The organism is Hymenobacter aerophilus DSM 13606 (assembly GCF_000382225.1).
Classification (GTDB): domain Bacteria; phylum Bacteroidota; class Bacteroidia; order Cytophagales; family Hymenobacteraceae; genus Hymenobacter; species Hymenobacter aerophilus.
Window position 1 is genome coordinate 1 of the sequence record NZ_KB907821.1, and the last position, 55,228, is coordinate 55,228.

Sequence of the window (55,228 nt, forward strand, 5' to 3'; positions counted from 1 at the left end):
TGAGCCAAGCCGTTGCCTTTTCCCACACGCCCTTGTCGCGCCAGCGGGCAAAGCGCACGTACACCCGGTGCCAGTGGCCAAACTGCGCCGGCAGGTCCCGCCAGGGAGCTCCCGTGCGGCCCAGCCAAAGCACCGCTTCGACAAATCCGCGCGTGTCGGCAGCGGTGACCCCGCAACTCCCGGCTTGCCCCGGTAACAAAGGAGATAACTCGGCCCACATCTTGTCCGTCAATAGCGTGCGGTCTGCATTCATAGTCGATCAACAACTCCGTAATTGAGAACAGTTCCTAGGGGAAAACTAAAAGTGAAAGATTAAAAGGAACCGCCAAATGGTTTCCTTTGACTTTTCAATCCCAACCAAACTTCATTTTCAAGCCTACCAGACTGATGCATACGTCTTCCCTGCAGCAAAACTTTTTGGCAGAACTAAACCACGAGCTGGCCCAAACCCGCAAAACCCTGGAGCGCGTGCCCTTCGAGCAGGCCGACTACCGGCCCCACCCCAAGAGCATGACGCTGTGGCAGCTGGCCACGCACATCGTCAACCTGCTGGCCTTCAAAACCCTGTTCCTGACCCACGACAACCGCGACTTTCTCGACCCCAACGGCCCCAAGCCCGGCCCGACGCCCACCAGCAAAGAGGCCCTGCTGGCGCGGTTTGAGGAGTACAGCGCCGTGCTGCGGAAGGAGCTAAGCGCGGCCGACGACGAAAAGCTGACCCGTAACTTCCGGCTGCACCGGGGCGAGCAGACGGTTTTCGAGCAGCCCAAAGGCACGGCCATTCGCCTGATGGGCCTCAACCACAGCATCCACCACCGCGGCCAGCTCACCGTCTACCTACGCCTGCTCGACATCCCCGTACCCGGCCTCTACGGCCCCAGCGCCGACGAGCAATAGGCGTACAGCAAGCAAGCAAGCAAGCAAGCAAGTAAGCAAGCAAAAGGCGGTCATCAAGACCGCCTTTTGCATTTGATGAAGCGCTTTGCTACTTATTTTGCCGAAAACACCCGCTCGCCCGCAATCCACGTCTGCTGCACTTTGGCGCCGCGGAGCTTTTCGTTGGGGGCTTTGAGCAGGTCGGTGTCGAGCACCACGAAGTCGGCGGCCATGCCGGGCCGGATGCTGCCCTTTTGCTTTTCCTCGAAAGCGGCGTGGGCGGCCCAGGTGGTCATGCCGCGCAGGGCCTGCTCGCGGGAAATGGCGTTTTCCATCTGGAAGCCGCCAGCCGGGTAGTTCTTGGCGTCCTGCCGGGCCACGGCCGCGTGGAAACCGAACAGCGGATTAATGTTCTCGACCGGAAAATCGGAGCCCAGGGCCAGCTGGCCGTATTGCCTGAGCAGCTCGGCGTAGGCGTAGGCCGTTTTCAGGCGCTCGGAGCCCAGCCGCTCGCCGGCCCAGTACATGTCGGAGGTGGCGTGGGTGGGCTGCACCGAGGGCACAATGCCGAACTGCCCGAACTTGCCCATATCGGCCGGCGTGATAACCTGGGCGTGCTCGATGCGCCAGCGCCGGTCTTGCTGCCCCTGCAGCGCCTCGCCGTAGATGTTGAGGATGATGCGGTTGGCCGAGTCGCCGATGGCGTGGGTGTTCATCTGGAACTTGCTGGCCGCCAGCAGCCGGGCCAGTTCGCGGAACTCCTTTTCGGTGGAGAGCAGGAAGCCGGTTTCCTGGGGCTTATCGGTGTACGGGTGCACCAGGCAGGCCCCGCGCGAACCCAGCGCCCCATCGGCGTACACTTTAAACGAGTTGACGGTGAGCCGGTCCTTGAAGATGGGGCCGCTTTTGAGGTAGAAATCCTTGTTCTCCTTGGTGGGGGCCAGCATGGCGTAGAGGCGCACTTTGAGCTTGCCGGCCTGCTGCAGCTGGTCGAGGCGGTCCACGTTGGCCTTTTCCAGGCCCGCGTCGGCCATGCTGGTCAGGCCCACGGCCAGGCAACGCTGCTGGGCGTCGAGCAGCATGGCTTCGGCCTCTGCCCCGCCCGGCTCCGGTATCTTGCCCGAGACTAAATCCACGGCGTTATCGACCAGCAAACCCGTCAGCCGGCCCTTCGCGTCCTTGGTAATCGTGCCGCCGCTGATGGGCGTGCGGGCCGTAACACCGGCCAGATCCAGGGCCTTTTGGTTCACGAGGGCCGCGTGGCCATCCACCCGCACGATGAACACCGGCGTGTTCGGAAACAAGGCGTCGAGCGTGTCTTTGGTGGGGAACTGCTTGCCGGGCCAGTCGTTCTGGTCCCAGCCGCGGCCGGTGAGCCAGGCCGCCTGCGGGTACTGCTGCCGCTGCTGGCTCAGCTTACCCACCACCTCGGGCCACGAGTTGGTCCCGCCCAGGTCGGCGTCGCGCAAACCCAGGCCGTAGCGGTAGAAGTGGCAGTGCGCGTCGTAGAAGCCCGGGTAGATGAACTGCCCGTCCGCGTCTACTTCCTGCTTCGCCGCAAACTGTCCGCGCAACTCGTCGGCCGTGCCCACGCCCACAAACTTGCCATCCTTCACTGCAAACGCCCGCGCCGTGCTAAACGCCGAATCGACAGTGTAGACTGTGGCGTTGTACACGAGCAAATCGGCCGGCTGGCGGTTACCGCCTGAATTGGATTGGCAAGCGTTGAAACCGGCTGCCAGCAGCGGCAGGGCAAGAACTGAGTAGGAGGTAAGGCGCATAAGGGAGCGGGCGGGAGGTGAAGTATTGGCGAGTTCGATGGCAAGATAAGCGAAGCTAAATAGAGGCTAAAAAACTAGCTCCCCTCCTCGGATGAGGAGGGGCTGGGGGTGGTTGACGATGCCTGAACGATTACTAGAAACTAGCTCTAAAAACCGTTCAAATATTTCAACCACCCCCAACCCCTCCTCATCTGAGGAGGGGAGCTAGCTTTTTAGCCTCTAAAGGCCGCGCCTAATCGAAGCGCATGTGCTTTACCGACTCGCCGGAATTTTTCAGCTCCAGCAGCGACTCGATGCCGATTTTCAGGTGGTTCAGCACGTAGCCGGCGGTTACTTTCTTGTCGCTCTCCGACGTTTTCACGCCTTCGGGCGTCATCGGGTTGTCGCTCACCAGCAGCAGCGCGCCGTGCGGAATGCCGTTGACGAAGCCCACGGTGAAGATGGTGGCCGTTTCCATGTCCACGGCCATGGCGCGCACCTGGCGCAGGTACTCCTTGAAGTTCTCGTCGTGCTCCCACACGCGGCGGTTGGTGGTGTACACCGTGCCGGTCCAGTAGTCCATCTCGTACTTCTTGATCATGCTGCTCACCGCCCGCTGCAGGCGGAAGGAGGGCAGGGCCGGAATTTCGGCCGGCAGGTAGTCGTCGGAGGTACCCTCGCCCCGGATGGCGGCGATGGGCAGAATCAGGTCGCCGAGCTTGGTGTTGGATTTCAGGCCGCCGCATTTGCCCAGAAACAGGGCCGCCTTGGGCTTGATGGCCGAAAGCAGGTCCATGACGGTGGCCGCCATCGGCGAGCCCATGCCGAAGTTGATGATGGTGATGCCGTTGGCCGTGGCCGTTTGCATGGGCTTGTCGAGGCCGCGCACTTCGGTGCCGAACTGCTCGGCAAACATGCTCACGTAGTTCGCAAAGTTGGTCAGCAGAATGTACTGGCCGAACTCATTCAATTCGACGCCGGTGTAGCGCGGCAGCCAGTTTTCAACAATGTCAGCTTTGGTTTTCATACGAAAGGGTTAGGGTTGCGAAGGATAAGGTTACACCGAAACCGGCAGCGGCGTCGGGCAGCGGCCGGCGCGTTCGGCCGGAAAAGGGTAGGTACAAAAAAGCCGTCGGTACCCACAGAAAGCGGGTTCGACGGCACGGAATGAAAAGCGGGAGAGACCCCGGGGCCGTACCTTTGGAGGTGATGCAAGAGCTGAACCTGCCGCCTTTCGATGCCAAAGTTACACAAAGCGGCGAAAATCTACTAATCTGGGATGTGCTGCGCCGCCGCCACGTGGTGCTCACGCCCGAGGAATGGGTGCGCCAACATCTGGTGCACTACCTCATCAACCACCGCGGCTACCCCAAAGGGCTGCTGAGCCTGGAGCGCGGCCACCAGTACAACCAGCGCCAGAAACGCACCGACCTGCTGGCCCTCGACGCCACCGGCCAGCCGCTGCTGCTGGTCGAGTGCAAGCGTCCCACCGTGCCCATCACGCCGGCAGTAGCCCACCAGATTGCCACCTATAACCTCACCATCGGCGCCCCGCTGCTGCTACTCAGCAACGGCCTGGAACACTACTGCTGGCGCGTGGACGCCATAAACCGCACCAACGAGCGGCTTAGCGAGGTGCCGGCCTTTGGCTGTTAGCTGAAAGTACGTCATTCAGAGCGCAGCGAAGAATCTCGCGTGCTGACGTTCAGTTACCATTACAACGTCAGCTTGCGAGATTCTTCGCTGCGCTCTGAATGACGTTCATTCAGCTAACAGCTAACAGCTAACAGCTAACAGCTAACAGCTAACAGCTAACAGCTCAGAAGCCAGCGCGTCGATTTCAGCTTCGGTGTTGAAGGAATGCACGATAAGGCGGAGCCGTTCGGTGCCGGCGGGCACGGTGGGCGCCACAATGGGGCGCACGTCGAATCCGGCGGTTTGGGCGGCGGCGGCTAGGGCGCGCACGGCGGCGGGGCCGGGGTTTTGGGTGAAGAAAACCGGGTGGATAACGTGGCTGCCGGCTGGCACGTGCAGGCCGGGCACGGCGTTGAGCGTGGCTTTCAGATAGTCGGAAAGCTGGAAGAGCTGCTCCCGCGCCGTTTGCAAATCGGGCAGCAGCGCGTAGGCCGCCGCGAGGCTGGCTACCGTGACTGGCGGAAGGGCGGTGGTATAGATGAACGGCCGGCTGAAATTGAGCAGGTAGTCGCGCAGCAAAGCCGAGCCAGCCACGGCGGCCCCTTGGCTGCCCAGGGCTTTGCCGAAGGTGAGAATGCGGGCAAACACTGCATTTTCGAGCCCCAGCGCCGCTACCAGCCCTTCGCCCCGCGGGCCATACAGGCCGTTGGTATGCGCCTCATCCACCACCAGATGCAGGCCCAGGCGCTGGCAGAGCGCCGCCAGCTCCGGCAGCGGGGCCACGTCGCCATCCATCGAGTACAGCGCCTCCACGGCGACGAACACCGCGCCGGTGGCGCGGGTGGCCTTGTGCTCCAGGTCGGCCAAATCGTTATGGCGGAAACTCCAGGCGGTGGCCGGCGTGGCCCGGATGCCGTCCTTGACGGAGGCGTGGCTGGCTTCGTCGTAGAGAATCGTGTCGCCGCGGCGGGGTACGGCCCCGAAGAAGCCCAGGTTGGCCGCGTAGCCCGAGTTGAAGAGCAGCGCCGCCTCGGCCCCGTGGAAGTGCGCCAGCTGGGTTTCGAGGGCCTCGGCGGCCTGCGAGTTGCCGGTGAGCAGGCGCGAGCCGGTGCTGCCGGCCGGCAGCTGAGCCGCCTGCTGCCCGGCCGCCAGTACCCGCGGGTGGCGGCTCAGGCCCAGGTAGTCGTTGGAGCTGAAATCGACGAGGCCGGGCGCGGGCGGGGCCGGCAGGCGGCGGCGGGTGCCCGCCGCCTCGCGCCGGGCCAGTTCGGCGGCCAGGCGCTGGTGCAGCAGAGAAGAAGAGGCCGGCATCAACACAGCAGAAGACTACACCTCGAACCGGCCCGCCGAGAGCCACACGCTGCCATCCTGCCCGAAGGTGCGGGCGCTGATAACCAGCCATTCCGAGTCCACCTCCACCCGGTCGCCGACGGCGGGCAGCACGCCGTGGCGCTGCATCACCAAGCTCAGCGCCGCCCCGATTTTGTCTTCCAGCTCCGAAATCAGCTCGTGCGCCTCGCGGGCCTCGTGCTGCTGGCGGATGCTTTCGGCGTAGATGTGGTCGAGGTTCAGGTCGAAGGGAATTTCCATAGGAAGTAGGAAGTCGAGAAGAAAAAAACCGTGTCATGCCAGGCATAACACGGTTTGGTGTAGTAGTTCAGCGCTTACGCCTCCACTGTGGCCGCTGCGGGCTGGCGGCCGAGCACCGTGGCGCCCTCGGGCACATCCTTGAACGACTTGCGGGGCTTGAGGCCGAGCAGGGCGAACATCTGCTGGTCGGCGTCGAAGTCGGGGTTGGGGGTAGTCAGCAGCTTCTCGCCCGAGAAGATGGAGTTGGCACCGGCCAGAAAGCACAGGGCCTGCTCGGTAACGGGCATTTCCTGGCGGCCGGCCGAGAGGCGCACCATGGTGTGGGGCATCAGAATGCGGGCGGTGGCAATCATGCGCAGCATTTCCCACACGCTCACGCGGGGCTGCTCGGCCAGGGGCGTGCCTTCTACGGGCACCAGGGCGTTTACGGGTACGCTTTCGGGGTGGGCAGGCAGCGTGGCCAGCGTGTGCAGCATGGCCACGCGGTCCTCGTCGGTTTCGCCCAGGCCGATGATGCCGCCCGAGCAGACCGAAATACCGGCCTTGCGCACGTGCTCCAGCGTGTTCAGCCGGTCATCGTAGGTGCGCGTCGTGATGATGTCGTCGTAGTGCTCGCGGCTGGTGTCGAGGTTGTGGTTGTAGGCGTAGAGGCCGGCCGCTTTCAGGCGCTCGGCCTGGTACTCGTTCAGCATCCCGAGGGTGCAGCATACTTCCAGGCCCAGGCCATTCACCTGCTCCACCATGCCCAATACGCGGTCGAAGTCGCGGTTGTCGCGGATTTCGCGCCAGGCGGCGCCCATGCAGAAACGGGTGGAGCCGGCGTCGCGGGCGCGCTGGGCCGAGGCCAGCACTTCGGCGTCGGGCAGCAGCTTGTGGGCCTGCACTCCCGTGTGGTAGCGGGCGGCCTGGGGGCAGTAGGCGCAGTCTTCGGGGCAGCCGCCGGTTTTCACGCTCAGCAGGGTGCACACCTGCACTTCGCCGGTGGCCTGGGTTTGGGCGTGGATGGCGGCCGCCTGCGAAACGAGTTCCAGCACGGGCTGATGATAAATGGCTTCTACTTCGGCAAGGGTCCAGTCGGTACGCATATTCTGAGCTATTAGCGGTTAGCTGATAGCTGCCAGCTTCCGGGGCGGGGCTGTCGGGCAGAGCGCCAACAGCCACCAGCGCGCGGCTAACAGCTAAAATGTAGCCGCAAGATACTCAGCGGCGCCAGAGTATCGCTGCTTATCCGACGAAGGCAGCGCCTACTCGGCGTTGAACCGGTTTTCCGGGGCCGGGGCGGCGGGCTGGTCGGGGCGGGCGTCGCGGGTGTTTTTCTGCACGGCAATGGCGGCAAACAGGCTCAGCAGAAACGACATGGCGTAAAAGCCCTTCTCGCTGAGCGTGAGCGTAGCGTTCCACAGGCCCACCGCCAGCAGGGCAATGGCGAGGATGGTGGAAAACCAGCTCAGGCCGTAATAGATGGTGGTTACGGGAATGCCGTCGAGCTGGTCGCGCACCGATTTCTGGAGCGAAATGGCCGAAAACAGCCCGTACATCAGAATGGTGAAGTAGTAGCCTTTCTCGTTGAGCAGCATTTCCGCGTTCCAGAGGCCGATAATGAAAGCGGCCATACCGGCGAGCAGGGCAAACCAGGAGGCGGCAACGAAGGCATTGGAGGGCTTGGCAAGGGGAGCGTTCATGGCAGTTGGTGGTAAAGAGGTGGAGAGAGCAAGGCCGGCGGCTACCCGTCCGACACCCCAAACATACGCGCCTCCCTCAGCCCGGTGGCCCCAAGGTTCACCCAAATCAGACTTTACATAAACGACCGAAAACCTACTTGCATTCGAGGTGTAAAACCACAAATATGGCTATCAGGGCGATTTCGGCAGGATATGATGAATAAGTGTCTGACTGGATATTGGCGGTTAATCAGACATCTTGACGACTCAAAAACAATGTAACCGCCAACGCAATTCGGGCGCTTACAGCTGCCGCAGCACCCGGCAGGGGTTGCCCACGGCCACCACGCCCGCCGGCACATCGCGCGTCACCACGCTGCCCGCCCCGATGGTGGTGTTGTCGCCGATGCAAACGCCGGGCAGCACAATCACGCCCGCGCCCAGCCATACGTTGTGCCCGATATGGATGGGCCGGGCAAACTCCCAGCCCGCCACGCGCGGGGCCACTTCCACGGGGTGCCCGGCGGTGCTCAGCAGCACGTTCGGGGCCACCAGCACGTTGTCGCCGAACGTGATGGGGGCGCAGTCGAGCAACGTGAGGTTGTAGTTGGCGTAGAAATTCCGGCCCAGCCGGATGTTGTAGCCGTAGTCGCAACGAAACGGGGCCTCCAGGTGCGCGTCGGTTTCGTAGCCCAGCAGTTCGGCCAGCACGGCGCGGTCGGGCGCTGCCGGCTGCTGGTTGTAGCGGTGGCACAGCTGTTTGGCGCGCAGGCGCTCGGCCTGCAACTGCGGGTCGTTGGCCTGGTACAGCTCGCCGGCCAGCATTTTCTGCTTGTCAATCGAGTCAGCCATGCGAGAGGAACAACAGATGAGGCGCTACCGGCTGCGGCTGGCCCCGCGGCTGCCACGGCCGCTGCTCTTGCCTTTGGCCGGGCGCTTGGCAGCACCTTGGGGGCCGCTTTTCGGACCCGCCGACTTACCGGGCCGGGGACCGGCCTTGTCGGTGGGGCGGCCCGAGGCTACGCTGCGGCCAGCCGTGACGAGGCGCTTGGGCTTGGCGCCGGGGCGGGTCGAGTCTTTGTCGAGCCAGGTGCCGGCGGGCAGGGCTTTGGTTTTGCGCGGGGCCTCGTCGCCCATTTTGGGGTCGGAGGCGGGGCGCACGATGTCGGGGCGGCTGGTAGCGCGGCGGGCGGTTTTGGGGCCCGAACGGTCGCCCCACTGCTCGGCCGTCGATACCACTTTGCGACGGCGCGGGGTGCGGCCGTCGTCGGTGCCCTTCGAGTCCTCAATCATCTCAAACAGCACCTTCAGCTCCTTGTCGCGCAGCTCACGCCACTCGCCGGGGCCCAGGCCCTTGATGCTGATGTTCATGATGCGGATGCGTTCGAGCTGCACCACTTCGTAGCCGAAATACTCGCACATGCGCCGGATCTGGCGGTTCATGCCCTGCACCAGCGTGAGCCGGAAAATGTAGGGCGTTTCCTTCACCACTTTGCATTTCTGGGTCATCACCCCCAGAATGGGCACCCCGTTCTGCATGCCCTCGATGAAATCGTCCTTGAGCGGCTTGTCCACCATCACGATGTACTCCTTCTCGTGCTGGTTGCCGGCGCGCAGGATTTTGTTCACGATGTCGCCGTTGCTCGTCATCAGCAGCAGGCCCTGCGACTCCTTGTCGAGGCGGCCGATGGGGAAGATGCGCACCGTGTGCTTGATGGCCCGGATAACGTTGTCCTTGACGCCCAGATCGGTGGTCGTGACGATGCCGGGCGGCTTGTTGTAGGCCAGGTACACGGCCTCTTCCTCGGGCCGGGGCTCGATGTGGGCGCCGTTCACTATCACCCGGTCGCGGCTCGTTACCTGGTCGCCGATGCTGGCGCGCTTGCCGTTCACCGTCACGTTGCCCTGCTCGATGTGGCGGTCGGCTTCGCGGCGCGAGCACACGCCACTTTCGCTGATGTATTTATTGAGTCGGGTAGCCATGGTGATAGAGCTTGATGCGGAGAGCCGGGGCAACGGTAAAAGAAGCGGCTGCCGACCCGAGGTGGGCCAGCAGCCTACAAAGGTACGCCGGATATAGGAGAGGGTAGAACAGGCGGGTGAATCCTGCTTATCCTTAGGGCATCTTTTCTACGAGAACTGGAGCGCATCCCGCATCCTCACATTCACCGATTTTTACAAAAGTGGGGTGAAAGAAATCTTTTATCCTTATTAGCTTATCCCCGTTGATATAGACATCCGGCTTCTCTGTAATGTCGTCTTCCAGCGTGTCTTTAAGCTGATTGATAAAAAAACTGGCCCTGGCTATTTTATCTTTGTTAGAACACTTGTTAGTGTAAACAACAGCCAGTTTATTACTGATGGTCGCATAATAGCAAGGTGGATCATTCCTGATAGAACTCAGATATATTATGCTGCTTATGTAATACTGTTTACAACCATTCTTGCTCTCAATTATTTCTATGTACGGGACTTCGTCGCGGGCCTTATAGCGCTCTGAAATATACTCTTTGACGCACTTATTAGTTAGATTGTACGAATATTCCTCTTGCTGACTGGTGCAGGCAACAAGCGACAGCAGAAGGAAATATAGCAAGATATTTCTCATTCGATAATTACCAAATACCTTCAAGTGCGGATAGGAATTGAGGCTAAAAAAGCAAACAGTGCCGTTTTTAGTTCAGATGGCGGCGCGGATGGCGTGACGGTGCTTAGCAATAACGGCAAGCTGCCATCCTTGGGCGAAAAGATTCCAGTGGTGGTATTGAAACACAACTGGCCCTGCGTAAAGTCACGCTCTTGCTCGCCGTTTGCTAGCGTGCGCATATTCTCGAAATCGAGTTGGTTGAGCATGCCGCTGTCTTTATCGAAGCGGAACCAGAAATATACATCGGCCGGGTGCTCGCTCTGCACGTCGAGGCGCTGGATTTCGAACAGCAGGTCGGTGTCAGCTTCAAGCAGAAACAGGACGTGGTAGCGTGGGTCAGACATGCAGAAGCCGGCTTATTGGGCCGCCGGAATTGCGTAGATGAGCAGGCCGATAAGCGGCGCAAAAATCAGCAGGCAGACCAGCAGGGGCCGCCAGACGCTGCGGGCCGGGAAGGCGCGCTTGTTGCCGATAAATTTATCGGCGTAGCTGTTGAGGCCGTAGCCGCCGGCCAGCCCGATACCCACCGCGTAGGCCCCGAGGGCGGAGTCATCGGGCAGAAAGTAGAGCAGCCCCATCAGCACCACCGTGTAGGCCACGCTGCCCCACAGGGCCTTTTGCGCCTCCCCGGGCCGGCCCACCGCCCGCAGGTTCTGGGCCGTGAGCACGCCGCCGGTTATGGCCGTGAACACCAGCGAGAACAGCCGGATGTTGCGCTGGGAATACAGGGCGGGCAGGGGAGCGGAAGTGGAAGCAGGTTTGGGCATCAGATGACTAAAGGCGGCAGCGGGGGAAGTGCTGCTGTAGGTTTGGACCTACAATTTTACCGCTTTTTCGCCCCGGTCCACGCCTTTCATCCAGCTAATCAGGCCGTGCATGTAGGTGGGCTGGTCGTCGTAGAAGCTCATGTGAGAGCCGCGGGGGCAGATAAGGGCGGTGCCATGCTGCACTTTTTCGGCCACCATGCGCATGTGTTCGGGGTCCATGGTGTCGTACTTGCCGCCGATGCTGAGCACGGGCACCGCCAGCCTGGGCAGGTCGGGCACGCGGTTCCAGTTGAGCAGCTTGCCGGCTACGCCGAACTCGCTCGGGCCCTGCATGGTCACGTAGAGCGACTGGTTCATTTTGGCAAACGAGCGGTTTACCGGCTCGGGCCACGCATCGAGGGGGCGCCGCAGAATGTGCTGGGTGTAGAAGTTGGGCAGCAGCAGCTCCATGTAGCGCGGGTTCTGGTAGTCTTTGCGCGCCTCCAGGGCCCGGATTTCCTTGAGCACTTCGGGCTTGAGCTGCGGGGCCAGCACCTCGTCGGCGTACTTGCCGTAGGCCGGAATGCTCATCATCATGTTGCTGATGACTAAGCCTTTGAGGTGCTGCTGGTACTTAAGGGCGTATTCGGCGGCCAGGATGCCGCCCCAGCTGTGGCCCAGCAAATAGAAGTTGCTGCTGTCGAGCTGGAGGGCCTGGCGAACCTGCTCCACTTCCTCCACGTAGCGCGGCAGGCTCCACATGCTGGTGTCCTGGGGGTTGTCGGAGTTGCCGCAGCCGAGCTGGTCGTAGTAGATGAACTCGATACCCTCGCGGGGCAGGAAGCTTTCCATGCACTCGAAATACTCGTGCGTGGCGCCCGGCCCGCCATTGAGCAGCAGCAGCTTGATGCGCGGGTTGCTCCCAAACCGTTTGGTCCAGACGTTGAAGGTGCCTTTGGGCGTCGTGATGGGCACCATTTTCACGCCGCCATCGGCCAGTACCGTGGTGTCGGGGGCGGGGAAGTAGGTGGTGAGAGCCGGGGTGCCCGTCGGCGTGTCGGGCGCTTCGGTTGAGGCGGGGGAGCAGGCGGCGGCCATCAGGGCCAGCAGGGTGGGAGCGAGGAGGCGTTTCAGCATCCGGCAATATATTCAGTTGTTCGTTGTCAGGGGATGATTTTCAGACAAAAAGAAGGGTCATTCAGAGCAGCGCGAAGAATCTCGCGTGCTGATGTTGAGTTACCTGGGCAATGTCAGCACGCGAGATTCTTCGCGCTGCTCAGAATGACCGTTCTTTTTGCCTGATAATTACTAGGCACTACTCCGCCAGCCACTGGGCCGTCCGGTACTCGCCGGGGCCGATGAACAGGTGCAGCAGATCGTCGGTAAGTTGGAGGCCGTTGGCGCTGTTGGTGAAGAAGAGCAGGCTTTCGCGGCGGTCGGGGAAGGCCATGAAGAAGCCCTGAAAGTCGCCGTTGTCGCCCCAGTGCCAGAGGGCGGGGCCGGCGCTGGTGCTGGCCAGGCCCACGCCCGCAGCCCAGGCCACAAACGGGTCGGCGGGGCCGGTGGGCCGGCCGCAGCGGTTGGCCTCGTTGGCGGCCAGCCGCAGTAGCCGGGCGGTGGCTGGTTTCAGGCCGCGGCCGGTGTACAGGGCTTGCAGGAAGCGGTTGTAGTCGGGGGCGGTGGTGAGCAGGCTGTACGCCGCGTAAGGCTCCGCGAAGCGCCGCACCTGAGTTGGCTGGCCGGCTTTGTCGTGGCCGGTGGCGGCGTTGCCCGCGAAGTCGGCCCGCCACCGGAAGCTGCTGCGGCGCATTTTCAGCGGCCCGAAGACCTCGCGCCGGGCCAGGCTTTCCAGCGGCTCGCCCGTCAACTGCTCCAGCGTGCGTTGCAGCCACACGAAGCCCTCGCCCGAGTAGTTCCAGCAGCTGTCGGGTGCAAACCGGAAGGTCAGCGGCGAGGCGGCCCAGGTCGGCCCCAGCGGGTTATCGGCCCAGTTGGGCAGGCCGGTGGTGTGGGTGAGCACCATGCGGGCCGTCACGTGGGCGGCCCGGGGCTGGCCCTGCACCCGCGGATACGGCGCGTAGCTGAGCAGCGGCCGGTCGAGGTCGAGCCGGCCCTGGTCGTGCAGGCGCAGCGTGAGGTAGGCCAGCACCACCTTGCCCAGCGAAGCCGCCTGAAACACGGTTTCAGCAGTTACAGCAGCAGCCGAATCCTGCCGCATTCGACCCATAGCGTAGGTGCTCACCTTGCGGCCTTTGGTGTGCACCACCTGCAACCCGGGCACGTGGCGCTGGCTCAGCAGGGCCGCTAGTTCGGCCTGCTGGGCCGAGGCCGGCCGACAGAGCAGCAGCAGAAACGGTAGAAGCAGCAGTTTCATCGGGGGCGGGGAGGACGGGCGCAGCGTTGCGGCCGACGCGGATGCAGTGGCAGATGCGAAATCAGAGGAAACGGTTGCCCTATTCGATAATCAAAACGGGCCGCCCCACCCGGAGCGGCCCGCTAATCAAAGCCAAGCGGCGTTCCACATCTGCCGGAAGGTATTTCACCTCCGGATTAGCTGCTACCGAAATCTGCGAAATCCGGTCATCTGCAACATCTGTGATTTAGCCGAGCGTGTGGTACACGGCCTGCACGTCGTCATCTTCCTCGAACTTCTCAATCAGGTTCATCACTTCTTCCAGCTCATCGCCTTCGAGGTGCACGGTGGTGTTGGGCACGCGCTGCAGCTGGGCCGATACCACGTTGAGCTGCTTTTCCTCCAGCGCCTTCTGCATCTGGCCGAAGTCGGTGAAAGCGGTTTCCACCACGATGAAGTCGGTGGTGTTGCCCTGCTCGTCCTCCTCCTGGTCGGCGTACACGTCTTCGGCGCCGGCATCAATCAGCTCCAGCTCCAGCTCATCCAGCTCCAGGCCCTCGGCGGCCAGCTTGAACACGCCCTTGCGGGTGAACGTGTAATCGGACGAGCCGGCGGTGCCCAGCGAGCCGTTGCCACGGTTGAAATACATGCGCACGTTGGCCACGGTGCGGGTGGGGTTGTCGGTGGCCGTTTCGATAACCACGGCCACGCCGTGGGGCGCGTAGCCCTCGTACACTACCTCCTCGTAATCCTTTTCCTCGCGCGAGGAAGCCCGCTTGATGGCGGCTTCCACCCGGTCTTTGGGCATGTTCACGCCCTTGCCGTTCTGGATGGCCGTGCGCAGGCGCGAGTTGGTATCGGGGTTGGGGCCGCCTTCTTTCACGGCCATCACAATCTCGCGGCCGATGCGGGTAAAATCTTTCGACATCCGGTCCCAGCGCTTCATTTTGCGACCTTTCCGGAATTCAAACGCGCGTCCCATCTATGTTGAATGAGTGAGTAAGTGAATAAGTGAACCGCCTCGGCCGGTGGCCGGAGCGGGCTGCAAGTTAGCAGAAACCCGGCCGGGGCTCAAGGTGAGACGGTGAAATAGTGCGATGGCGAGTGATGGGTTTGAGGTTCAATAAGCCCTTCGAGGCAAGCGGCACATCAGGCAGGCCCCTGAAACATCAAACTCACCATTTCACTATCTCACCATCTCAGCTTGCGCCGCTACTGCCGCCGCAGCGTGTACGTGCTCTGGTTGCCCGCCGGAAAGCCCGCCACTACGATGGTCAGCAGGCCCTTTTCCAGCCTGAACGTGCCTTCGTCGGTGCGCGTGCGGCCGTTTGTGTCGGTGTGCGTGAAGCTGATGCGGCCGGGCGTAAAGGTGTAGCGGCCGTCCTGGTCGAAGCGCATGGGGCCGCCGTTAACCGTCAGCGTCAGGCGCTTCTGGTAGCTGCCATCGGGGCGCAGCGTGAGGGCGCCGCCCACGCCCTGGGCCGGTAGCGGCTCGGGGCTGGTTTCGCGGTTGAGGATGGTGTAGCTCAGGTAAGCGTAGGTGCCGAAAAACGACCCCGGCGCCGCCTGCGCCGCTGCCTGGGGCCGCACCTGGGCGCGCGACTGGGCCAGCAGCGGCACTGCCGCGGGCAACACCAGCACCAGAGAAAACAGGAAGCGAAAATGGAAATTCATGCCGAAAGATAAGCGCCGGCGCCGCAAGTGCCCGGCGCCGGCACAACCCGGCCGGCGTTCAAACCGGAATGCTCAGCACCCAGGCCAGGGCGGCGTCCGACTCGTCGAAATCAAAGGTTTTGATGGGCAGCACCTGCGCCACCGAAACAGCGGCGGCCACCGCCTCACGCGAGGGCCAGTCCATGGCGTTTATCCAGGCTACGGCCCGCACGCCGCGGGCGGCCAGCGCCGGGGCCAGCTCGCGCCCAATCCAGTCGCCGGCCTCCAGCCACTCCCCGTAGGCGTCGCTGCTGTCGTTTATCATGCGGCTTACGGGCCAGGCGGTGGGCAGGCCGTGCAGCATCTGCTCGCACTGCTGCCGGGCCGACGCTGCATTGAAACGGCCGTGCCACTGCGCCCGCAGCAGCTGGTGCCGGCTGCAGTAGCTCACCAGCAGCGTCGGCGTATCGAGCAGGATTTGGTCAAATGACACCATGCGTCGGATAGTTTGGAAGAGAACGGGACCGGGCCGCCAGCGGCCTGTTACATACGTACGAGGCCCGGCGCCCAAAGTAAGCGCCGCCCGCCCGCCCGCGCAACCGGCGCCGCTGAAACAGCTGAGCAGCTGCCGCAAATGGCCCGAAAAAAAGCGCGAGCCAGCCCGGGCGGGCGCGTTTCGTCGCCAATCCGTTACTTTGGGTTATGGCTGATTTTCTACGTGAGCTGATTCGCCCGGCCGCCGAGCTGCCCGCGGCCGACGTGTGTCTGGTAGGGTTGCCGCTCGATTATGGCACGGTGCTCGAAGGCGGCCGGGGCGGGGCCGCGCACGCGCCCAACGCCATCCGGGCCGAGCTGCGGCGCTACCACAAAACCTACAACCTCGAGCACTTCGTCGACCTCAACCCGCTGCGCATCGCCGACGCCGGCAACCTGCCCCTGCGCGCCGCCCGCCACGCCGACAACCACGAAACCGTGGCCCGCGAGCTGGCCCGGCTGCTGGCCCAGTATCCGCGGGTGGTGGTGCTGGGCGGCTCGCACGATGGCACCTACAGCACCGTGCGGGGCCTGCACGCAGCCACCGGCGGCCATCCGCTCGGCGGCATCAACCTCGATGCCCACGCCGACGTGAAAGACCGCCCGGGCCTAATCAGCAGCGGTACGCCCTTCGGCCGGCTGCTGCGCGAAGGCCTGCTGGCCGGGCCCCGCTTCACCGAAATCGGGCTGCATTCTAACCTGAATGTGCAGGCCGATATCGAGTTTCTGCACCAGCAGCGGGCCCACATTGTGCCGCTAAGCCACGTGCAGCACGATGGCATGCCCGAGTACATGAGCCGGGCCCTGACCCGCGCCACGGCCGCCGGGCCCGCCTTCGTAAGCTTCGATATCGACTGCTGCGCCCAGGCCTTCGCGCCCGCCGTGAGTGCGCCCAGCGCCGACGGCCTCACCCCCCGCCAGGCCACCGAGGCGGCCTGGCTGGCGGGCCGCGCCGCCGGGGTACGGCTGTTTGAGGTGATGGAGCTCAACCCGCTTTTCGACCGCGACCAGCAAACGGCGCGGCTGGCCGCTACGGTTATTGCGGCGTACCTTACGGGAGTGGCCTCCACGCTCGGCGGCTAGCATTTGGTGGCGCCGTCCGCGCCGGCCGTCTGTTTCTACCTGCTCTTCTCTACTATGAAAACGACTGTACTATTTCTGCTGCTGGCTGCCGGGCCGGCCGTGGCCCAGAAAACCGCGCCGCCCAAAGCCGCCGCCAAATCTTCGGCTCCCAAAGCCACAACCCAAGCCTACGGCTCGGCGCCCGTGTTCTCCCTCGATTGCGCCACCAATCCGCTGCCCGCCGGTCCGCTGCAGAAAACGCACTGCGAAATCCGGCACCTCACGCTGCCCATCCCGCCCGCCGGCACGCCCTTAACGGTGGATGCGCGCGCCAACGGCAGCATTGCCGTGCGCGCCTGGGCGGGCCCCGGGGTGCGGGTGCGCGCCCGCGTAACCGGCCGGGCCGCCACCGCCGAAACCGCCCGCGCTCTGGCCGCCGCCGTGCGCCTGAGCTCGGCTTCCCACACCCTCACGGCCGGGTTGGCCAACGGCGCCCTCGAAGGCTGGGCCGTAAGCTACGAAGTGCTGGTGCCAACCCAAACCGACTTGGTGCTGACAGCCATGAACGGGGCTCTGGAGCTGGAAAACGTGCGCGGCCAGCTACGCCTGACTACCATCAATGGTCCGCTCGTGCTGCGCGGCCTAGCTGGCGACGTACGCGCCCGCACCACCAACGGCCGCATCGACCTGATTTTGACCGGGGAAGCGTGGATCGGGCCGGGCCTCGATGTGGGTACCGTGAACGGCGACATCAGCTGGCAGCTGCCGCCCGAGTACGCGGCCACCCTTCTGGCCCGCACCACCCGCGGCCGGGTCGGGGCCGAGCTCAACACCAAGCGCCTCAGCCTGCTACCTCACAACCTGGCCGCCACGCTGGGCAAAGGCGGTACCCAGCTGAAGGCAAGCACCGTCAACGGCAACGTGCAGGTAAGCCAGCTGCGCCCAGTCCGGTCCGCCACCCCCACCGATTCGCTCGACACGGAGGAATAGGCGCCGGGTGGGTGCGGCGTACGGAGCTAGCCTTCGTCTTTGCCGGCCATTACCTGGGCGTGGTTGAGCACGGCCACCAGCGTAACGCCCCCGATAATGTTGCCCAGCAGCGCCGGCACCACGAAACCGCCCAGCACCTGCCCCCAACTGGCGGCCCCCACCACTGCCACGCTGAAGGCCTCGACCGAGCCGGCAATAATGTGGCTGAAGTGCGCCAGCCCCACCAGATACGTCATCAGAATAATCACCCACACCCGCGCCGACTCGGCGAAGGGCAGCAGCCACACCATCAGGGCAATGATCCAGCCGGCGAAAATGCCGCGCAGCAGCGTGGTGCCGAAATCGAACTGCATGACCTTCTGGCCCATGTGCAGGAACACCTCCTGAACCTCGGGGCTGAAGGCGGTGGTGCGCATGGCCACCAGCGACAGCAGCAGGGCCCCCAGCAAATTCGACGTCAGTACCACCGCCCACAGCCGTAGCACGTTGCGCAGCGTCACCATATCCATGCGCACGAGCAGCGGGATGATGGGGGTGAGCGTGTTTTCGGTGAACAGTTGCTGGCGGGCCAGAATCACGACCAGAAAACCCATGCTGTAGCCGAAGGTGGCTACCAGCGGTTGCCACTCGGCGTCGGGCAGGTAATGCGTGAGCAGGCCCTGGGCAATCATCGACAGCCCCATCGACAGACCCGCCGCCAAACCCGAGAAAAACAGCGAGGCCGTGGGGCGCCGCAGCTCCTCTTCTCCCTCCTGAAATGTGGTGCGGTACAGTACTTTACCACTCGGGGCCTTCCGCTCGTTGGCTTCCCGCTTATCGGCCCGCTTGCGCTGGATTTCCTGCTGTCGGGCCTTCTCGTCTATTTCTTCCATTGAGGGGCTTAAACGCAACTACCGGCCGACAGGTAAAGAAATAATAAATAAACATTTTCAATCACGAAGAAATGGCTTTTATCCTATTGAAATTCAATAGGATAAAAGCCATTTATGTGCTTTGTGTTACCTGCCTGAAAGGTTCTCAAACGCTCTTTAGCGCGCTACCTGCTCGGTGCGGAAACGCTTGGGCTCGCCGGACTTCTTGCGCGGGTATTCGCTTTGTTTTTTGGCCCGGTACGATTTCACCAGCCAAGCGGCCCCAACCATGGCACCAAGTGTGGCGGCGGCCAGGCCAAACTTCGCTCTGATCGGGTCGTGAGGGGCGGGGGGCAGGTAGGCTATGCCATTGGCATCTAGGCGGGCCGGGTGCTGCACGTAGCGGCCGTGGGCCGGCACCTTGAACTCGTCGGCCAGCCGGCGCAGGCCCGCACCGGCACCGGGGCCCGGCATGGCCGGACCGTGGCCGCAGCCGATGGCTTCCGGATTGAGGTCGGCCAGCTGCCGGATGGAGTCGCCCACCTGCTGCCAGTCGTAGTTGAACGGGGCGCCCGCCACGCTGATGTTCTCCAGCTGCAGCAGCACTGCCGGCACCGACTCGTGGTTGCAGGTAGCAAAGGCATCGGCCCCGAGCAGGGTACGGTCTTTTTCGCGGAACAGCGCCACCTGCCCGGGCGCGTGGCCCGGTACGTGGTGCCACTGCCAGTCGGGCAAAAACGGCGGATCAACATCGTTGGCCGGCAGTTGCTGGATGTAGTCGGAGAGCTGGAACGACTGGGGCGGGAAGAAGCGGGCCGCGAAGGCCAGCGAGCCGCCGCCGGCCACCGTCGGGTCGGCGGGCGGATACACAGCGCGGGCCGTCAGGAAAGGCATTTCCAGCTCATGGGCCAGCACCGGCACCTTCCAGTGTTCGGCCAGGGCCTGGGCCGAGCCGGCGTGGTCGAGGTGGCCGTGGGTGAGGATGATGGCCTCGGGGTGCGAGCCGGGGTAGAAAATTTCGTCGGCCGCCGCTACAATGGCCTGCTCCGAGCCCGGCAGGCCGGTATCGACCAGCACCCACTCACCGGGCCGGCCGGTTTCAACGAAATATACATTGACAAAGCGCTGAATGGTAAGCTGATGAACGCCGTGAGCTACTTGTTTCATGGAATGCGGGATAAGGTAAAAGGATAGCAAACTGTACGCACCCGCCCCCGATTTTGATTTGCGGCGCGCTTTTGAGCGGTGCTGATGGCCGGCCAAATCGGGTAATCCGCTACTTTAGCAACTTCATCCGGCCGCCTGGCCTCTGTGCCGGCGGCTTTACAGCAACTATGGTTACCAGCTCCGACAAAACGGCTCTCTTCCGGCAAATTCGTCAGCAGCTGGAGTGTCAGGGCTTTTGCATCGACCACGAAGACTCTGCCCGGCCCTGGGGCGGCTTTTTTGCGCTCAGCGAAACCCAGGCCCAGCAGTTTGCCAACCAATACTTCGATGGCCTGAACGTGGACGCTTTGCGGATTTCGGGCCGCTTGAGTCCTAAAATTCTGCTCGTCGCGCCGCACCAGCGTCTCTCGTGGCAGTACCACCACCGCCGGGCCGAAATCTGGCGCGTCGTCAGCGGCCCGGTAGGCATCATCACCAGCGACACCAACGAGCCGAGCGAACTGCAAGCCTGCAGCCCGGGCCGGCAAATCACGCTCCGCCAGGGCGAGCGGCACCGCCTCGTCGGCCTCGAAAACTGGGGCATCGTCGCCGAAATATGGCAGCACACCGACGCCACCCACCCTTCCGACGAGGACGACATTGTGCGCGTGCAGGATGACTTTAATCGCTGATTCGCGTTGATTAATCGTGATTTCGCTGATTTTTATGGATGGGCGCTGATATGCAAAAGGCTACCTCATCAGAGGTAGCCTTTTGCATGTATAGTTCTGCTGAATTGCGGTTACGCAGTAGGCAGCGCTCTTTTTAGTTGCTGCAGCAACTCGGCTACGCCGGCCTGGGCGCTGCCGGCGCCGAGGTGCACGCGCAGGGTGCGGCGGCCATAGTCCTGCAGGGCCTGCAGGTCGCCGGCGGCCTGGGCGTTCTGGAAGGTGCCAAACGAGTAGGGGCGGCCGGGCAGGGGCAGGTCGGTGGCGTTGTGGTCGGTGGTGAGCTGCAGGAACAGGCCGGTATCGGGGCCGCCTTTGTGGTACTGGCCCGTGGAGTGCAGGAAGCGCGGCCCGTAGCCGGCGGCGGTGGCCAGGTGCAGGCGTTGCTGCACGAGGGCGCGCAGTTCGTCGAGCTCGGCGTTGAGGGCCGGCGTTTCCATCAGGTAGGCCTGCACGCAGAGGTAGTCGCCGGGCCGGGCCTGCCCAAAAAAGGCCTGCAGCACGGCTTCGGCTCTGTTGCTGCTGGCGCTGCTTTCGGGGGCGCTAGTGTAGTAGTCGAGGCCGTTTTCGGAGGTAGCGGGGGCGCTGGTCTGGGGCAGCTGGCCCTGCTGCTCCACCACTTCCATGAGGCGGTTGGTGGCCGTTTTGGCGGCCTGCACGTTGGGCTGGTCGAAGGGGTTGATGCCTAGCACTGCGCTGGCAACGGCCGTGGCCACTTCCCAACGGAAAAACTCGGCGCCCAAATCCAGCGCATCCTGCAGCAGAATGCTGATGACGGGGTGGCCGGCAGCCTGCAGGGCGGCTACTTTCTGGCGGTTCTGCTCGTCGGGCTGGCTTTCGTAGCCCACGTACACAAACACCCGGTCGGTGCCGTACACTTGCGGGGCGCTGAGCGGGTCGCCGGCCAGTGGCAGGATGCCAGTGCCCTGCTTGCCGGTGCTTTCGGCCACCAGCTGCTCCAGCCACAGCCCAAAATCCGACAGGTTCTCGGGCACCACGAGCGTCAGCTTGTCGCGGCCCTGTTGGGCCAGCACGCCCAGGGCGGCGCCCAGCTCCAGGCCGGGGTTCTGGTCGGTGGGGCCTTCGGCGCCGCAGGCGCGCATCATGGCCTGGGCGCGCTCCAGCAGGGTTTTAATATCGATGCCGAGCAGCGCGGCGGGCACCAAACCGAAGTAGGAGAGGGCCGAGAAGCGCCCGCCCACATCGGCGAAGTTGAGAAAGATGCGGCGGTACTGCTGCTCGGTGGCCTGCGTTACGAACTGCGAGCCGGGGTCGGTGATGGCCACGAAGTTCTCGCCGGCCCGCTCGCCCTTCAGCTCCTGCATCCGGTCGAAGAAGTAGTCGCCGAAGGCCAGCGGCTCGGCCGTGGTGCCCGATTTGGAGGCCACCACAAACAGCGTTTCGGCCAGCGGCACAGCCTCTTCAATCTCGCGCACCGAGCCGGGGTTAGTGGTGTCGAGCACCGACAGCGGCAGGCCGCCGCTAAGCGTTCCGAAGGCCTGGCGCAGCACAATGGGCGTCATCGAGCTGCCGCCCATGCCCATCACCACCACGTGGCGGAAGCCGGCGGCCTTTACCTCCTGCACAAACTGCTCGATTTCAGCCACGGCGGGCAGCATGGCGTCAACCACCCGCAGCCAGCCCATAAAGCTGCGGATGCTTTGCTGGCCTTCGGCGTCGGCAACCCATAAGTCGGCCTGTTTTTGCCAGAAGCCGGTGGTGAAATTCTGGGCCTGAAAATGGGCCAGCTGGGCCTCAACGGCGGGTTGGTAGGTGCCGAGCTGCAGGGTCTGGGGGGCAATGGAAGGAGAAGTCATCAGCAGAAAAATTAGCGAGCGAAAAAAGGTTGGCCGGACCGGTAGGCCGGCAGGGATGCCAACAGGCAAAGGTAAACAGGCCGGCTTAGCCCGCGGCCGGGCGCCCTGCGGCGGCGTCCCATTCCTGCTCCAGCGCCGTTTGGGCGGCCGGGTTGCGGAAGCTCAGCAGCCAGTCGAGGGCGGCGGCCGGGGTATGGAAAAACTGCACCTCGCAGTGAATGAAATGCTGGGCGGCGCGGTGCAGGGCTTCCACGGCCATTTGGTTGTAGAGGCCGTTTTCGGGGATGATGAAGGCGGCGTGCAGCACGGCCGGCACCGCAATGCGCGGCAGCCAGTGCGTGGCCACCCACAGCTGCTGGCCGATGGTGAGGTCGGGCAGACCGTGCAAATCAATGAGGCCCCCGCCCACCGTGTTCTGCTCGACCAGTTGCGCCACGGCCTGCAGGCTGCGCTGAAACGAAGCCATATCGGGAGATGGGCGCCGGAACTGCAGCCGCACCAGCGCTACTTCGGGGGCATATTGAAGGCAGATATCAGGGAAATATAGCAGCATAACGCGCACAAAACGGCGCCGGCCATAACCGCCGACACGAATATAGACCGGATAGAATCCGGGTAACGGGGGACAGGGGCCTCTCGTTGATAGGGCCTGGCGAAGAAGCGGCTGCAAAGGCCACTGCTGCCTGATTATCAGGGGGCTTATTTTGCTGATGGGCGGCTTGCGGGCTGCCCCAGCCGCGGGCCGTGCCGGTTGGGGCAGCCGAAATGCCGGATATTTGCAGCCATGACCCAGCTTACCACCGCGGCGCGGCCTGCGCCCCCAACCGTAATTCCGGCGCAACCGCTGGGCCTGGCGCTGGTGCGCCTCAAATTCCGGCTGCTGGCTGCCCTGTCCACCGAATGGGCCTTCCGGGCGGCCTGGCGGCTGTTCACCACGCCCCGCCGCCTGCCCGAAAAAGCCTGGGAAGCTGCCGCCCTGGCCGATGCCCGCCGGTTTGCGGTGCCCGGCCCGGCCGGCGCGCTGGCGGCCTACGAATGGAACGCCACCGGCACGCGCACGGTGCTGCTGGTGCACGGCTGGGAGCACCGGGCCAGCTTCTGGGGCGTGCTGGTGCGCGAGCTGGTAGCGGCCGGCTACCGGGTGGTGGCCTTCGATGCGCCGGGCCACGGCGCCTCGGCCGGCCGCCGCCTGACGCTGCCGGCCTACGTGCGGGCGGTGCAGGCCGTGGCCGATACGCTGGGCCCGGTGCACGCCGTGGTGGCCCACTCGCTGGGCGGCGCCACGGTGGTGGTCGGCCCCGTGCATTTCAATGCCGAAACCACGGCCGGGCTGCCGCGGCTGGCGCTGCTGGCCGTGCCCGCCAGCACCCCGGCCGTGGCCCGCCGCTTCGCCGAGTTGCTGGGCCTGCCGCCGGCCGTGATGGGGCGCCTGAACCGCTACATCCGCGAGCAGCACGGCCGCGACGCCGAAAGCTTCAGCCTGACGCAGGCCGGCCCGCTTTTTCCGGCCGAGCAGGTGCTGCTGCTGCACGACGAGTACGACGAGAGCATTCCGTTTGCCGAGGCCCGCGAGCTGGCGGCGGCCTGGCCCGCCCTGCATTTCGAAGCCACTGCGGGCCTGGGCCACAACCGCATTATGCGCGAGCCGGCGGTGCTGGCGCGCATTGTGGAGTTCCTGGCCTGAGTTGCCCGCGGGCTGGCGGGCGGGGGCCGCGGCCGGCCGCTTCAGATTTGCGCCAGAATTCCCATCTACCTTGGCCGCCCATACGTTACTCTGTTTTTAGCCGCCATCTAGCCGTTTCAGCCCCTTGTTAAAGCCGTTCGTCCTTCGCCTGGCCCTGGCCCTCAGCCTGAGTAGCGCCGCCGCCCTGCCGGCCCTGGCCCAAGCGCCGCTGGCTACGCCCGCCGCCCCCGCCGACACCACCAAAAAGTACGTCACGCCGGTCAGCGCCCCCGCCAAGGTTTGGTACAAGGGCAAGCTGTTCCGGGCCGTCGCCATCCCGGCCGCGCTCATCACCTACGGAGCCATTACGGCCCAGGGCGACGCGGGCATCAACCACGACGTGCGCACGTTTGTGCGCAAACAGTTTCGGCCGGTGAGCACGGGCTTCGACAACACGCTCATCATCGCGCCCTATTTCGAGCTGATTGGCGTGGCCATTGCCGGTGTCGAGTCGCGCAACGACCGTATCAACACCCTGCTCATCATTGCCAAAGGCGAGGCCATTATGCTGGCCAGCACCTTCGCCGTGAAGTACCTGGCCCACGAAACCCGGCCCAACCGGTCCGATGATCTGTCGTTTCCGTCGGGGCATACGGCCCAGGCGTTTCTGGCCGCCAGCATCGTGCACACCGAGTTCCGCGACAAAAGCCAGTGGTACGGCATCGGCGCCTACACCATCGCCACCAGCGTGGCCGCCCTGCGCATGATCAACGACAAGCACTGGCAGAGCGACGTGGTGGCCGGCGCGGGTTTCGGCATTTTGTCGGCCCACCTGGCCTACCTGACGCACCGCAACCGCTGGGGCCGCCATTCACGCATTCTGGGCGAAACCAGCTTCGCGCCCACCTACGTGCCGGGCGGGGGCCTGGGCATGGGCCTGGTGTGGCGCCCGAGCCGGTAGCCGCGCTTTTCAATTTTGCGGTGGCCGCTTCCTGCCCCTGCTTTCCTTGCTGCATGAAACAGCTGCTGACGGCCCTGTACCGATTTGCCCGGGAACTGCTGCGGGTGCTCTACCGGGGCCTGCGCCAAGTGCTGCGCGGCCATGGCCACCTGGTGGGCGTGCTGCTGCTGGGCATCGGTATTCCGTGGCTGATTTTCGTGAACGTAGCCGAGGATATCTGGGAAGACGGGGGCTTTATCGGCGACCAGCCCATTCTGGAGTGGCTGCACGCCCGCCAGAGCCCCGGTCTCGACCAGCTGGCGCTGGCCTTCACGCAGGCCGGCGGAACCACCATTATGTCGCTGGTAAGCCTGGGCATCGGTGGGCTGCTGCTGTGGCGGGGGCGAGGGGCGGCGGTGTGGTTTTTCGCTTTGTCGGTGGGCGGTGCGATGGCGCTCAACGTGGCGGCCAAGCTGCTGTTCGGGCGGCCCCGGCCGGCGCTCTGGGAGTCGATTGCGCCGGAGAAGTTCTACAGCTTTCCGAGCGGGCACGCCATGGGCTCGGCGGCGCTGGCGGCGGCACTGGCCTTTCTGGTGTGGCACACGCGCTGGCGCTGGCCGGTGGTGATAGTAGGCACGCTGTTCGCGCTGGGCGTGGGGCTGTCGCGCATGTATCTGGGCGTGCATTTTCCGTCCGATGTGCTGGCCGGCTGGTTTTGCTCGGTGGGCTGGGTGGCCAGCCTGCACATCGTTTTCTCGCCCGATTTAGCCCAGCTGCGCACCTGGTGGCGCCAGGCGAAAAGCCGGGTATCGAGCTGGTGACAGTGGCGCCGGCCCGGCCGGTGCGGCCAACATCGGGCCCGCCCGCCTCGTTGGAATGGTTTTGCGCGCCTCGTTTCTCTGCCTGCCATGCCCACTGCCCCGCCCACCATCTGGACCATCGGCCACTCCACCCGCACCCCGGAGGAGTTTCTGGCCGCTTTGAATTCGTTTGAAATTGAGCTGCTCGTGGATGTGCGCCGCTATGCGGGCTCGCGCAAGTTTCCGCACTTCAACCCCACCGAGCTGGCGGCCTACCTGCCCGCGGCCGGCATTGCCTACGAGCCTATGGTGGCGCTGGGCGGCCGCCGCAAGCCCCGGCCCGACTCGGCCAACACGGTGTGGCGCAGCGACTCGTTCCGCGGCTACGCCGACTACTCCGAAACCCCGCCTTTCGCCGAGGCGCTGACCCAACTGGCGGCCCTGGCCGAGCAGCGGCGTACGGCCTACATGTGCTCCGAGGCCGTGTGGTGGCGCTGCCATCGGGCCATCATTTCTGATTACCTCAAGGCCGGCGGCTGGACGGTTATGCACATTATGAAAGCCGGCGTGGCCGTCGAGCACCCCTTCACCGCCCCTTACCTCGAAACGCACCAAGTGAGGCAGTGAATGAGTGAACAAGCGAATGAGCTGACCGCTCAGTGGCTGTTTGCGGCAACTTTCCTCATTCACCAAGTCACCAAATCACTCATTCACCGCTTCACCCACCATCTCGCCCCGGATAAAGCGGGCGACCAGGGCGGGCTGGGTAATGGGCAGCATGTGGCCGCCTTCAATCAGCTGGAGAGTGGCGCCGGGTACTTTTTCGGCCAGCAGCCGGCCGTTGGCCTGCCAGTCGAGCACGGCGTCGTGGCGGCCGTAGAGCACGCGCACAGGTAGCTGGAGCTCGGGCAGGCGGGCGGTGAGGGCGGGCAGGTTATCGGGCAGCGCCTCCAGGTCGGCAATGGTGTTCAGGAACTGGGCCGGCTGCAGGCTGAGCATGCCGCCGGCCTTGGTAGCGTAGTCGCGGGGCGGAATTTCGGGCCGGAACAGCGCCTGCATTACCTGGGGGCTGCGGCGCATCGAAAGGGGCGTGGCCACCGTCCAGGCTACCAGCTGCCGCTGCCACTGCCTTGGAATCAGCAGGCGCTGGAAGATGGCGGGCACCGTTTCGGGCAGTGCCACGAGGGGCGCGATGAGCGCCAGCCCGGCTACTTTGTGGGGGTGATGAAGGGCCAGCGCCAAAGCCACGGCGCCACCCAGCGAGTGGCCCACCACCAGCGGCCGGTCCAGCGCCAGCTTGTCGATCAGCGCAGCCAGCGTATCGGCCTGGCTCAGCAAATCGGCGCGGGCGGGCCGCTCGGAGTAGCCCGAGCCCGGCCGGTCGACGACGACGACCCGGTAATCGGCCGCCAGCCGCTCTGCCACGCCGTAGTTGAACTGGCCCATCTGCCCGCCCAGCCCGTGCACGAGCAGCAGCACCGGCCCCGCGCCCTGCTCGCGCACGTGCAGCCGTCCGCCGGGCAAATCCACGAACGAGCCGCTGGGCGGCAGCGCGGCCCGCACCTTGCGGGCCGTATGGTGCGTGAACAGCACCAGCCCGGCCAGCGTCGCGCCGCTGAGCGCCAAGGCCGAATAAGCAGTTTTTTTAAGAAGCGTCATATGTTTGGAGCTGTTAGCTGAGAGCTGTTTGGAGCTTTTAGCTGAAAGCTGCTAGCTGTCAGCTTTTCTTGAAAACGTCGTTCGGGGCAGCGCGAATGATTGCGCGTGCAGTCGTTGCAATAATACTTCAACATCGGCCCGCGCGATTCTTCGCGCTGCTCAGAACGACACCCGTACTTTCCCTAATCCCTAATCCCTAATCCCTAATCCCTAATCCCTAATCCCTAATCCCTAATCCCTAATCCTAACCACCCGGCAGCACCCCGGCCGGGCCGAGTTGCAGGGTACCGTCGTTGATGCGGGTGTAGCGGATGTTGAGCAGGTCTTTGAGGTAGTTTTGGTGCACGAACCAGGGGCGGCGGGCGCCCTGCCGGGGCAGCTCGCCGGTGGCCCGTTGCACGTAGCCCGACGAGAAATCGAGCAGTGGGCGGGCCTCCAGGCCAGGGGGCCGGCGGGGCACGGCAATGGCGAGGTGGCGGCGGTCGAGGTAGCGCAGCAGGCGGCAGAAGTAGTTGGCCGTCAGGTCCACTTTCAGGGTCCAGGAGGCGTTGGTGTAGCCGAATGCCATAATCAGGTTGGGCACGCCCGAAAGCATCATGCCGCGGTAGCTGAGCGTATCGGCCGGCCGCACCGGCTGGCCATCAACCAAAAGCGTGATGCCGCCCAGGATTTTGATTTTCAGGCCCGTGGCCAGCACCACCAAATCGGCGGGCAGCTCGCGGCCCGATTTCAGGAGCAGGCCGCCGGGTGTAAACCGCTCGATTTCGTCGGTCACTACCGTGGCCTGCCCCTTGCGAATGGCGCGAAACAGGTCGCCGTCGGGCACCAGGCACACGCGCTGGTCCCAGGGATTGTAGCGCGGCGTAAAGTGGGTGGCCACATCATAATCGGGGCCGAGCTGGCGGGCGGCGAGGCCCACGAGCTGCCGCTTGGCCTGGGCCGGACGCAGGCGCGCCAGCGCGTACAGGCCGATTTGCACCAGCACGTTCTTCCAGCGGGTGAGGTGGTGGGCCAGCCGGCCGGGCAGGTAGTGGCGCAGGCGGTTGGCAATTTTATCCTCGGAAGGCTGGCTGACTACAAACGACGGGGAGCGTTGCAGCATGGTCACGTGGGCGGCGGTTTGGGCCATGGCCGGCACCAGCGTAACGGCCGTGGCGCCGCTGCCCAGCACTACCACCTGCTGGCCGGTGTAGTCGAGGTTTGCGGGCCAGAACTGGGGCTGCACGATGCGGCCCGCGAAGTCGGCCTCGCCGGCAAATTCGGGCCGGTGGGCCTGCTCGTAGTTGTAGTAGCCGCTGCAGGCGTACAGAAACCGGGCCCGCAGCGTGCGGGGCTGCCCCGCGTGCTCCACCGTCACCGTCCAGCAGGCCTCCGCGCTCGACCACGCGGCCTCAACTACTTTGTGGTTGAAGCGGATGTGTTGAGTTATGCCGGCCTCGTTGGCCGTTTCGTGCAGATAGGCCAGGATGGCGGGGCCGTCGGCAATGGCCTTGGGGTTGGTCCAGGGCTTGAAGGCGTAGCCCAGCGTGTGCATGTCGGAATCGGAGCGCACGCCCGGATAGCGGAACAGGTCCCAGGTACCGCCCAGGGCTTCGCGGGCCTCCAGAATCTGGTAGGTTTTGCCGGGGCAGCGCCGTTGCAGCACGTGCGCCGCCCCAATACCCGACAGGCCCGCACCCACAATCAGCACGTCGAGCAACTCGTTTTCGGTTTCCATAACCACTGGTTTCATGGGTGGTAAGATAGGGGAGCTCAAACGTTATTTCGCATTGCTGCGGCCCAAGGATTCTCCGGGCAACATTCTTCGGGTGATGCTGCTGGGCCCGTGGTGTACACTCCCGGGCAGCTCCGGCGGCCGGCGGCGCAACACCTGCCGGGCGGCAGTAAGCTAAGTTTCTTCAGATTTACGTCAGATTTGCACGCTTCCTTCGCCCAAAACGCCCGCACCGGCGCGGGCGAATTTCCATCTGCTATGAAACTGCTCCTTGTTGAAGACGAACCGGCACTCCGCAATACGCTGGTCGATTATCTGCGCCAGAGTAGTTACGTGTGCGAGGTGGCCGGCTCCTTTGAGCAGGCGTTGGAGAAAATCAAGCTCTACGATTACGACTGCGTGGTACTCGACCTGACGCTGCCCGGCGCCGGCAACGGCCTCGACCTGCTGCGTACGCTCAAGGCCGACGGCTCGCGGGCCGGCGTGCTCATCGTCTCGGCCCGCGCCGCCCTCGACGACCGCCTGACCGGCCTCGACCTGGGCGCCGACGATTACCTGACCAAGCCCTTCCATCTGGCCGAGCTGAACTCGCGGCTGCGGGCCATTATCCGGCGGCGGCAGTTTCAGGGCCAACCCCATATTGCGTTCCGCGACCTGCTGGTGTGGCCCGAACAGGCCGAGGTGTTCGTGCGCGAGCAGGCCCTCACGCTCACCCGCAAAGAGTATGATTTGCTGCTATTTCTGCTGGCCAACCCCAACCGCGTGCTGACCAAGGAAGCCATTGCCGAGCACCTGTGCGGCGACGCTGTGGACGTGGCCGACTCGTTCGACTTTATCTATACCCACCTGAAAAACCTGCGCAAAAAGCTCCAGGAAAAAGGCGCCGACAACTATATCCGCACCATGTACGGCGTGGGCTATAAGCTGAGCGTTGAATAGCTTTTTAAGCTGTTAGCTGAGAGCTTTCGTTCATTCAGCTAACAGCTAACAGCTAACCAAATGAAGCTGCTCACCAAAACCAACCGCTATTACCTGCTGCTGACGACCGGGCTGTTTGTGCTGGCGGGAGTGGGGCTGTACTATGGTTTTTACGCCGCCCTGCGGCACGAGGTGGAGGAACAGCTCGATAACGCCCGGCTGCACCTGGAGCGGCGGGCCGCCACCGGCCAGGCGCTGCCCCCAACGCCCTTCGAGTACCAGCTCAGCGTGAGCCCGCGCCCCCGGCCGCTGGGATTCCGCGACACGCTGCTGCTCGACCCCACCGAGGACGAAATGGTGCCGCATCGGCAGCTTACGTTTCGGCTGGCGGTGCAGGGCCGCCCGGCCTGGGTGACGCTGCGCAAGTCGCTGGTGGAAACCGACGATGTGCTGGAAGTGGTGCTGACGGTGCTGCTGACGGTGCTGGCCGTGCTGCTGCTGAGCGTGGTGGTGCTCAACCGCTGGCTGGCCAACCGCCTGTGGGGACCGTTCCGGGCCACGCTGGGGGCGCTGCGAAGCTACGGGGTGCAGGAGCACCGGGTGCTGGAATTCGCGCCCGTGGATATCGATGAGTTTGCCGAGCTCAACCAGGTGCTCACCCGCTTCACCCGCCGCCTGGTGGCCGACTACGAGGCCATGCGCGAGTTCACGGCCAACGCTGCCCACGAAACTCAGACGCCGCTGGCCATCATGCAGGCCCAGCTGGAGCAGCTGCTGCAACTGCCCGAAATGGCCAATCCGCAGCTGGCTGGCCTTGTTACCGAACTGTACCAGGCCACTCGCCGCCTTTCGCGCCTGCACCAGGCCCTCACGCTGCTCAGCAAAATCGAGAACCGGCAGTTTGCCCCGCCCGCTGCCCCGCTGGCGCTGGCCCCGCTGCTGCGCGATAAAGCCCGGCAGCTGGAGCCCCTGCTCGATGCCCGGGGCCTCACGCTAAACCTGCACCTGGGCGCCGAGCCCGCCGGCCTGCATCTGCACCCCGGCCTGGCCGATTCGCTGGTGCACAATCTGCTGCAGAACGCCATCAAGCACAATGTGGCCGGCGGTTTTATCGAGGTGCAGCTCAGCCCCGAAGCGCTGCAAATCAGCAATTCGGGCCGACCGCTCAGCGGCAATCCGGCCCGGTTCTTCGAGCGGTTCCAGAAGCACGATGCCGCCTCCGCTTCGCCCGGTTTGGGGCTCTCCATTGTCGAGCAAATCGGCCGCTACTACGGTTTCCGGATGAGCTACACGTTCGAGTCCAGCGGTGCCATCCACACGTTACGGGTGGCGTTTGCCTGAGGCGCACCGGGCGGCTTACACAGTGTCGTGGCCCTCGGCGCTTAACTCGCGCAGCAGCTGGCGCAGGCCGGCGGGCTCTTGCAGCAGCCGCAGCACCTGGGCCAGGTATTCGGCTTCGGCTTTCAAATGGCGCTTTAGCTGGCGGATTTCCTGCTCACGCTTCTTGCCGGTGGTGGCGCTGAAGCCGTTTTCGCCGTACTGCAGCGCCTGAATCTGCTGTTTCAGCTCGGTTTGCTGCTGCTGCAGGGCCTGGGTGTAGCGCGCCAGCAGCGTGTCGTCGGTGGGGTTGGCGGGAGTGGTTTCGGCCAGCAGCTGGAGCAGCGTGTAGAGGTCGTTGGCTTCGTAGGCCTCCGTGATGCGCTGCATGAGCTGGGTGCGCTGGCCGTGGGTGCTTACGTCGCGGCTCAGGTCGGGATGATGGGCGCGGGCCAGCTGGCGGTACAGGGTTTTGGTGTTGGCCAGCAGCGCCTGCTGCTGGCTTTGCGCGGCCTGGGCGGCGGCTTCGGCGGCCCGCTGCTGCTTGGTTTTGCGCCGGGCCCGTGCCGCCTCGGCCGCCTGTTCGTGCGGCGCCCGGCCGGCCGTAGCAGGTTCCGGCGCGGCGGCTGGCTCAGGCGTTTTGGCCTCGGGTGCTTCCTCGTCGTCCTCATCAGCGCGCCGCCGCGGGGCGTATTTGCGCAGAATTTCGGCCGCATCCTCCCCGAACCGGTCCTGCAGAGTGCGGGCGTTGCCCAGCAGCAGGGCCGTAATCTGTGCTTCCTCCAGGCGGCTGAAGTAGCCCAGCAGCAGGGCTTCTTCCAGAGGGACAAACAGCGCCTGCCGGGCCTGCACTACGGTTTCGGCCGCCGGGCCCACCTGCTGCCAGTAGCGGCGGCGCGCCTCCGCCTGCTCCGCCTTCAGCTCGTGCAGCCGCTGCCGCAGCCCTTCCACCCGCGCTACTGCCTCGGCAAAGGCCTGCTGCGCCGGCGTACCGGGCGCCGCCGAGGCCACAGCGGGCAGGGAGTTGGCAGCCGGAAGGTCGGTGTAGGGATTGTGCAGGTGCATGGTTGGCGGTATGAGGGACGGCAAAGGTACTGTCATCCTGCGCTTGCGAAGCACCTTATAAAGCTTGAGCTGCCATGACAACCGCGCGTTTTAGCGGGATAAGCTCCTTCGCAAGCGCAGGATGACAGAGGTTTCCTCACATTCACCAAATCACCAAACCGCCAAACCACCAAATCACCGCTAGCCCCACAGCTCGTACGCTGCCCGAAACGTGTGGCAATGCGCGTCCACGATGTCGGCGAGGCGCTCGGAGTAGCCGCCGCCCATGCTCACCACCACGGGCAACTGGTGCTGGTAACAGAGGCCGAGCACGTACTCGTCGCGGAGGCGGCAGCCGGCAGGAGTGAGGGCCAGCTTGCCCAGCTTGTCGGTGGCCAGCACATCCACCCCGGCCACGTAGAACACAAAGTCGGGCTGCACCTGGGCCAGCAGCCGGGGCAGCGTATCGGCCAGCGCCCGCAGATACTCGGCGTCGCCGGTGCCCAGCGCCAGGGCCACGTCGAGGTCCGACTGCTCCTTGCGCAGCGGGTAGTTGGCGCCCGCGTGCATTGAGAAAGTGAACACGCGCGGCTCGCCGGCGAAAATGCTGGCCGTGCCGTCGCCCTGGTGCACGTCGAGGTCGACGACCAGCACCTGCCGGGCCAGGCCGTGGTGGAGCAGATAGGCGGCGGCAATGGCCACGTCGTTGAGCACGCAAAACCCCTCGCCCCGGTCGCGGAAGGCGTGGTGGGTGCCGCCGGCCAGGTTCAGCCCCACGCCCTCACGCAGCGCCCACTTCGCCGATTCGAGGGTGCCGGCCGAGCTGCTCAGCGAGCGGCGCGTGAGTTCGGGGCTTTGCGGCAAACCCAGGCGGCGCACTTCGGCGGGGCTCAGCTGCTGGTCGCGCACCTTGTGCCAGTAGTCAACGGAGTGCACCCGCAACAGGTCTTCTTCGGGGCAGAAACCGGGGTCGTAGAAATCGGCTTCGGCGGCCACGCCCTGCCATAGCAGCTGCTCCCGAATCAGGCCGTACTTGGCAATCGGGAAGCGGTGGCCGGCGGGCAGCGGCAGCGTGTAGCGGTCGGAGGTGGCAAGGTGCATACGGCGTACTAAGCGGCGGCCGCTACTCCTTGGGCAGCACCGCTACCACGTCGTCCAGGCGGATCAGGCCGCCCTGGATGATGCGGGCGGTGAGGCCGCCGTGGCCGCGCATGGCGTTGTAGCCGCCGGGGCCCAGCTCTTCCTCCATGCGCGAGCAGGGGTGGCACTCGCCGGTGATTTCCAGCACCACCTCGTCGCCGATGCGGATTTGCCGGTTTTTCAGGGCCAGCAGGTTCAGGCCGCTCACTACCAGGTTGCGGCGCAGGCGGGCGGGGTCGAGAGGCTCGGACAAGCCCAGAAAGCCGGCTACGGCCGCCAGGTGCTCGTGCTGGAGCAGCGTAATCTGGCGCTTGCCGCCGGGGCGGGGGCGGGCGTGGTCGCCGAGCAGGTGGCGGTCGGTTTCGGCTTCGGCCTCCGGCACCACCTGCATGGCCTCGCGGCGCACCGGGCGCAGGCCAATCCAGGCAATGCGGCCCTGCTGGGGCAGCGTGCCGAGCAGCCGGGCAATAGTCGATTTATCGTCGCCGAAAAAAGGAAAGGGCATGGGTTGAGGTAAGGCTATTGAGTTACAGCTATAAGGGGTCGTCTGTCATTCTGAGCAAAGCGAAGAACCTATACAGAGGGTAATAGTTGATGCTAGCTTCTGTATAGGTTCTTCGCTGGGCTCAGGATGACAGACAGTTTTGCCAGCCGCTAAATTCCAAAATGGCCCCCGTCCGCAATCAGCCGGGCTACTAAGTAGGCAGCGCCGGCGGCCAGCGAGCCGACGCCGGCCATTTTGAGTGCCCCCAGCACCGCCGGCTGGCCCGTAAGGCGGCTGCGGAAGTAGCCGAAGACCAGCAGACACAGCAGCGTAATCAGCGCCGACCACCCCAGCCCCTCGGCGGGCGTGGCCGTGAAAAAGTAGGCGCTCAGCGGAATCAAACCGCCCACGATGTAGGCGCCGGCAATGGTAAAGGCACTTTTCGGGGCCTGGCGCGGGTCGGGCTTTTCGAGGCCCAGCTCGTACTTCATCATGAAGCGCACCCACTGGTCGGGGTCGGCGGTGAGCTCGCGCACGGCCAGGGCACGGGTGCTTTCCGACAGGCCGATTTCGGCCAGAAGCTCGTCTACTTCGGCCCGCTCGACTTCGGGCAGGCGGGCCACCTCGTCGTACTCGCGCCTGAGCTCGGCATCGTAGTGCTCCACCTCGGTGCGGCCGGCCAGGTAGCCGCCCAGGCCCATGGCAATCGAGCCGGCCACAATTTCGGCCAGCCCGGCTGTAATCACGAGGCCCGACGAGGCCACGGCCCCACTCAGGCCGGCGGCCAGCGCGAAGGGCACCGTCAGGCCATCGGCCAGGCCGATGACAATGTCCTGGAGCATGGCTGAGCTGCTCAGGTGGTTTTCGGGGTGCGGATGCGGGTGAGCGTGGGGCATAAAATACGGGCCAAATGGGGGCAAAGCGGCGCGACGGCGCAAACCTGCGCCCTGCTGTTACGTATGCTAAACCAGCCGGGCGGGTTTTCCGCCGGCTTTCTAGTTGACTTCCCTAATTCTATATCATGGCTAAATCCAAAGCCCCCGAAAAGCACCCCCAAGGCACCACCGATTCCGCCAGCGTTCAGCCGGTCATGAACCAGCAGTTCGACGCTCCCAAGCCGCTGCAGAAGTACGGCACCGTGTCGCAGCGCCTGCCCATCGGCCTCGACGAGAAAACCCGTCAGGAAAGCGTAACCAGCCTCAACCAGCTGCTGGCCGATACCATGACGCTGCGCGACATGTACAAGAAGCACCACTGGCAGGTAGTGGGCCCCACGTTCTACCAGCTGCACCTGCTCTACGACAAGCACTATGAGGAGCAGAGCGGGCTGGTCGATACCATTGCCGAGCGCATCCAGATTCTGGGCGGTGTGGCCGTAGCCATGGCCCACGATGTAGCCGAATTGACCACCATTCCGCGCCCACCCAAAGACCGCGAGGAGGCCCCCGTGCAGGTATCGCGCCTGCTGGAAGCGCACCAGATTATCCTTAAAAACTGCCACAAGTACGCCAAGGAGGCCGATGATGCCGGCGACGACGGCACCAATGATGTGGTCGTAAGCGACGTGATGCGCACCAACGAGCTGCAGGTGTGGTTCGTGTCGGAGCACGTAGTCGATACGCCCCTGGTACGCGCCGAGTAATTTTCGGCCGCAGTAATTTCAGAAGGCTTCTTCCCAAAGCGGGGAGAAGCCTTTTTGGTTGATATGGCTGCTGCTGGTTCGGCCAGTTGTGGGCTTCCAGACCAGCGAAAAGCGGACCTGCCCGCCGATTTTCTGCCAAACCAGCTGCCGGGTTAAGCTGCCTGACGAAAGTTTTGGGACTGAAAATGAGCAGGAATACGCGCGCCGCACTATTATCTGCGCCGAAATGCGGCCCCGCACTTGCACCCTGACTTCCGACCCACTACTTTTGTCAACGATTCGCCGCCTCAGCGAATCCGAAGGCCTCGGTCTTCGCCTAAAAAAGAGTGCTTGCCAACAACTGCGCACGTGGTGAAACTGGTAGACACGCCATCTTGAGGGGGTGGTGCCTTCGGGTGTGGGAGTTCGAATCTCCCCGCGCGCACTCTTGCAAAATCCGCTTCGGCTCTGGCCGGGGCGGATTTTTTGTTTTGCGAGCCGCCGATTGGGCTGCTGGTAAAACTTTGGCTTTCTTGGCGCGGCAACCCACGCTTCCTTCCCTTTCGCCATGCAACTGCCTTCTCTGGAACACCTCACTGCCGAGGCGGCGCGGGTGGTTCGCCGCTTTCCGCTCACGCTGCTCTGCGCTTTCGGGCTGGGCGGGGTGGGCCTGTATCTGGTGCACGTGAGCGGCTTGCGGCCCGAGACGGAAGTGCCGTGGGCTTTTGGGGCGCTGTCGGCGGCGGGGCTGGGGCTGCCGCTCACGCTGGCGCTGGCCCTCACGGCCGAGCGCTACGGCTGGCGGCCGGCCGGGCGCGCGGCGGCGCAACTGGCGGCGTTGGCGCTGCTGGGTCTCTGGTACGCGTTTTCTCCCAACGAGCCCAACTTCGTCTGGGGGTTGCGGCTGCTATTGCTGCTGCTGGCGGCACACCTGGCCGTGGCCGCCGGGCCCTACCTGGCCGCGCTGCGCGGCCCGGCCGACACGCCGGGCTTCTGGCGCTACAACGAGCGGCTGTTTCTGCGCATTCTCACGGCCGCGCTGTACTCGGGCGTGCTCTACGTGGGCTGCGCGCTGGCCCTGCTGGCCGTTGATAACCTGTTCGGCGTGAAGCTCGACGGCCGCTGGTACGGCTACCTGCTGGTGGCGCTGGCTACGGTGTTCAATACCTGGTTTTTTCTGGCCGGCGTACCCGCCGATTTCGCGGCCCTGGAGCAGCCGGCACCATATCCAAAAGGCCTGAAGGTGTTCACGCAGTTCGTGCTGCTGCCGCTGGTAGTCCTGTACTTCGCCATCCTCTACGCCTACCTGGGCCGGATTCTGCTCACCTGGACGCTGCCGCAGGGCTGGGTGTCGGTGCTGGTATTGGCGCTGGCCGTGGCCGGCATCTTCGCGCTGCTGCTCATCCATCCGCTCCGCCACGATGCCGGAAACGCCTGGATAAGCACGTTCGCCCGCTGGTTCTACCGGGCGCTGTTTCCGCTGCTGGGGCTGCTGGCCGTGGCCATCGGCACCCGCATTGCCGACTACGGTATCACCGAAGAACGCTACTTTGTGCTGCTGCTGGCGGGCTGGCTGCTGGGCATGGCCGCGTATTTTCTGCTACGCCGGGGCCAGGGCATCATCTGGATTCCGGCCTCGCTGGGGCTGCTGGCGTTGTTGGCGGCGGGCGGGCCCTGGGGCGCGTTTGCGGTGGCCGAACGAAGCCAGTTAGGCCAGCTGCGCGACCTCAGCCAACGGTTCAATCTGCTGCAAAACGGCAAGCTCGATGGGGCCGCCCGGCGGCACCCGAATCTGCCCTTTAAAGAGCAGCAGCGCCTAAGCTCCATTTTCCGGTTTTTTGCCGACCGCAACGCCTTACCCGTTCTGCAGCCCCTGTTTGCCGGCTCGCTCACGCCGCCCGATTCGGTGCGCAACCTCTCGCGCCGGCTGCAGCGCCGCTGGGGCAACAGTTGGCAGGAGCGGCCCTTCACGCTGACGGGCTACGACCGAATCTCGCCCTACGCTGTTGCCAGCGACTCAAGCAGCCCAAGCCTGCGGGTAAATTTCGGCACGGAGCGAGACGACAAAACCGGCGAGGTGTACGCCCTGGGCAACGGCCGCTACTGGCTCAACGGCATTAATATGTACGATTACAATAGAGCTGTTACCGACAATGACGTATTAGCGCGCATCACTGTGGCCCAATCCGACTCAATCCGACTGCGGACACCCCGCTACGGACAGCAGCTGGTGCTGGAGCAGCGCCGGGGCACGGGCCGCTGGCAGCCACTGCTGGCGGTTTCGCCGGGCGCGCTGGCCGATTCGTTGGCGGCCATCTACGGCCGCAACCCCGAGGACTACCGGGTCAACCTGACCACCGAGAAACTCACGCTCCGCACCACCAGCCCCACCGCCACGCTGCACCTCTACCTCACCGACCTCACCCGCGAGCAGCGGCGCGACACCGTGCGCTACACCTACCAGGCCCGCGCCTTGCTGGAAGTGAAATGAGTGAAATGGTGAGATGGTGAAATGGTGAGTTGATGTTCGCGGGGCCTGATTGCGCTACTTGCGCCAGTAGCTCCCCCGAACATCAACTCACCATTTCACCAGCTCACCATTTCACCTATTCCCACTCAATAGTCGCGGGCGGCTTCGAGCTGATGTCGTACACCACACGGTTGATGCCGCGCACCTGGTTGATGATACGGTTGCTGACTTCGGCCAGGAAATCGTAGGGCAGATGGGCCCAGTCGGCCGTCATGCCGTCGACGCTCGTTACGGCGCGTAGGGCTACTACCTGCTCGTAGGTTCGCTCGTCGCCCATTACGCCCACGCTCTGGATGGGCAGCAGCATCACGCCGGCCTGCCACACTTGGTCGTAGAGGTTGTGCTCTTTGAGGCCGTTGATGAAAATAGCATCGGCCCGCTGAAGCAAATCTACTTTGTGGGGCGTGATGTCGCCCAGAATGCGGATGCCCAGGCCGGGGCCGGGGAAGGGGTGGCGGTGCAGAATGTGGCCCGGCAGCCCCAGGGCCGCGCCCACCTCGCGCACCTCATCCTTGAACAACGCCCGCAGCGGCTCCACAATTTTGAGGTTCATCTTCTCGGGCAGGCCGCCCACGTTGTGGTGGCTTTTGATGGTCACGGCCGGCCCGTTCACCGACACCGACTCAATCACATCAGGGTAAATGGTGCCCTGAGCCAGCCAGCGGGCCCCCTGCACCTTCTGCGCCTCCTGGTCGAACACCTCGATGAAGGTGCGCCCGATGGCTTTGCGCTTCTGCTCGGGGTCGGTGAGGCCTTCGAGGGCCTGGTAGAACTCGGCGCTGGCGTCCACGCCGCGCACGTTCAGGCCCAGGTCTTTGTATGAATGCAGCACGTCCTCGAACTCATCCTTGCGCAGCAGCCCGTTGTTCACGAAAATGCCGTGCAGCCGCGCCCCAATAGCCCGGTGCAGCAGCAGCGCCGCCACTGATGAATCAACGCCGCCCGAGAGGCCCAGAATCACCTGGTCCTGCTCGCCGATGGTGCTTTGCAGCGTGGCCACCATGCTGTCCACGAAGTGCTCGGGCGTCCAGTCCTGGGCGCAGCCGCACACGTCCACCACGAAGTTGCGCATCAGCTGCTTGCCGTCGGTGGAGTGCGTTACCTCGGGGTGGAACTGGATGCCATAGGTCTGCTGGCCCTCGATTTCGTAGGCCGCCACGGCAACGTCGGGCGTACCGGCAATGGCCAGGAAACCGGCGGGCAGCTCCTTAATCGTGTCGCCGTGCGACATCCAGACCTGCGAGCCGGGCTCCAGGCCGTGCAGCAGTGGGTGGTGCTGGTTGATGTGGCTGAGGCGGGCGCGGCCATACTCGCGGATGGTGGCCGGTAGCACCTCGCCGCCCTGCTGATGGGCCAGCAGCTGGGCGCCGTAGCACACGCCCAGCACCGGCACCCGGCCCAGGTAGGCGCTCAGGTCGGGGTTGGGCGAGTCGGCGTCGCGCACCGAGCAGGGCGAGCCCGAAAGCACCACGCCCCGGATATCCTCAGTGAGGTCCGGGGCGTGCGTGAATGGGTGAATTTCGCAGTAAACATTCAGCTCCCTAATGCGCCGGGCAATGAGCTGGGTGTATTGCGAACCGAAATCGAGGATGAGAATTTGTTCAGGCATAGGCAAAAGTAGCGCCCTACTGCGAAACCCGCCGCACCGGCCCGGCCTTTTTTTCGTGGCCCGCGGCCGCCACCCGCCGGTTCAGGAGCCAGCCGCCCGCCTTGCAGTAACGCGGGCCCACGGCCCGGGCGCCCCCAAAACAGGCGCCCGCCGCCCCGCTTCCGCAAAAAAAGCCCCTGATTACCTTGCCCATAGCAGCCGGCCAGGCAAAATTCCGGCAGGGCGCGCAGAACTCCGCAAAACTGTGCCTACCTTTGCCTCGGCGAGTCAGAACGACCAGCTCCTGCTGAATTCCCCCAGGACCGGAAGGTAGCAAGGGTAGGTGGTTGAGCGGTGCGATTTTGGCTCGCTTTTTTTTGGATTACGGATTAGCGCGGATTTTTTTGGATTGCCCGGATTTTGTAGCCGGCCTTCTTCTTTGCTGCTGACCTGAGTATACAGTTTTGGTAAAAACGAAGGGGCGGCCTGTTTGGGCCGCCCCTTCGTTTTTACGTACTTTGCGCCGCCGGCCGTTGCCGGCAACGGGCACTGCACGGGCCGTAAGCTAATCGCCTACAAAATCCGTGAAATCCGTTAAAATCCGTGCTAATCTGTGATCCATGAAGTTTTTCCTCGATACCGCCAACCTCAAAGACATTCAGGAAGCCGTTGAACTGGGCGTGCTCGATGGCGTGACCACCAACCCCTCGCTGATGGCTAAAGAGGGCATTAAGGGCACCGATGCCGTGATGAGCCACTACAAGCAGATCTGCGAAATCGTGGATGGCGACGTGTCGGCCGAGGTAATTGCCACCGACTACGACGGCATCATCCGCGAGGGCGAGGCGCTGGCCGAGCTGCACCCCAACATCGTGGTGAAAGTGCCCATGATCAAGGAGGGGGTGAAAGCCATCCGCTACTTCTCCGACAAGGGCATCAAAACCAACTGCACACTCATTTTCTCGGCCGGACAGGCCCTGCTGGCCGCCAAAGCCGGCGCTACCTACGTGTCGCCCTTCGTGGGTCGCCTCGATGATATCGGCCACGATGGCCTGCAGCTGGTGCAGCAGATTGTGGATATTTTCAGCAACTACGGCTACGCCACGCAGGTGCTGGCGGCCTCGGTGCGCCACGTACCCCACCTCATTCAGTGCGCCGAGCTGGGCGCCGACGTGGTGACCTGCCCGCTCAACGTCATCACCGGCCTGCTCAACCACCCGCTCACCGACAAGGGCCTAGCCACCTTCCTGGCCGACCACCAGAAGGCGAATGCGTAATTTTTAATGTGTGAAATGTGAAAAATGTGGTGAATGTGTCGAGCAGTCATTTTCACATTTTTCACATTTTCACATTTCCCACATTAAGCTCATGTACATCATCAAAGTAAAGGGCAAGGCCAAAATTCCGGACTACATTCAGTTGCGGGACCAGGACTTCGTGCTCATTGCCTACTTCCGGGCCGACCGGCCGCTGAAGGATTTGCACCGCTACGGCCTCGAAGGCAAGGAAATTGCCCTGGCCGGCGTCATCAGCGGCCTCGAATTCGGCCGGCTGCAGAAGCTGGAAATCTAGGGTTGAGCGCAACGCCTGTCATCCTGAGCCTGCGAAGGACCCATGCAGAAGCTATACTCATCGCGAAGTGGAATGCGAAAAGCGGGCGGTTGTAGAGACGCATATTTGCGTCTCGTAATTGCTGTTCAGCCCTACCGTTCAACGATGAGACGCAAATATGCGTCTCTACATTGTTCTCGCATTTCACTTCGCGATGAGTATAGCTTCTGCATGGATCCTTCGCAAGCTCAGGATGACAGACGGGTAGCTGAGTTCCTACGTCCCTTCGTTCCTAAGTCCTTATAAATATGACCGTTATTGAGCTGCACGACGCCTACATAATGCAGGACGTGAACACGGTACTGCAGAAGGTGACGTTTGCGCTGGAAAAGGGCGAGTTTGCCTACCTGGTGGGCCGCACGGGCTCGGGCAAAAGCTCGCTGCTGAAAACGCTGTATGCCGACCTGCCGCTGCCCGCCGGCACCGGCTCGGTGGTGGGGTTCGGGCTGCCGCGCGATGCCGGGGGCAACGATAAGGTGCCGTACCTGCGCCGCAAGCTGGGCATCATTTTCCAGGATTTCCAGCTGCTCTTCGACCGCTCGGTGGCCGACAACCTGCTGTTTGTGCTCAACGCCACCGGCTGGAAAGGCAAGGCGCGCAAGCAGCAGCGCATTTCCGAGGTGCTCATGCGGGTAGGGCTGGCCAGCGTGGCCGGCAAAATGCCCCACCAGCTTTCGGGCGGCGAGCAGCAGCGCGTGGTGATTGCCCGCGCCCTGCTCAATGAGCCGCTGCTGCTGCTGGCCGACGAGCCCACCGGCAACCTCGACCCCGACGTGTCGGACAGCATCATGAAGCTGTTCGTTGAAATCAACAACGCCGGCACGGCCGTGCTCATGGCCACCCACAACTACCAACTCATCGAGCAGTATCCGCACCGGGTGCTCAAGTGCGAGCAGGGCCAGTTGATTGATTCGGCCGTGACGCCCTTTGCCCTGAGCTAGGCCCGTTCGGCCTAAAAACAGCCGCCGCTGCAACCATTCGGCCTGCCCCGGCCTCCAGGGAAAGGCGGCCGGTTTGCCGGCCCGCCGGGTTTTTCTGCCAGTTCCTACCACCGCGCCGCATGATTGGGCTTTCCGTGCTGATTCCGGTGTTCAACCACGATGTGCGGCCGCTGGTGCGTGCATTGCTGGCGCAGGTGCCCGACTGGCAGGGGCCCGTTGAAATCCGCTGCCTCGACGACGGCTCGCAGCCGGCTTTTCGGGAACTGAACCGCGAGCTGGCCGACCTGCCCGGGGTAGTGTATGCCGAGCTGGCGCACAATGTGGGGCGCGCCGCCATCCGCAACCAGCTGGCCGCCAGCGCCCGATACGGCTGGCTGCTGCTACTCGACAACGACAGCCGCCTGCCCGACAATCGATTTCTGGCCCGCTACCGCGCCGGCTGCCATCGGGCGCCGGTGCTGGCCGGCGGCACCGCCTACGAAAGCAGCCCCCCCGCCGACAATGCCCTGCACCTGCGCTGGCTGTACGGCTGTCGGCGTGAAGCCCGCCCGGCTGCCGTGCGCCAGCGCGCCCCGCATGGTCAGCTCACGCTCAACAATCTGCTCATTCAGGCCGATGTTTTCCGGGCGCTGGGCCTCGACGAAAGCCTCACCCGCTACGGCCACGAAGACACCAAATTCGGCTGGCTGCTGCGCCGCGCCGGCACCGCCGTGCAGCACCTCGACAACCCCGTGCTGCACGATGGGCTGGAGCCGGCCCCGGTATTTCTGCGCAAAACCCACGATGCCGTGCGCAACCTCGTGCAGCTCTACCGCGCCGAGGGCCTGGGGGCCGATACCCGCCTGCTACGGGCCGCGCTCCGCCTGCAGCGCTGGGGCCTGAGCGAAGCCGTGCGCACCACGTTTCGCCTGCGTCAGCGGCAGGTGCGGCGCAACCTACTCTCCACCCGCCCCAGTCTGCGCCAACTCGATGCCCTCAAGCTATACTGGCTGCTGAGCGAGCTGCGGTAGCATACCAACCGGCTCAAACTCTCTGGGGGAAGGGGGATGTAGGCTGCGGGTTGCCTACAAAAAGCGCCGGCCCTTCCAAGGAAGAGCCGGCGCTTTAAGCTTAATTATGGGCAATAAGTGAGTTAGTCGTTGTCAGTATTTTTGACTTCCGACTTCACTTCCTTATAAGCTCCTTTTACGGCGCCACCTACTTTCTTGCCCACGTTGGCGGCGCCTTTGCCGATATCTTTACCGACTTCGGCGGCGCCTTCACCGACCTTTTTACCGGCTTTGCCAACATCTTTGCCGGCCTGTTCTACGTCCTGCACGGTGTTGTCGGCGGCGCGGCCCACAGCCGAGCGCTCGTCGCGGGTGTCGTTGGCCACGTCCTTGGCTTCGCCGGTTACGGCGTCAACGGCCTGGCCGCCGCGGATGCCGGCTTTGTCGGCCGATTTGAAGGCGGCGTACTTCAGCTTTTCCTTCTGGATTTCAGCCAGATCTTTGGCCGGAATGTCGCCTTTCACTTTGTCGTAGGCCTCATCGAGGGCGCGCCACTCCGAGTTGATGTTGCGCCAGTCGTCGATGTCGTAGTTGTTCTCGTTGCGCTTCACCTCGTTTACGAAGTCTTCGTACGTCTGGCGGGCGTTGGCGGCGGTTACGCGGCTGGCGGGCGAGCTGGGCTTATAGTATTGGCCCAGCTTCATTTCGCCCGATGAAGCCATGCCCGAGCGGTTGTTCCAGGCGGCCTCGCGCTTGTCGTAGGCCGTGGTGTAGCGGTTGCGGAGCTGCTCAATTTCTCCGCGGCGGGTGTCGTCGTACTGGTCGGCATACTTATCGACGGCGGCCACTTTGCTGTCGAAATCGGCCTTCATCTGGGCCGTGGCCCGGTTGTAGTCGTCTTCGGTTTCGTTGGCCGCCATGTCGGCCCTGGTTTCGGTGTCCGAAACGAAGGTCTGAAAATCGTTGTAGGCCTGGTCCTTGTCGGCGGCCATTTCAGTCTGCTGGGCGTTGTTGCAGCTGGTTTGCGTGAACAGGCCGCCCGTCAGCAGCAGGGCCGACAGCACGGGGATGGTGAGGGTTTTGCGAAGCATAGTCGTTGGTTTTAAAGGAGAAAGGGAATTGCCGGAGAGAGCAAAACAGGGCCGGAGCCCTGGCAGGTTAACGCAATAATCCGGCGTGCGGTTACGACCGGCCCGTTGGCCCGGCGCGGTGGCCGCGGGCATTTCGCGGCCGTTTTCCGGCGGCTTATCTTTGCGTTTCTGCTGGCTTTTTTCGTTTTGCCCGTGCCCGTTTCGCCCCTGCCCGCCGCGCCGCCGGCGCCTATTCAGCTGCTCGATTTAGCTGCTCAGCATGCCCCGCTCGAAGCCGAGTTAGCCGCCGCCGCCGCCGCCTGTCTGCATGAGGCTGCCTTCATTCAGGGGCCAGCCGTGGGGCAGTTTGCGCAGGAGCTGGGCCACTATCTCGGCGGTCCGCACGTGGTGCCCTGCGCCAACGGCACCGATGCGCTCCAGCTGGCGCTGATGAGCCTGAACCTGCCGGCCGGCGCCGAGGTAATTGTGCCGGCTTTCACCTACGTAGCTACGCTGGAGGCCGCCGCTGTGCTGGGCCTGCGCCCCGTGCCGGCCGATGTGCGGCCCGATACCTTCAACCTCGACCCGGCAGCCGTGGCCGCCGCCCTCACGCCCCGCACCGGCGCCATCGTGGCCGTGCACCTGTTCGGGCAGTGCGCCGATTTGCAGGCCCTGCGCCAGTTGGCCAACCAGCACGGCGTGGCCCTCATCGAGGACAATGCCCAGGCCATCGGGGCCACGTTTCAGCCCGCAACCGGCCCGGCGTGGGTAGCGGGCACGGTGGGGGAGGTGGGCACTACCTCGTTCTTCCCCAGCAAAAACCTGGGCGGTTTCGGCGACGGGGGCGCCCTGTTCACCCGCGACGCCAACCGGGCCGAGTATCTGCGCCAGCTGGCCAACCACGGCCAGAGCCGCAAGTACCACCACCGGCACGTGGGCCTCAACTCCCGCCTCGATACGCTGCAGGCGGCCCTGCTGCGCGTGAAGCTGCCCCACCTACCCGCCTGGACGGCCGCCCGCCAGCGCGTGGCCGCCCGCTACGACGCGCTGCTCGCCGACTTGCCGGGTCTTGCGGAGCCGGCCCGCGAGGCGCGCAGCACCCACGTTTTTCACCAGTACACGCTTACCGTGGCCGACGAGCCCGGCCGCCGCGACGCGTTGCAAGCGTTTCTGGCGGCGCGCGGTGTGCCCACGGCCGTGTACTACCCGCTGCCCAACCATCTGCAGCCCGCCTACGGGTACCTGGGCTACCGGGCGGGGCAGTTTCCGGTGGCCGAACGCCTGTGCCGTACGGTGCTTTCGCTGCCCATCCATCCCACGCTTACCGATGAGCAGGTGGCGTACGTGGCGGCGCAGGTGCGGGCGGGGGTGGTGAATCCCGGCTAGCAGCTTGTCCCAGATTCCCATTTGGCTCCGATAATTCCGCTCGCTCTTTGTCTTCCTCCCGCGTATGCGTCCTTCGATTCTGATTGCTTAGCTCCAGTTCCATACTCACCACTTCCATTACTCAATCCGCGTCGGGTGGGGCGTTGGGGGCCAGTTGAACGCGTTTCAGCTCTTCGCGCCAGGTGCGCCAGTCGGGCATAAACTGGTCCATGAGGCCCCAGAAACGGGCGTTGTGCAGGCGCTCGTGCAGGTGAGTCAGCTCGTGTACCAGTACGTATTCGAGGCAGGGGAGGGGGCGCTTGATGAGCTCCAGGTTCAGCCAGATGCGGGCCGCCCCGATGTTGCAGGTGCCCCAGCGGGTGCGCATCTGCCGGATGCCCCAGGCCGCGGCCGGGCGGCCCACCACCGGCTCCCATTTGGCCAGCAGCTCCGGCATCCGCTGCCGCAGCTGCTGGCGGTACCAGGCCGTGAGCACGGCCTCGCGTTGGGCGGCGGTGCTACCGGCGGGCGCGTAGAGGTGCAGCTGCCGGGTGTCGGGCTGCAGTTCCACGCGGGGGCGGGCGGCGGTGCGTAGTTCGAGTAGGTAGGCCTGGCCCAGGAAGGGCACCGTTTCGCCCGTTTCGTAGCGCGGCGTTGGAACGGGCTCGCGCGCCGCAAACCGCTGCTGATGCTGCTCAATCCAGCTCCGGCGGGCCTGCACAAAGGCCTCGATGGCCGCCGGGGGCGTGTGCAGCGGCACCGCCACCCGAATGCGACCCCCGGCGTACACCGTCAGGCGCAGGCTGCGCATGCGCTGGCGCACGAGGTCAATTTCAAGGCCGGCAATTTTCATGTTTGAGAGCTTCAGGCCGCAAGCTACGCGCTGCACTTCTTTCGGCTGTGCCTGTCATCCTGAGCGTGCGAAGGACCTATACAGAAGGTAGTATCAGACTTTACCTTTTGTATAGGTCCTTCGCACGCTCAGGATGACAGGTGGGCTTGTTGCCTGAAGCTTGTAGCTTGCGGCCTGAAGCTTGTCGCTCCATGATGGATGTTCGTTTTGTTATCTGCGGCGTGGGCCACATCGGCCGCCGCCACGCCGCGCTGGTAGCAGCCCACGCCGGGGCCGAGCTGGTGGCGCTGGTTGATATCCGGCCCGAGCTGGCCCCGGCGCTGGCCGCCGATTTTCCCGGCGTCCCGTTCTTTGCCAGCCTCGACGATTACCTCAGCCACGGTCCCGCCGCCGACGTGCTGACGGTGGCCACGCCCAACGGCCTGCACGCCAGTCAGGCCATCCGGGGCCTGCGGGCGGGCCTGCATGTGGTGGTCGAAAAGCCGCTAGCCCTGCATAAGTCCGACGCCGAAGACATCGTGCACACGGCCCTGCAAACCGGCCGCTTCGTGTTCGGGGTGATGCAGAACCGCTACTCGCCGCCCGCCGCCTGGCTGAAGCAGGTGGTGGACGAGGGCCGGCTGGGCCGCGTGTTTCTGGTGCAGCTCAACTGCTTCTGGAACCGCGACGAACGGTACTACACGCCCGGCAGCTGGCACGGCACCCGCGCCGCCGACGGCGGCACGCTCTTCACGCAGTTCAGCCACTTCATCGACCTGCTCTACTGGGTGTTCGGCGACTTCACCAACCTCGCGGCCCGCTTCCGCGACTTCACCCACGAGCACCTCACCGAATTTGAAGACTCGGGCCTGGTTACGTTCGACCTCGTGCGCGGCGGCAGCGGTACGCTGCAGTACAGCACCGCCGTCTGGGACCGGAACCTGGAAAGCTCCCTGACGGTGGTAGCCGAGCGCGGCAGCCTGCGCCTGGGCGGCCAGTACATGGACAAAGTGGAGTACTGCCACCTCCAGAACTACGAGCTGCCCCAGCTGCCGCCCACCAACCCCGCCAACCAGTACGGCCCCTACCAGGGCTCGGCTGCCAACCACGTCCACGTCATCGACAACGTGGTAGAAACCATCCGGCAGCGCGGCGTAGCCACCACCAACGCGCTGGAAGGCCTGAAAGTAGTGGAGATGATTGAGCGGATTTACGCGCTGCGGTAAGCCGCATTTATGTCGCCCGAATCCTATATTCACTGCCGATGCCCGACCCCTACACCCAGCAAGCCCAAGCCGACCTGCGCGATTGGCAGCGGCAGATGCAGCAGAAACCTACACTGCTGGGCCGCTTCACGCGCCACGTGCAGGTCCGCCTGAATGCCCTGCTGCCCGAAAAGCTGCACCGCGTCCTCACGGCCACCATCCAGAAAATGGTGGAGGGCGTGCTGTTCGGCTCACAGCACACCACCCGCCAGCCAGTGACCGAGGGTACGTTGGCCGAGCGCGAGGCGCGGGTGCGGGCGCGCATCCGCAACTACCGCACCGCCGCCACCGTGGAGGGGGGCGCTACCGGGGCCGCCGGCTTCCTGCTGGGCCTCGCCGATTTCCCGCTGCTGCTCGGCATCAAGCTCAAGCTGCTCTTCGATATTGCCGCCCTCTACGGCCACGATGTGCGCCAGCTTTCCGAGCGGCTCTACCTGCTGCACATCTTCCAGCTGGCCTTCAGCAGCCAGCACACCCGTCGCGAAACCTACCAGCAGCTGGCAGCCTGGCCCGCCACTGAGGCCACGGCCACCGCCGAAACCTTCGACTGGCGCACCTTCCAGCAGGAGTACCGCGACTACATCGACCTGGCTAAAATGGCGCAGCTGCTGCCCGTGGTGGGGGCGGCTGTGGGCGCGGTGGCCAACTACCGCCTGCTGGCCCAGCTCGGCGAAACGGCCATGATGGCCTACCGCCTGCGCTGGTTTGCCCAGGCCCCCGAGCTGCCACCGACGGCCCCACCCGCCGCGTTGCCCGGGTAGTTGTGGTTGGCCAGAGAAGAAATTACTGCGCCCCGCCGGTCACCGGCGGGGCGCTCTTTTGGTGCATATCGGACTGAGAGGCAATAACGTGATTGGGGCTTGACGCTGCTGCTTACAACTGGCCGATGGGGCCGACGGGGACCACGAAGCCGGAGTGGGCGGGCAGCCGTTGCCGGGGCAGCAATCCGGATTTACCTTTGCCCCATCAATTCCTTCTTTCCCCGGAGGATTGTTTTTATAAAGAGGCGCTGAGAGACAGGCTCGATGAAGCGTCGGCAACCACCCGCAACCGCGGGCAAGGTGCCAATTCCTGACCATATAAAAACAAGTTGCCGTGCGCTTTTCGCCCCCTTCTGCTGCCCCCATTGCTGTTGACGCCGTTTCGCTGCGCCCCTTGGGTCCGGCCCGGCGGTGTTGTTGCGCGGGTTGTTGGGGATAAGTAGCCGGCGGGCCGGCCGGAGCCGGCTCCTATTGTCCATTTCTCTTCGTTGGTAGTCGCGCCGCTGGCTGAGCCGGGCGCCAAACTGCCGCCTCCATTTCTCCCTCGTCGGGCCACGCTGCTGCCGGCCGACGACTCTTGCCACTATGCTTAAAAAATCACTGGAGCTGCTTCAGCAGGAAGCGGCCGAAACGGGCAGCAACACGCTCAAGCGCAGCCTCAACGGGTTCAATCTCATCACCATCGGCGTCGGCGTCATTATCGGGGCCGGGCTGTTTTCGCTCACCGGCATTGCCGCCGCCAATAACGCCGGGCCGGCCGTTACGCTCTCGTTTGTGGTGGCGGCCGTCGGGTGCGCGTTTTCGGCGTTGTGCTACGCCGAATTTGCCTCGCTGGTGCCCGTGTCGGGCTCGGCCTACACCTACGCCTACGCCACCATGGGCGAGCTGTTTGCCTGGATTATCGGCTGGGACCTGATTCTGGAATACTCGGTGGGTGCGGCCACGGTGGCCATCAGCTGGTCGCAGTACCTGCTCAAATTCCTGAGCAAATACGGCCTGCACCTGCCCCCGCAGCTGGTGATGTCGCCGTTTGAAACGGCCACGCTGGCCAATGGGAGCGAGGTGCACGGGCTGGTGAACGTGCCGGCCATGCTCATCGTGCTGGCCATCACGCTCATTATCATCCGCGGCACGGCCGGTTCGGCGTGGTTCAACGGGCTGGTGGTCACGCTCAAAGTGTCGGTGGTGCTGGTGTTTATTGCGCTGGGCTGGCAGTACATCGACCCCGCCAACTACCACCCCTACATTCCGGCCAACACCGGCACGTTCGGCGAGTTCGGCTGGAGCGGGGTGCTGCGCGGGGCAGGCGTCATTTTCTTCGTGTTCATCGGCTTCGATATTGTGGCCACCATGGCCCAGGAAACCAAGAACCCGCAGCGCAACCTGCCCGCCGGCATTCTCGGTTCGCTGGCGGTCTGCACCGTGCTGTTCGTGCTCTTCGGCTACGTAATGACGGGCCTGGCCAACTACACCGAGTTCAAAGACAGCGCCGCGCCGGTAGCCATTGCCATCGAAAAAACGCCCTACGGCTGGCTTTCGGGCGCCGTGATTCTGGCCATTATCATCGGCTACACTTCCGTTATTCTGGTGGATTTGCTGGGCCAGAGCCGGGTGTTTTTCAGCATGGCCAAGGATGGGCTGTTGCCGCCGGTGTTTGCCCGCATCAACGAGCGGTTCCGTACGCCGCTGCAGTCCAGCCTGCTGCTGGGGCTGTTCATTGCCCTGTTCGCAGGGTTCGTGCCCATCTCGGTAGTGGGCGAAATGACGAGCATCGGCACGCTGCTGGCCTTCGTGATGGTGTGCGCCGGCGTGCTCATCATGCGCAAGCGCGAGCCCGATGCGCCCCGGGCCTTCCGCACGCCCTGGGTGCCGCTGGTGCCCATCCTGGGCATTTTGACTTGCCTGGTGATGATGGTGTCGTTGCCCTGGGAAACCTGGCTGCGGCTGGCCGGCTGGCTGGCCATCGGGCTGGCTATCTACTACGGCTATGGCCGCAAGCACAGCAAGCTGGGCCAGCAGGCCCGGGCCGCCGAGGCCGCGCAGCAAGCGGTATAGAAGCAGCCTGGCCGCCTGAATCAATCCTTCATCTGTAAGCAAAAAAGGCCCCAACGAGTATCGTTGGGGCCTTTTTTCGGGCTGATAAGGCGGCTTAGATTAGCCTTTATTCTGGCGCTTCGCCTGATGCTTGGCCATTTTTTCGGCGCGCATCTGCGCGTACTTCGTGTACTGCTCGGCACTCAGGATTTGCTTGAGCTGGGCGTCGTACTGCGCCTTCTGGCCCTTCATGGCCTGATGACGCGCCTTTTTATCGGCGGGTACCATAGCGGCCGGCTGGTTTTTGCGGGCCTGGTGCTCCTGCATACGAGTCAGGTGCAGCTGCCGGACCTGCTGGCTTTGGGCGGCCGAGAGGTTGAGGCTTTTGGTGAGCTTCTGGGCGGCCCGGTCGGCGCGCTGCTCGGGGGTGAGGTTTTGCTTGTGGCCCTGCTTGTGCATTTGGCGATGCTGGCCGGGAGCGGCTTTCACCGGGGTGGTCTGGGCCGAAGCGGCGGCCGAAATAGAGCAGGCGGCGAGGAGAACGAGGAGCTTTTTCATGGCGTTCTATAGGGAAAGTACTGTTTGCGAAATCAGGGCCCCACCGTTGTCCGGACTAGCGGCGGGCTTCTGGTGGGGTGTTTGCAACTCCGGTGCCAGTTTTCGCCCATGCAGGCCAAAATACCCTACTTGAAAAATTTAAATTTCCTCATTAAACCTACCTTGTACTTTTCTGTCGTCTGCTGTAAAAATTTTATTATCAGGTCTATAAGTTTTGAACACCGTACTTGGTACTGGGTCGGGCCGCTATTCTACCACCAGCAGATTGCGGCGGCGGATGTAGGCCTCCCGGTCCTGCCAGCGCACCCGGTACCACAGGTCCTGGCGGCCCAGCACCTCAAACCGGTCGCCGGCAGCGGCCGTGGTCAGCCAGGCCGAGCCGGCGCCGGGACCGGCCATGAGCGGGGCGCGGGGCCGGGCCACCAGCCCCACCCGGCCGGGGGCCAGCACGTTCAGCACCAGCCCCACGCTCAGCAGGTAGGTGCCGTACACGGCCCACCAGGCCCGGTCGGCGGTGCGGCGGCGCACCAGCAGGGCGGCTCCGGCCAGCACGGCCAGCACCAGCAGGGCCTGCAGCAGCCGGTAGTAGTAGCGTTGCAGCGCGATAAACAGGTTTTGCCGCCAGGTATCGGGGTAGCCCGTGAGGCGGTGCTGCTGCGCTACGGCCACCATTTTTTGCCACGTACCGTAGCGCGGCTCCAGGCTCTGCGACACGCTCAGGTAGTAGAGCGCGGCCGGGTAGTGGCCCAGTGCCTCCTGGGTGTAGGCCATGCGCAGCGCCTGCCGGCCCGATTGTACGCCGTCGTGGTCGCGGGCCTGCCGATACCAGGGGTAGGCCGCCGCCACCTGCCCGGCCGCGTACAGCGAATCGGCCTTCTGAAGCGCCGGACTAACTTTTTGGGCCTTAATCGGTTGGCCGAAAGTCAGGAGGAGCAGGAAAAAAAGGGGGGCTTTTTTGAACAAAACAGTTGCACAGTTAACTCCGGAACTCTACTTTTGTGCCACAATCAGCCACAACGGGCCGGTTGCCAGCACAAAGAAACTGATTCTGTAGCTCAGCTGGTAGAGCAATACACTTTTAATGTATGGGTCCTGGGTTCGAATCCCAGCGGGATCACCAAAACCCTTCCTACGCTTCGTAGGGAGGGTTTTTTCTTTTACCCCCGCAAGGCGGCAACCGACCGGCGGCAGCGGCCTGCCCCGACCTTTTCCCGCCTTATCTTTGTTAACCACCCGCTGACTCCTACATCAGCGAAATCACGATTAATCAGCGCAAATCAGCGATTAATGATTGTTTGCATTGCCGAAAAGCCCAGCGTGGCCCGCGAAATTGCCCACGTGCTCGGGGCCGACCGCCGCATGGATGGCTACTACGAGGGCAACGGCTACCAGGTAACCTGGACGTTCGGCCACTTTTGCCAGCTGCGCGAGCCCGAGGACTACCGCCCCGAGTGGAAGCGCTGGAGCATCCACGATTTGCCGATGGTGCCCGAGCAGTTCGGCATCAAGCTCATGCTGCGTGATGATGGCGTAGTGCGCCAGTTTGCTGTAATCAAGCGGCTGCTGGCCGCCGCCGATGAGGTGGTAAACTGCGGCGACGCGGGCCAGGAAGGGGAAGTAATTCAGCGCTGGGTGCTGATGGAAGCCAAGTACCGCAAGCCCACCAAGCGCCTCTGGATTTCCTCGCTCACCGAAGAGGCCATCCGCCAGGGGTTCCAGAACCTGCGCGAGGGCTCCGAGTTCGACTCGCTTTACCAGGCCGGCAAAAGCCGGGCGGTGGGCGACTGGCTGCTGGGGCTGAACGCCACCCGGCTGTTCACGCTCAAATACGCGCCCGGCCAGCGGCAGGTGCTCAGCATCGGGCGGGTGCAAACGCCCACGCTGGCCCTGCTGGTCGACCGTTTCCACGAAATCCGGAACTTCAAACCCGAGCCCTACTGGGTGCTGCGAGCCGAATACCGGAGCACTATGTTCAGCCACGTGGCCGTGGTGAAGCCGGGCAAGGACGACGACGAGCCCGACGAAAAAGCCCGCCTCAAGGCCCGCGGCTACTTCGTGACCCAGCAGGAGGCCGACGCCGCGCTGGCGCAGGTAACCGGCCAGCCGCTGACGGTGCGCGACGTTATCATCAAAAAGGGTTTGGAGAGCCCGCCCGCGCTATTCGACCTGACCTCGTTGCAGGTGCAGTGCAACAACCAGCTGGGCCTCTCGGCCGAGGACACGCTTAAAACGGTGCAGGGCCTCTACGAGAAGAAAGTGGTGAGTTACCCGCGCGTCGACACCACCTTTCTGCCCGACGACCAGTACCCCAAAATTGCGGGCATCCTGCGCGGGCTGGGCGGCTACGCGGCCCTCACGGCCCCGCTGCTGGCGGCCAAAATTCGCAAGAGCGCTAAGGTCTTCAACAACAACAAGGTCACCGACCACCACGCCATTATCCCGACCGGGGCCAGCGCGGGCGGCCTGGGCGGCAACGAGCAGCGGGTGTACGACATCATCGTGCGCCGCTTCCTGGCCGCCTTTTACCCCGATTGCGAAGTGTCGAACACCACGGTAACGGCCGACGTGGCCGGGCTCACGTTCCGCGTCCGGGGCCGGCAGATTCTCAGCCCCGGCTGGCGCGAGGTGTACGGCGACCCGGAGAAGCAGACGGTGGCCAACGAACGGCGCAGCAGTAGCAGCAGCGACGATGACGACGTGGTGGGCACCGTGCTGCCGGCCTTCGTGAAGGACGAATCCGGCCCGCACCAGCCCCGCCTCGACGCCAAGCAAACCCAGGCCCCGCGCGACTACACCGAGGCCATGCTGCTGCGGGGCATGGAAACGGCCGGCCGCAACGTCGACGACGACGAGCTGCGGCTGGCCATGAAGGAAAATGGCATCGGCCGCCCGAGTACCCGCGCCGCTATCATCGAAACGCTGTTCAAGCGCGGCTACATCATCCGCGACAAAAAGAAAATCGTGCCCACGCCCACCGGCGTCGAGCTGATTGGCCTTATCCGCAACCCCACGCTGAAATCGGCCGAGCTGACGGGGCAGTGGGAAAAGAAGCTGCGCCAGATTGAGGGCGGCGAGCTAAACCAGGAGCAGTTTCTGGGCGAACTAAAGCAGCTGGTGCGCGAAATGGTGCAGGAAGTAAAGCAGGACGGCTCCGGTCGGGCCATCAGCACGGTGGCTCCGCCGTCGGGTACCGCCCCGGCGGCCGGCAAAGCAACGGCCTCTACGCCCAAAGCGGCCGCCACGCCAGCTGTGCCCGGAGCGCTGGGGCCCTGCCCGGTTTGCGGCAGCGGCCACGTGCTGCGGGGCAAGTCGGCGTTTGGCTGTTCGCGCTGGAAAGAAGGCTGCCAGTTCCGGCTGCCAACCGAGTTTGAGGGCAAGAAAATCACCGACAAACAGGCCGGCGACCTGCTCAAAAAGGGCCGCACCCAGGTAATGAAAGGCTTTCTGGACGACAGCGGCCACAAGTTCGACGCGGCCATCCTGCTCACGCCCGCCCGCACGCTGGAGCTGGCCCGCGCCGCCGAAAGCAAGCCCACCACCGCCACCGACCCCGGCCAGATACCCTGCCCCGTCTGCCGGCTGGGCCAGATGCTGCGCGGCAGTAGCGCCTGGGGCTGCTCCCGCTTCCGCGAAGACTGCCAGTTCCGGGTGCCCTTCGCCTGGGGCGGCAAAACCCTCACCGACGCCCAAATGAACCAGCTGCTGCGCAAGGGCAAAACCGGCGTCATCCGCGGTTTTATCTCCAGCAAAACCGGTAAGAACTACGAAGCCGTGCTGCAAATCGGAGCTGAGGGGCGGATTGAACCAGTGTTTGGGCAGGGATAAGGCTGGAACAAACAGAACGTCATGCAGAGCGCAGCGAAGCATCTCGCGTACTGACGTCAAAAATTTGCATCGCAACATCAGCACGCGAGATGCTTCGCTACGCTCTGCATGACGTTCTGTTACTCTACTCAGTATGCCTCCTCACCTCGGTAAAACCCTGTTCCTGATCGGTCTGGGCCTGATGCTGCTCGGGGGGCTGCTGTGGCTGGGTGACGGCGCAGGGTGGCTGAGCTGGTTCGGGCGGCTGCCCGGCGACGTGCGGGTGGAGCGACCGGGCTTGCGGCTCTATGTGCCCTGGGTATCGATGCTGCTAATTAGCGCCGTGCTGAGCTTACTGCTGGCGCTGTGGCGGCGGCTGGGCGGGTAGCTACAGAGGGCAAAGTGCGGCACAACCACAGGTCGGCTCGCCTAAATGCAAATCTGAGCAGAGAAGAACCAAATTATATACATCTGTTTTTGGATTTTAAACAGAGCAGTAGAAATTGCTTATATCCAATATAATACTTTGCC

Annotated in this window: 54 protein-coding genes, 2 tRNA genes, 1 other RNA gene and 1 riboswitch; of the genes, 26 read left to right on the forward strand and 31 right to left on the reverse strand. The window is 64.1% G+C overall.

The window, feature by feature from the left end; genetic code table 11:
- Positions 1-253: transposase (locus H145_RS24195; RefSeq protein ID WP_019948900.1), on the reverse strand; the 253-nt coding region annotated here is incomplete at its 3' end.
- 134 nt (positions 254-387) lie between these two features.
- Between H145_RS24195 and H145_RS0114575 the strand changes: the two genes are divergently transcribed.
- Entirely contained in the window at positions 388-897 is a 510-nt protein-coding gene (locus H145_RS0114575) for a DinB family protein (protein ID WP_019948901.1), read from the forward strand.
- Between the two features lie 92 nt (positions 898-989).
- Here the strand turns inward: H145_RS0114575 and H145_RS0114580 are convergent, their stop codons facing one another.
- Positions 990-2,657: an amidohydrolase gene (locus H145_RS0114580; RefSeq protein WP_019948902.1), complete on the reverse strand. Its 1,668-nt coding sequence runs from the start codon at positions 2,655-2,657 to the stop codon at positions 990-992.
- Between the two features lie 232 nt (positions 2,658-2,889).
- On the reverse strand, positions 2,890-3,663 hold the full coding sequence (locus H145_RS0114585) for an AMP nucleosidase (RefSeq protein WP_019948903.1): 774 nt from the start codon (positions 3,661-3,663) through the stop codon (positions 2,890-2,892).
- Between the two features lie 182 nt (positions 3,664-3,845).
- Between H145_RS0114585 and H145_RS0114590 the strand changes: the two genes are divergently transcribed.
- On the forward strand, positions 3,846-4,292 hold the full coding sequence (locus tag H145_RS0114590) for a type I restriction enzyme HsdR N-terminal domain-containing protein (protein ID WP_019948904.1): 447 nt from the start codon (positions 3,846-3,848) through the stop codon (positions 4,290-4,292).
- 141 nt (positions 4,293-4,433) lie between these two features.
- Here the strand turns inward: H145_RS0114590 and H145_RS0114595 are convergent, their stop codons facing one another.
- The 13 genes from H145_RS0114595 to H145_RS0114665 form a co-directional block, all read right to left on the reverse strand.
- Positions 4,434-5,582 carry an aminotransferase class I/II-fold pyridoxal phosphate-dependent enzyme gene (locus tag H145_RS0114595; RefSeq protein WP_019948905.1) on the reverse strand — a complete coding sequence of 383 codons (1,149 nt, stop codon included), beginning with the start codon at positions 5,580-5,582 and terminating at the stop codon, positions 4,434-4,436.
- A gap of 15 nt (positions 5,583-5,597) precedes the next feature.
- Positions 5,598-5,861 (reverse strand): hypothetical protein, encoded by a 264-nt coding sequence (locus H145_RS0114600; protein ID WP_019948906.1) that lies wholly within the window; start codon positions 5,859-5,861, stop codon positions 5,598-5,600.
- Between the two features lie 74 nt (positions 5,862-5,935).
- Complete coding sequence (gene bioB, locus H145_RS0114605) at positions 5,936-6,946, reverse strand: biotin synthase BioB (RefSeq protein ID WP_019948907.1); 1,011 nt, start codon at positions 6,944-6,946, stop codon at positions 5,936-5,938.
- Positions 6,947-7,105: 159 nt separating this feature from the next.
- The gene (gene yiaA, locus H145_RS0114610; protein ID WP_019948908.1) at positions 7,106-7,543 is read right to left on the reverse strand and encodes an inner membrane protein YiaA; all 438 of its coding nucleotides are present in this window, start codon (positions 7,541-7,543) and stop codon (positions 7,106-7,108) included.
- A gap of 282 nt (positions 7,544-7,825) precedes the next feature.
- On the reverse strand, positions 7,826-8,374 hold the full coding sequence (locus H145_RS0114615; protein WP_019948909.1) for a sugar O-acetyltransferase: 549 nt from the start codon (positions 8,372-8,374) through the stop codon (positions 7,826-7,828).
- A gap of 24 nt (positions 8,375-8,398) precedes the next feature.
- Positions 8,399-9,505 carry a 23S rRNA pseudouridine(2604) synthase RluF gene (gene rluF / locus H145_RS0114620; protein WP_019948910.1) on the reverse strand — a complete coding sequence of 369 codons (1,107 nt, stop codon included), beginning with the start codon at positions 9,503-9,505 and terminating at the stop codon, positions 8,399-8,401.
- A 645-nt stretch (positions 9,506-10,150) separates the two neighbouring features.
- Positions 10,151-10,513, reverse strand: coding sequence for a hypothetical protein (locus H145_RS0114630; protein WP_019948912.1), 363 nt, complete (start codon positions 10,511-10,513; stop codon positions 10,151-10,153).
- 12 nt (positions 10,514-10,525) lie between these two features.
- Positions 10,526-10,936, reverse strand: a complete 411-nt coding sequence (locus tag H145_RS0114635; RefSeq protein ID WP_019948913.1) for a hypothetical protein — start codon at positions 10,934-10,936, stop codon at positions 10,526-10,528.
- Between the two features lie 48 nt (positions 10,937-10,984).
- Entirely contained in the window at positions 10,985-12,052 is a 1,068-nt protein-coding gene (locus H145_RS0114640) for a proline iminopeptidase-family hydrolase (RefSeq protein WP_019948914.1), read from the reverse strand.
- A gap of 178 nt (positions 12,053-12,230) precedes the next feature.
- Positions 12,231-13,289: a serine hydrolase domain-containing protein gene (locus H145_RS21435; protein ID WP_019948915.1), complete on the reverse strand. Its 1,059-nt coding sequence runs from the start codon at positions 13,287-13,289 to the stop codon at positions 12,231-12,233.
- A 226-nt stretch (positions 13,290-13,515) separates the two neighbouring features.
- Positions 13,516-14,250 (reverse strand): YebC/PmpR family DNA-binding transcriptional regulator, encoded by a 735-nt coding sequence (locus tag H145_RS0114655; protein ID WP_026351541.1) that lies wholly within the window; start codon positions 14,248-14,250, stop codon positions 13,516-13,518.
- A gap of 230 nt (positions 14,251-14,480) precedes the next feature.
- On the reverse strand, positions 14,481-14,942 hold the full coding sequence (locus H145_RS0114660; protein WP_019948917.1) for a hypothetical protein: 462 nt from the start codon (positions 14,940-14,942) through the stop codon (positions 14,481-14,483).
- 58 nt (positions 14,943-15,000) lie between these two features.
- Positions 15,001-15,417, reverse strand: a complete 417-nt coding sequence (locus H145_RS0114665; RefSeq protein WP_019948918.1) for an STAS/SEC14 domain-containing protein — start codon at positions 15,415-15,417, stop codon at positions 15,001-15,003.
- A gap of 206 nt (positions 15,418-15,623) precedes the next feature.
- Between H145_RS0114665 and H145_RS0114670 the strand changes: the two genes are divergently transcribed.
- On the forward strand, positions 15,624-16,538 hold the full coding sequence (locus tag H145_RS0114670) for an arginase family protein (protein ID WP_019948919.1): 915 nt from the start codon (positions 15,624-15,626) through the stop codon (positions 16,536-16,538).
- A gap of 54 nt (positions 16,539-16,592) precedes the next feature.
- On the forward strand, positions 16,593-17,507 hold the full coding sequence (locus H145_RS0114675) for a DUF4097 family beta strand repeat-containing protein (RefSeq protein WP_019948920.1): 915 nt from the start codon (positions 16,593-16,595) through the stop codon (positions 17,505-17,507).
- A gap of 26 nt (positions 17,508-17,533) precedes the next feature.
- Here H145_RS0114675 and H145_RS0114680 read toward each other — a convergent pair whose 3' ends face one another.
- Positions 17,534-18,379 (reverse strand): formate/nitrite transporter family protein, encoded by an 846-nt coding sequence (locus tag H145_RS0114680; protein ID WP_019948921.1) that lies wholly within the window; start codon positions 18,377-18,379, stop codon positions 17,534-17,536.
- Between the two features lie 156 nt (positions 18,380-18,535).
- On the reverse strand, positions 18,536-19,525 hold the full coding sequence (locus H145_RS21440) for an MBL fold metallo-hydrolase (RefSeq protein WP_019948922.1): 990 nt from the start codon (positions 19,523-19,525) through the stop codon (positions 18,536-18,538).
- 167 nt (positions 19,526-19,692) lie between these two features.
- Between H145_RS21440 and H145_RS0114690 the strand changes: the two genes are divergently transcribed.
- Entirely contained in the window at positions 19,693-20,196 is a 504-nt protein-coding gene (locus tag H145_RS0114690; RefSeq protein WP_019948923.1) for a cupin domain-containing protein, read from the forward strand.
- 110 nt (positions 20,197-20,306) lie between these two features.
- On the opposite strand, the gene H145_RS21445 is transcribed toward H145_RS0114690, so the two are convergent.
- Positions 20,307-22,049 (reverse strand): hypothetical protein, encoded by a 1,743-nt coding sequence (locus tag H145_RS21445; RefSeq protein WP_019948924.1) that lies wholly within the window; start codon positions 22,047-22,049, stop codon positions 20,307-20,309.
- 85 nt (positions 22,050-22,134) lie between these two features.
- On the reverse strand, positions 22,135-22,602 hold the full coding sequence (locus H145_RS0114700) for a hypothetical protein (protein WP_157541614.1): 468 nt from the start codon (positions 22,600-22,602) through the stop codon (positions 22,135-22,137).
- Positions 22,603-22,833: 231 nt separating this feature from the next.
- Between H145_RS0114700 and H145_RS21450 the strand changes: the two genes are divergently transcribed.
- From H145_RS21450 to H145_RS0114720, 4 genes are all read left to right on the forward strand, one after another.
- Positions 22,834-23,733 carry an alpha/beta fold hydrolase gene (locus tag H145_RS21450; RefSeq protein ID WP_019948926.1) on the forward strand — a complete coding sequence of 300 codons (900 nt, stop codon included), beginning with the start codon at positions 22,834-22,836 and terminating at the stop codon, positions 23,731-23,733.
- A 124-nt stretch (positions 23,734-23,857) separates the two neighbouring features.
- Positions 23,858-24,673: a phosphatase PAP2 family protein gene (locus tag H145_RS22905; RefSeq protein WP_019948927.1), complete on the forward strand. Its 816-nt coding sequence runs from the start codon at positions 23,858-23,860 to the stop codon at positions 24,671-24,673.
- 53 nt (positions 24,674-24,726) lie between these two features.
- On the forward strand, positions 24,727-25,473 hold the full coding sequence (locus H145_RS21460; RefSeq protein WP_019948928.1) for a phosphatase PAP2 family protein: 747 nt from the start codon (positions 24,727-24,729) through the stop codon (positions 25,471-25,473).
- An 87-nt stretch (positions 25,474-25,560) separates the two neighbouring features.
- On the forward strand, positions 25,561-26,079 hold the full coding sequence (locus H145_RS0114720) for a DUF488 domain-containing protein (protein ID WP_019948929.1): 519 nt from the start codon (positions 25,561-25,563) through the stop codon (positions 26,077-26,079).
- Positions 26,080-26,154: 75 nt separating this feature from the next.
- Here the strand turns inward: H145_RS0114720 and H145_RS0114725 are convergent, their stop codons facing one another.
- Both H145_RS0114725 and H145_RS0114730 read right to left on the reverse strand, forming a co-directional pair.
- Positions 26,155-27,111 carry an alpha/beta fold hydrolase gene (locus H145_RS0114725; protein ID WP_019948930.1) on the reverse strand — a complete coding sequence of 319 codons (957 nt, stop codon included), beginning with the start codon at positions 27,109-27,111 and terminating at the stop codon, positions 26,155-26,157.
- 244 nt (positions 27,112-27,355) lie between these two features.
- Complete coding sequence (locus tag H145_RS0114730; RefSeq protein ID WP_240471707.1) at positions 27,356-28,843, reverse strand: flavin-containing monooxygenase; 1,488 nt, start codon at positions 28,841-28,843, stop codon at positions 27,356-27,358.
- Between the two features lie 240 nt (positions 28,844-29,083).
- Between H145_RS0114730 and H145_RS0114735 the strand changes: the two genes are divergently transcribed.
- Positions 29,084-29,764 carry a response regulator transcription factor gene (locus H145_RS0114735; protein WP_019948932.1) on the forward strand — a complete coding sequence of 227 codons (681 nt, stop codon included), beginning with the start codon at positions 29,084-29,086 and terminating at the stop codon, positions 29,762-29,764.
- Positions 29,765-29,824: 60 nt separating this feature from the next.
- On the forward strand, positions 29,825-31,084 hold the full coding sequence (locus H145_RS0114740; protein ID WP_019948933.1) for a sensor histidine kinase: 1,260 nt from the start codon (positions 29,825-29,827) through the stop codon (positions 31,082-31,084).
- 15 nt (positions 31,085-31,099) lie between these two features.
- On the opposite strand, the gene H145_RS22910 is transcribed toward H145_RS0114740, so the two are convergent.
- From H145_RS22910 to H145_RS0114760, 4 genes are all read right to left on the reverse strand, one after another.
- Positions 31,100-32,125 carry a J domain-containing protein gene (locus tag H145_RS22910; RefSeq protein ID WP_019948934.1) on the reverse strand — a complete coding sequence of 342 codons (1,026 nt, stop codon included), beginning with the start codon at positions 32,123-32,125 and terminating at the stop codon, positions 31,100-31,102.
- Positions 32,126-32,305: 180 nt separating this feature from the next.
- The gene (locus H145_RS0114750; RefSeq protein WP_019948935.1) at positions 32,306-33,205 is read right to left on the reverse strand and encodes a histone deacetylase family protein; all 900 of its coding nucleotides are present in this window, start codon (positions 33,203-33,205) and stop codon (positions 32,306-32,308) included.
- Between the two features lie 22 nt (positions 33,206-33,227).
- Positions 33,228-33,749 carry an MOSC domain-containing protein gene (locus tag H145_RS0114755; RefSeq protein WP_019948936.1) on the reverse strand — a complete coding sequence of 174 codons (522 nt, stop codon included), beginning with the start codon at positions 33,747-33,749 and terminating at the stop codon, positions 33,228-33,230.
- Positions 33,750-33,898: 149 nt separating this feature from the next.
- A complete protein-coding gene (locus H145_RS0114760) occupies positions 33,899-34,624 on the reverse strand; it encodes a VIT1/CCC1 transporter family protein (RefSeq protein WP_019948937.1) in 726 nt (241 codons plus the stop codon).
- A gap of 125 nt (positions 34,625-34,749) precedes the next feature.
- On the opposite strand from H145_RS0114760, the gene H145_RS0114765 reads away from it, so the two are divergent.
- From H145_RS0114765 to H145_RS21470, 3 genes are all read left to right on the forward strand, one after another.
- Positions 34,750-35,370 (forward strand): Dps family protein, encoded by a 621-nt coding sequence (locus tag H145_RS0114765; RefSeq protein WP_019948938.1) that lies wholly within the window; start codon positions 34,750-34,752, stop codon positions 35,368-35,370.
- Positions 35,371-35,712: 342 nt separating this feature from the next.
- Positions 35,713-35,794, forward strand: a tRNA-Leu gene (locus tag H145_RS0114770).
- Between the two features lie 123 nt (positions 35,795-35,917).
- Positions 35,918-37,840 (forward strand): DUF4153 domain-containing protein, encoded by a 1,923-nt coding sequence (locus H145_RS21470; protein ID WP_019948939.1) that lies wholly within the window; start codon positions 35,918-35,920, stop codon positions 37,838-37,840.
- Between the two features lie 115 nt (positions 37,841-37,955).
- On the opposite strand, the gene guaA is transcribed toward H145_RS21470, so the two are convergent.
- A complete protein-coding gene (guaA, locus tag H145_RS0114780; protein ID WP_019948940.1) occupies positions 37,956-39,488 on the reverse strand; it encodes a glutamine-hydrolyzing GMP synthase in 1,533 nt (510 codons plus the stop codon).
- Between the two features lie 259 nt (positions 39,489-39,747).
- On the opposite strand from guaA, the gene ffs reads away from it, so the two are divergent.
- The 5 genes from ffs (at position 39,748) to H145_RS0114805 (ending at position 43,029) form a co-directional block, all read left to right on the forward strand.
- Positions 39,748-39,844: signal recognition particle sRNA small type (gene ffs, locus H145_RS23410), an RNA gene on the forward strand.
- 243 nt (positions 39,845-40,087) lie between these two features.
- Positions 40,088-40,744 (forward strand): fructose-6-phosphate aldolase, encoded by a 657-nt coding sequence (gene fsa / locus H145_RS0114790; RefSeq protein WP_019948942.1) that lies wholly within the window; start codon positions 40,088-40,090, stop codon positions 40,742-40,744.
- Between the two features lie 91 nt (positions 40,745-40,835).
- On the forward strand, positions 40,836-41,039 hold the full coding sequence (locus H145_RS0114795; RefSeq protein ID WP_019948943.1) for a hypothetical protein: 204 nt from the start codon (positions 40,836-40,838) through the stop codon (positions 41,037-41,039).
- A 287-nt stretch (positions 41,040-41,326) separates the two neighbouring features.
- A complete protein-coding gene (locus H145_RS0114800) occupies positions 41,327-42,019 on the forward strand; it encodes a cell division ATP-binding protein FtsE (protein WP_019948944.1) in 693 nt (230 codons plus the stop codon).
- Between the two features lie 119 nt (positions 42,020-42,138).
- Positions 42,139-43,029 carry a glycosyltransferase family 2 protein gene (locus H145_RS0114805; protein WP_019948945.1) on the forward strand — a complete coding sequence of 297 codons (891 nt, stop codon included), beginning with the start codon at positions 42,139-42,141 and terminating at the stop codon, positions 43,027-43,029.
- A 122-nt stretch (positions 43,030-43,151) separates the two neighbouring features.
- On the opposite strand, the gene H145_RS0114810 is transcribed toward H145_RS0114805, so the two are convergent.
- On the reverse strand, positions 43,152-44,099 hold the full coding sequence (locus tag H145_RS0114810; RefSeq protein ID WP_019948946.1) for a DUF6565 domain-containing protein: 948 nt from the start codon (positions 44,097-44,099) through the stop codon (positions 43,152-43,154).
- Between the two features lie 192 nt (positions 44,100-44,291).
- Between H145_RS0114810 and H145_RS0114815 the strand changes: the two genes are divergently transcribed.
- The gene (locus H145_RS0114815; RefSeq protein ID WP_240471708.1) at positions 44,292-45,464 is read left to right on the forward strand and encodes a DegT/DnrJ/EryC1/StrS family aminotransferase; all 1,173 of its coding nucleotides are present in this window, start codon (positions 44,292-44,294) and stop codon (positions 45,462-45,464) included.
- A 121-nt stretch (positions 45,465-45,585) separates the two neighbouring features.
- Here the strand turns inward: H145_RS0114815 and H145_RS0114820 are convergent, their stop codons facing one another.
- Entirely contained in the window at positions 45,586-46,296 is a 711-nt protein-coding gene (locus tag H145_RS0114820) for a M48 family metallopeptidase (RefSeq protein ID WP_019948948.1), read from the reverse strand.
- A gap of 191 nt (positions 46,297-46,487) precedes the next feature.
- Here H145_RS0114820 and H145_RS0114825 point away from each other — a divergent pair, with 191 nt between their 5' ends.
- From H145_RS0114825 to H145_RS21475, 3 genes are all read left to right on the forward strand, one after another.
- A complete protein-coding gene (locus tag H145_RS0114825; protein ID WP_205619323.1) occupies positions 46,488-47,501 on the forward strand; it encodes a Gfo/Idh/MocA family protein in 1,014 nt (337 codons plus the stop codon).
- A gap of 38 nt (positions 47,502-47,539) precedes the next feature.
- Entirely contained in the window at positions 47,540-48,301 is a 762-nt protein-coding gene (locus H145_RS0114830; RefSeq protein ID WP_019948950.1) for an EcsC family protein, read from the forward strand.
- Between the two features lie 232 nt (positions 48,302-48,533).
- A riboswitch (SAM riboswitch) is annotated at positions 48,534-48,626 on the forward strand.
- 260 nt (positions 48,627-48,886) lie between these two features.
- Positions 48,887-50,356 carry an amino acid permease gene (locus H145_RS21475; protein ID WP_019948952.1) on the forward strand — a complete coding sequence of 490 codons (1,470 nt, stop codon included), beginning with the start codon at positions 48,887-48,889 and terminating at the stop codon, positions 50,354-50,356.
- Positions 50,357-50,455: 99 nt separating this feature from the next.
- Here the strand turns inward: H145_RS21475 and H145_RS0114845 are convergent, their stop codons facing one another.
- Together H145_RS0114845 and H145_RS0114850 are read right to left on the reverse strand one after the other, a co-directional pair.
- Complete coding sequence (locus H145_RS0114845; RefSeq protein ID WP_019948953.1) at positions 50,456-50,893, reverse strand: DUF4890 domain-containing protein; 438 nt, start codon at positions 50,891-50,893, stop codon at positions 50,456-50,458.
- 246 nt (positions 50,894-51,139) lie between these two features.
- On the reverse strand, positions 51,140-51,856 hold the full coding sequence (locus H145_RS0114850) for an SH3 domain-containing protein (RefSeq protein WP_019948954.1): 717 nt from the start codon (positions 51,854-51,856) through the stop codon (positions 51,140-51,142).
- An 81-nt stretch (positions 51,857-51,937) separates the two neighbouring features.
- Between H145_RS0114850 and H145_RS0114855 the strand changes: the two genes are divergently transcribed.
- The 3 genes from H145_RS0114855 to H145_RS0114865 all read left to right on the forward strand — a co-directional run bounded on the left by H145_RS0114855 (position 51,938) and on the right by H145_RS0114865 (position 55,085).
- Positions 51,938-52,013 (forward strand) — tRNA-Lys (locus H145_RS0114855).
- A 167-nt stretch (positions 52,014-52,180) separates the two neighbouring features.
- On the forward strand, positions 52,181-54,718 hold the full coding sequence (locus H145_RS0114860) for a type IA DNA topoisomerase (protein ID WP_019948955.1): 2,538 nt from the start codon (positions 52,181-52,183) through the stop codon (positions 54,716-54,718).
- Positions 54,719-54,851: 133 nt separating this feature from the next.
- Positions 54,852-55,085, forward strand: a complete 234-nt coding sequence (locus tag H145_RS0114865) for a DUF2905 domain-containing protein (RefSeq protein ID WP_019948956.1) — start codon at positions 54,852-54,854, stop codon at positions 55,083-55,085.
- Positions 55,086-55,228: the final 143 nt, after the last annotated feature.

Coding starts and splice junctions, on each gene's coding strand:
- H145_RS0114660 (WP_019948917.1), bottom strand. CDS start 14,942: ATGAATTTCCATTTTCGCTTCCTGTTTTCTCTGGTGCTGGTGTTGCCC.
- H145_RS0114825 (WP_205619323.1), top strand. CDS start 46,488: ATGATGGATGTTCGTTTTGTTATCTGCGGCGTGGGCCACATCGGCCGC.
- H145_RS0114725 (WP_019948930.1), bottom strand. CDS start 27,111: ATGACGCTTCTTAAAAAAACTGCTTATTCGGCCTTGGCGCTCAGCGGC.
- H145_RS21440 (WP_019948922.1), bottom strand. CDS start 19,525: ATGAAACAAGTAGCTCACGGCGTTCATCAGCTTACCATTCAGCGCTTT.
- H145_RS22910 (WP_019948934.1), bottom strand. CDS start 32,125: ATGCACCTGCACAATCCCTACACCGACCTTCCGGCTGCCAACTCCCTG.
- rluF (WP_019948910.1), bottom strand. CDS start 9,505: ATGGCTACCCGACTCAATAAATACATCAGCGAAAGTGGCGTGTGCTCG.
- H145_RS0114820 (WP_019948948.1), bottom strand. CDS start 46,296: ATGAAAATTGCCGGCCTTGAAATTGACCTCGTGCGCCAGCGCATGCGC.
- H145_RS0114630 (WP_019948912.1), bottom strand. CDS start 10,513: ATGTCTGACCCACGCTACCACGTCCTGTTTCTGCTTGAAGCTGACACC.
- H145_RS21475 (WP_019948952.1), top strand. CDS start 48,887: ATGCTTAAAAAATCACTGGAGCTGCTTCAGCAGGAAGCGGCCGAAACG.
- H145_RS0114640 (WP_019948914.1), bottom strand. CDS start 12,052: ATGCTGAAACGCCTCCTCGCTCCCACCCTGCTGGCCCTGATGGCCGCC.
- H145_RS0114700 (WP_157541614.1), bottom strand. CDS start 22,602: ATGCTGCTATATTTCCCTGATATCTGCCTTCAATATGCCCCCGAAGTA.
- H145_RS0114690 (WP_019948923.1), top strand. CDS start 19,693: ATGGTTACCAGCTCCGACAAAACGGCTCTCTTCCGGCAAATTCGTCAG.
- H145_RS0114735 (WP_019948932.1), top strand. CDS start 29,084: ATGAAACTGCTCCTTGTTGAAGACGAACCGGCACTCCGCAATACGCTG.
- H145_RS0114585 (WP_019948903.1), bottom strand. CDS start 3,663: ATGAAAACCAAAGCTGACATTGTTGAAAACTGGCTGCCGCGCTACACC.
- yiaA (WP_019948908.1), bottom strand. CDS start 7,543: ATGAACGCTCCCCTTGCCAAGCCCTCCAATGCCTTCGTTGCCGCCTCC.
- H145_RS0114600 (WP_019948906.1), bottom strand. CDS start 5,861: ATGGAAATTCCCTTCGACCTGAACCTCGACCACATCTACGCCGAAAGC.
- H145_RS21470 (WP_019948939.1), top strand. CDS start 35,918: ATGCAACTGCCTTCTCTGGAACACCTCACTGCCGAGGCGGCGCGGGTG.
- H145_RS0114865 (WP_019948956.1), top strand. CDS start 54,852: ATGCCTCCTCACCTCGGTAAAACCCTGTTCCTGATCGGTCTGGGCCTG.
- H145_RS0114810 (WP_019948946.1), bottom strand. CDS start 44,099: ATGCTTCGCAAAACCCTCACCATCCCCGTGCTGTCGGCCCTGCTGCTG.
- H145_RS0114750 (WP_019948935.1), bottom strand. CDS start 33,205: ATGCACCTTGCCACCTCCGACCGCTACACGCTGCCGCTGCCCGCCGGC.
- H145_RS0114845 (WP_019948953.1), bottom strand. CDS start 50,893: ATGAAAAAGCTCCTCGTTCTCCTCGCCGCCTGCTCTATTTCGGCCGCC.
- H145_RS0114670 (WP_019948919.1), top strand. CDS start 15,624: ATGGCTGATTTTCTACGTGAGCTGATTCGCCCGGCCGCCGAGCTGCCC.
- fsa (WP_019948942.1), top strand. CDS start 40,088: ATGAAGTTTTTCCTCGATACCGCCAACCTCAAAGACATTCAGGAAGCC.
- H145_RS0114675 (WP_019948920.1), top strand. CDS start 16,593: ATGAAAACGACTGTACTATTTCTGCTGCTGGCTGCCGGGCCGGCCGTG.
- H145_RS0114635 (WP_019948913.1), bottom strand. CDS start 10,936: ATGCCCAAACCTGCTTCCACTTCCGCTCCCCTGCCCGCCCTGTATTCC.
- H145_RS0114860 (WP_019948955.1), top strand. CDS start 52,181: ATGATTGTTTGCATTGCCGAAAAGCCCAGCGTGGCCCGCGAAATTGCC.
- H145_RS21460 (WP_019948928.1), top strand. CDS start 24,727: ATGAAACAGCTGCTGACGGCCCTGTACCGATTTGCCCGGGAACTGCTG.
- H145_RS0114680 (WP_019948921.1), bottom strand. CDS start 18,379: ATGGAAGAAATAGACGAGAAGGCCCGACAGCAGGAAATCCAGCGCAAG.
- H145_RS0114665 (WP_019948918.1), bottom strand. CDS start 15,417: ATGGTGTCATTTGACCAAATCCTGCTCGATACGCCGACGCTGCTGGTG.
- H145_RS21435 (WP_019948915.1), bottom strand. CDS start 13,289: ATGAAACTGCTGCTTCTACCGTTTCTGCTGCTGCTCTGTCGGCCGGCC.
- H145_RS0114830 (WP_019948950.1), top strand. CDS start 47,540: ATGCCCGACCCCTACACCCAGCAAGCCCAAGCCGACCTGCGCGATTGG.
- H145_RS21450 (WP_019948926.1), top strand. CDS start 22,834: ATGACCCAGCTTACCACCGCGGCGCGGCCTGCGCCCCCAACCGTAATT.
- bioB (WP_019948907.1), bottom strand. CDS start 6,946: ATGCGTACCGACTGGACCCTTGCCGAAGTAGAAGCCATTTATCATCAG.
- H145_RS0114800 (WP_019948944.1), top strand. CDS start 41,327: ATGACCGTTATTGAGCTGCACGACGCCTACATAATGCAGGACGTGAAC.
- H145_RS0114805 (WP_019948945.1), top strand. CDS start 42,139: ATGATTGGGCTTTCCGTGCTGATTCCGGTGTTCAACCACGATGTGCGG.
- guaA (WP_019948940.1), bottom strand. CDS start 39,488: ATGCCTGAACAAATTCTCATCCTCGATTTCGGTTCGCAATACACCCAG.
- H145_RS0114755 (WP_019948936.1), bottom strand. CDS start 33,749: ATGCCCTTTCCTTTTTTCGGCGACGATAAATCGACTATTGCCCGGCTG.
- H145_RS0114760 (WP_019948937.1), bottom strand. CDS start 34,624: ATGCCCCACGCTCACCCGCATCCGCACCCCGAAAACCACCTGAGCAGC.
- H145_RS0114765 (WP_019948938.1), top strand. CDS start 34,750: ATGGCTAAATCCAAAGCCCCCGAAAAGCACCCCCAAGGCACCACCGAT.
- H145_RS0114795 (WP_019948943.1), top strand. CDS start 40,836: ATGTACATCATCAAAGTAAAGGGCAAGGCCAAAATTCCGGACTACATT.
- H145_RS0114590 (WP_019948904.1), top strand. CDS start 3,846: ATGCAAGAGCTGAACCTGCCGCCTTTCGATGCCAAAGTTACACAAAGC.
- H145_RS21445 (WP_019948924.1), bottom strand. CDS start 22,049: ATGACTTCTCCTTCCATTGCCCCCCAGACCCTGCAGCTCGGCACCTAC.
- H145_RS0114615 (WP_019948909.1), bottom strand. CDS start 8,374: ATGGCTGACTCGATTGACAAGCAGAAAATGCTGGCCGGCGAGCTGTAC.
- H145_RS0114655 (WP_026351541.1), bottom strand. CDS start 14,250: ATGGGACGCGCGTTTGAATTCCGGAAAGGTCGCAAAATGAAGCGCTGG.
- H145_RS0114720 (WP_019948929.1), top strand. CDS start 25,561: ATGCCCACTGCCCCGCCCACCATCTGGACCATCGGCCACTCCACCCGC.
- H145_RS0114730 (WP_240471707.1), bottom strand. CDS start 28,843: ATGAAACCAGTGGTTATGGAAACCGAAAACGAGTTGCTCGACGTGCTG.
- H145_RS0114580 (WP_019948902.1), bottom strand. CDS start 2,657: ATGCGCCTTACCTCCTACTCAGTTCTTGCCCTGCCGCTGCTGGCAGCC.
- H145_RS0114595 (WP_019948905.1), bottom strand. CDS start 5,582: ATGCCGGCCTCTTCTTCTCTGCTGCACCAGCGCCTGGCCGCCGAACTG.
- H145_RS0114740 (WP_019948933.1), top strand. CDS start 29,825: ATGAAGCTGCTCACCAAAACCAACCGCTATTACCTGCTGCTGACGACC.
- H145_RS0114575 (WP_019948901.1), top strand. CDS start 388: ATGCATACGTCTTCCCTGCAGCAAAACTTTTTGGCAGAACTAAACCAC.